The organism is Labrys sp. F242 (genome assembly GCF_057813875.1).
This window is the reverse complement of the sequence record NZ_JBVASG010000008.1, coordinates 171,445-229,115: the sequence shown is the minus strand read 5'-3', so window position 1 is coordinate 229,115 and position 57,671 is coordinate 171,445. Positions and strand designations below refer to the sequence as shown.

The following is a 57,671-nucleotide window of genomic DNA, read 5'->3' as shown; positions in this document are numbered from 1 at the left end:
GATCCCGCCATGCGATCGGCCTGGATGGGAAGATTGGGCGATAGCCCATGTCGGTACGACGATGATCCTCCGCCCGGGAGGAGCCAGCCCTGCGGCTCCATCGATACAATTGCCGCGTCAAATGAGCGTATCGGTCCTAACGTGTAGAGCCGGACATGGGATCGAGATGCAATTCGACCTTGGCCTTGTCGGTGGTCATGTAAGTGACCTCATAATAGCCGCTTTGGCTCCATTCCACCTCCGAGATATAGGCAAAGCCCTCGCGGGCTTCGACCTTCGCGATGATCTGCGACAGCTTGAGGCTGCCCTGTGGAGGTAGAGCGGTGCTGGTGGTCTGAGCGCTGGCCACCCCAGCAAGAAGCAGAAGGCCGGCAAGGGCCCCGACTAGTCTTCCCATTGCGCATCCCTCATGTTTCGAATGCACAACAAAAACCAAACAGAAGGCTTTAGGTTCCCAAGGACGTCGCCCCGGGACGTCGGCCAGGATCACGCGCCGACGCGGCTCAGATCCATCGTCAATTCGATGACCAGCCCTTCAGAATGCCATTGGCGCGAAAATCCGCCGAACTGGCTGGCGGCCAGTCGCACGAGACGGCTACCGAAACCTTCCGCGCCCGACGGCTGTACCTTCGGGCCGCCGAGCTCGCGCCACACGATGATGGCATCGCCGTCACGGCGCCCGCATTCGATCTCCACCCGGCCTGCCGATGTAGAAAAGCTGCCATATTTGGCAGCATTCGTAGCAAATTCATGCAGAAGAAGCGCAACCGGCGTAACCGCGCTTTCCGCAAGTTCGAAATCGACCCCCTCAACTGTGAACCGCTTGCGCTCACCTTGCGCTCCTTCCACATAGGGAGCCAGAATGGCCTCGATCAGCGCGTGCAGGGTCGCCGTTTTCCTGAAGCCGTTGTCGACGGTTCCGGAAGCCAGGGTCAGGGCATGCGCCCTCGACAGCGCGCCCAAGCGATCGGCGACGATCGAGGCGAGCATCGCCGGGGTTTCGGCGGAGGCCACGCTCAGATTGACGATGCTGGTTGCAAGGGCGAACAGGTTTTTGACCCGGTGATCCATCTCATGCAGGAGAAGTTGTTGCTGCTCCTGGGCCCGGCGTCGTTCGGTGATATCGCGCGCGATCTTGGATGCACCGATGATGATGCCATCGGCATCCTTGATCGGAGACACGCTCAGCGAGATATCGACCAGGCTGCCGTCCTTGCGCTGGCGGATGGTCTCATAATGGTCGATCCGCTCCCCTGCCCGGATGCGCGCCAGTATGGCGGGCTCCTCATTATGCCGGTCGGGAGGAATCAGCATCATCACCGATCGGCCGATCGCCTCGGAAACGCCATAGCCGAACAGATGCTCGGCCCCGGCATTCCAGCTGGTGATGATCCCCTCGAGATTCTTGGATATGATCGCGTCGTCCGAAGATTCCACGAGCGCGGCCAAGCGGCGGGCGGTCTGATCGCCGTGGTGACGCTCTATCGCAAAACCCAGTTGACGGGCAATGATCAGCGCCAGTTCGCGCTCTTCATCCGCGAAAAGATGGGGTGCCTCATAATAGAGGGTGAATTTGCCGGCCATGCCCTGGCTGACCATGACCGGAATGAAGGCCAACGCACCAATGCCCTCACGCCGGGTCAGCGCCGCAAGGTCGGGCGGTAGATCGGCCTGAGCGATGTCGTCTATATAGACGGGCGCCGGCTCCTCGTCGCCAGGCTCCCATGGCGAATGTCCCTCGACACCGGCCCTATATTCTTCCGAAAGCCACCGCCAGGCCGCAAAACGCAGGACGCCCCCGCCATCGAACCGCAAGATCGATGCACGCGTGCAGCCCAGCATGTCATCGATGGCATCCAGGGCCGCGCTATAGATCTGATCGAGATTGCGTGCGCGATAGAGCCGATCGGTGAAGTGGAAAAGCGAACTTTGCTGGCGCATCCGATGCACGAGCGGCACTTGTTCGTGCGAATCCGCCGCCCCAAAAGCGAGCGTCGGTTTTCCACTCAGCTCCTCCTTCTTGGTTTTCAACGCCGACCCAGCCCTACTTATCTCAAAGACCCGGCACTATTGCTCGATACCCGCTCCGAGATCGATCGGCATATGAGATGCACCACCCTGCCTCGAAGCACGGTAGAATACCACTATCACAATAGCGGCGCCCTTCGGATAAATACACTCCAAAACCCGGCCAGCCAAGTCTTCGACCGCCTGACAAAGGCAGGATCTGCTTCATGGTAAAAAGTGTCGCAGCCAGCAGCAACCTAGCCGGATTCATGCCTTTTCAGGAGGTGTTCTCACCGGCATTGCTGCGGTTCTTGCCTTTGGGCGCACCGGTCTGGTCTTTCGGTGTTTCGCCGTGCTTGAGCTTTTCCGCCTCTTCGTTCCGCCCCTTGTCGTTGGGGCGTCCCAGGGGCTCCATCGCCTTTTTCTCGGGCATCGTGCTCCACTCCGTTGATATATGGTTTTCCAACGGCCCGGAGACAATTCGGTTCCAACCTCATGAGGATGCTGTGTTCGCGGCGGCGTCAGCGGATGGAGGCTTTGCCCTCCTTCTTCTTGTTGGTGAAGCGCGCATTGCCCAGCCCCGTGCCGATCGTCAATATGCCCCAGCGCTTGACGTCGCCCATGCGAGGCACCTCCGACAGGCCCTGGACCACGGCGTCGTTGTGAAGAACGACGTGGCTTTGCTGCCCCCCGATCTTGGGCACGAATTTGAGCAAGGCTGCCGGCAGGTTGAAATTGTCGCTTTCCCAATTGGAGCCCGGCAGATTCTGGCCCCCGCGTGCGATGGATCCGTCGGATTTGATGGCGCCCGGACAACCGACACCGATCACCGGGGTAAGGCTGATCTTGTTCTTCTCCGCCCGCGAACGCAGATCCTGCAGCATCTCCCCAAGCCGACCAATTGCCGCCGTTCGCGCCGGCTCGTCATCGGCATGGCGCCAGATCAGGAGCTTTTCAACTTTTGCCCGGCCAAGATCGGCTTGCTTGTCGACCTGGCTCAACACGATGCCGGCCCGGATGTTGCGCCCGCCAATGTCCACCGCCAGCATGCCGTCGTGATTGGCCAGCACATAGGGCGGCAGCAGATGCAGGCTGCCGATCAACCCCGCTTCATCCGGATGATTGGTGATTGGCACCACCTCTACCGAGCCCTCGTCGGCGCTGAGCAGGGCCTGGGTTCTTGCAATCGCCAGTCTTCCCACACGGCTTTCCCGAAAGCCTCCGCCGATGACGATGCGTTCGGTGCGTCGCCAGGAGGCGGTTCGCAGGAAGCGCCGGATCACGCTCGACAGCGAGCGGGCAAATTCCTCCAACGCACCGTGCACGAGTGCGGCGCTGTTCAAATCGTCGCCGATCAGCATGTCGTCGATTTGCCTGCGCTTGATTTCCTCGGTGGCTTCCTCACCCAGGGGATCATTGCCCGTCTTGCGGTAGAGCAGGCGCAACTCCTCAAGCTTTCCGAGAAAGGCTCCCGTATTGGCCTTGTCGCCGACAAAGCCCTCCTTGTCGCGCAGGCCGATATTGTAGCCATCGACGCGGACGGAAGGCAGCATGTCGCCGCCGTGATTGAGAAATTGCCAGCCCGCTTGATCGTTCATTCCCGAACCCGTCGATCCCCTCGGCAACCGTTGTTGCTGGCGACAACCAATCGCGCACGGGAAGGTTCCCCCCAAAGTCTGCCCCGAGGCCGGCAAAAATGGCTCGCAGCCGGGGGAACCCTCTTCCGCGCGTGTCGTTCGGTAGGCAAGCAGGCATTGAAGCGGACCCTCGGGTTTGCCTGAAGTCGTCGAGGCTGAGCGGCCGACGCCCGCGGCTCACCCGTTTTGCAACCGATCCGACAAAGGAGACCGACGATGTCGCACGCATCCTATCGCATCATTGGCACCGCCGAAGGCTGGGTCATCGAGCACGATGGCCAGCGCGGCGGCGGATACGAACTTCCGGAAGCGGCTTTCGAAACCGCAGTCACTGCTGCCTCGCTGGATCTCAAAGACCGCCGAAACGTCAACATATCCGTGGAATTTCCGGAAGGTCCCGAAGATGGCGAGGCCCTGGCAACCGAATCCGAACCGGCCCGTCAGCGCAGCCAATTCGACAGCCCGAGCGGCAAAGCCGAGTGATGCTGAAAGCGGCAATCGCCATCGTCGGTTCGGGAGAGATTGGGAGAACGACCGACATGTCCCGCATCAAGGCTTTACGCGTCAGCATCGATCGGGGCGAAAGCGGGGGATGGGATTCCGTCTACAGATCGGATCATTATTCTGCCCGGTATGGATGGCGAACCGGGCGGTAATTCTCTAAGCCTGATCAGATACGTTTGGCCCAGGCGGCATCGACGTTCCCTGCCAGCGTCATTTTCCGAGGTGCCTCATTTATCGGTGCGCCGGAATCTGGCCGAATCCATGCTGGCCCTGCGGAAGGAGTACTCTATGATAAAGGACCAGCTGTCCTCCGGCGGCATCCTAGCAGGCAATACGATCCTGGTTGCCGACGATGAAATCATCATCGCGCTCGATATCGAGGATACGCTGGCATCCGCCGGCGCCCGGATCGCGGGTCCCTGCCTGACTTTGGCCTCCGCGCTGGAGATCACCGATCAGCAATCCATCACGGCCGCCGTTCTGGATATAAGCCTCGGAAGGGATACGAGCGAACCCATCGTCGACTTGCTCGCGGCCCGTGGCATTCCCATCGCATTCTGCACGGGCAAGATGCTTCCAGAAGCCTTCCGGCAGAAAGTTCCCGACGCGCCGGTTCTGGGCAAACCGGTTCAGCATCAGCTATTGCTGGAAACAATGGCCCGCCTGACCAGGCAGTAAAGGTCTGGGCAGTAAAGGTCTGGCGCGGCGCCATTCCTGGCGGATCCTTAGACTGTTCCAAACGCTCCATGGAACATGCACAAGTTTGGGTGGTTACAGGCAAGCACTGGTGGAAATCGTTAAGCGCCGGCCTCGAAAGAAAAGGCCACGGCGTTTTCACGCGAACTCCACCAGGGCAGAAGGTGCGGCAGCCGCATTCGGCCGGATTGACTCAAAACAAGTGACGACCCATGCAGCAACTCCACGGCCTACGTCTCCTCATCGTCGAAGACGAGATCTTTCTCGCGGGCGATCTGGCCGACTATTTCGAGCAGAAAGGGGCTGTGATCCTCGGGCCGGCATCAACGATCGAGGCGGCGCAATGCCATGTAAGTTCGGCGAATGCGGCCATCCTGGACGTCAACATCAATGGCAAGATGGTCTTCCCGATCGCGGACCGCCTGCTCGCACTGGGGATCCCGTTCGTCTTCTTCAGCAGCTATGACGAAGACGTCATCCCCTTGCATCTCAAACATGTCGACAATGTTCGCAAGTCGGGCGACCGTCACGCTTTGCTTGAAACCCTGTTTGCGGCGCGCCGCAGGACGCAGGATGAAATCAAGGGCCTCGCCGGGGATCCGACCAATGACGTGGCCGGTTTCCTTCCCGAACTCAGGCTCAGGGCACGCCAATATCTTCCCGGCAAGGCTGCCGCCGACCGGCTGGTCGAACAAACGCTGCTTGCCGCCATCGATCTGGCGGATGGCAAGCCCGGAGATCAGGATACGCTTCCCTGGCTTTGCGAGATCATGGATCGGGCTTTCATTGCCATCGGTCACCAACTGCTCGATTGAACGGCACAATCTTCGAGTTTCTTCCGCCGAAATTTCAGGCCAATCCGCCGGTCTTGGACACAGCGGAACCGTGAAGGGCAACGACGCGTTGATGTCCCGTAGTCGATCGCGTCGGGAGATTTCATGAGCCGCAACACCCTCATTTTGCTGATTGTCGTAATCGTGGCGGCTGCCGGTATTGGCGCCTACATCTACCATGAGCAAAACAAGAATACCGTTGAAATTACTATTGGCGGCCAGGGCGTCAAAGTTAAGGGGCCCTCCGATTGAGCGGCACGCGTCGCGTTTGAGCCTGAGAGGCCGCAGCCGTGATGAGACACCCGGCACCGTTGCATCAGTGCACATCCCTATGCCGAAGGTAATGCGAGGATTGCGTCCTGCGTCCGGAACATTGTTCGGTAAGGATGGTTAGCAAGGCCATATCGAGTCCGTCCCCGCGACTTGCGAGGACGACAAATACGACAGGACCTTTGCAAGTGACTTCCCCGCACAAACCTCTTAGTCTGTTGGCAGGCGACCGAGGAAACCGCTCCTTGACGTTCTTCGGCTCGAGCAAGTTGCCCCCGACCAACGGCGAGATGAGCAGTTCAGTGGACAACGATCAGAAGAGTGACAAGGCCAGATCCACAGACAAGGAAGTGGCACGCATTCTGGCCCGCGTCGAGCGGGAACCCATTCCGCAGCGTCTGCTGGAACTTGCCTTCAAGCTGCAAAGGGCTCTGAGGGACGCCAAGAAGGCTGGCTAGAGCGCGTGGGATTAGAGAGCCGACCAGCGTTCAGTTGCGAACGTGGCCTGGAACCAAGCCGCCTCGAGTGCGGTGGGGAATCCTCCATGCCGGGCCGCTCGCAACATATTCCGATCCACAAAATTGCCACCTGACGGGCAAACGATCGAACGCTTCTTGTGCGAGACTTGACGAAGATGATCCCTGACCATCTTCCGGAAAGGAGACATCATGTACAAGCTTCTGCCCGCAACGCTCGCACCGATCGTCCTGGCTGCCGGCATTGCCACCAGCCTGGCCCAACCCGCGACCAATCCGCCGGATTCGCCCGATGACGGCGTTATCGAGCGGGCTCCCGGCGAGATCAGAACGGTGACGGTCTCCACTCTTGACGAGCTGTCGATTCCTCAGCGGGTCATGGTCAATCAGCAGATTGCCCAAACAGGCCCGAACGAGCTGCAGCGCATGAGGAAGGTCATCGCCGATACACCCCGCCTGCAAGCCGCGCTAGAAGATCATGGCGCGGCGGCGTCCTCGGTGATCGCGATGACATTCGATGACACGAACGAGGTGACGCTGGTTATCGCCTCGTAAATGGCCTTGGTCCACGGCATGTTTGCCCTGGTTTTCGAGATCTCGGTTGTCCTGTCTGAACACTCGGGCACCGCAGACTGAACCGAGGTCTGATTGATCTTTGCGCCTTTGGCTCGGACAATGTGGCGCTGATTTGCCAGCTCCTTTGTCAGTTGTCTGCCTGGAAACAGAGCCGCGTTCCAGGTCTCGCCATTGCGAGGAATGCCAGCAGATCTTCTCGCCTCATCGAGGCGCAGCCCGCGGTCGGGCCGTATCCCTCGCTGGCAATATGAAGGAAGATCGCACTGCCTTCGCCGGGAACGATCGGCGCATCGTTCTGACCGAGAACCACGACGATGTCGTAAAGATCGTCGTGGCGCCACATCTCTTCGTGGCTGGCGTCGAACGGGAGCCGGACCGGGCGGTTATAGTCGGGATGATCGGGCGCGTCGCACCAGCCGTCCTGCGGATCGATGGCCGTCGTTTCGAAAACGGATACCGGGGCGGCCGGGAATTTATCGGCGCGATAAAGCACCCGGCGGATCGGCCAGCAGCCGACCGGGCTGACGCCGTCGCCCTCGGTCTTCTCTCGGCGGATGCCGCTGCGACCGACAGCCGCGCGCCAGACCTGGTCTGCATAGACAGCCTGCCAGCTTTCGCCACTGCGCTTCACGATCAAGTCCAAACGCGCCTCCTTCAAGATACAAGCGGGAAATGGCAGCTGACGACCCCACCACCCTCGACCAGGAAACACCACGCCGACACGATCGGCGACCTTATCCTGCCTGGGTGGTATTCTGCCATGGCCCGGCCTGCTCATGGGCCAAGACATCCGAAATGTCGACCCTGCGCCGGATGAGCCTGAACACTTCGCCGTCGATCAGAACCTCGGGTACCATATCGCGTGAATTATAGGTCGAAGACATCGAAGCGCCATAGGCTCCGGCATTGTCGAATACCACAAGGTCACCGCTCTGGATCTGCCCCAGCGTCCGGTATTTGCCGAAGACATCGGAGCTTTCGCAAATTGGACCGACAAGAAGGCTCGGCCGTGCATCCGCATCGGCCCGCGGATCGTGTACCGTCAGTGCAGGATGGCGAGCATCGTACAATGCCGGCCGCATGAGATCATTCATCGCGGCATCCAGAACGACGATGGAAACGCCCGCTCCATCCTTGACGTAGAGAACCTCGGTAACCAGCGCCCCAGCCCTGCCAACGAGCCAACGGCCCGGCTCGACATTGAGCGCGCAACCCAGGCCAGCCACCGTCTGCTTGATGATCGCGGCATATTCAGCAAGATCGGGGCCATCGCATACGTCGTCCCCGATGCCCAGCCCTCCGCCCAGATCCAAACGCTCGACCGACAGGCCTCTGGAACGCAGATCACGCACGAGTTCAGCCATGACAGTCCAGGCGTCGCGGAAGGGAGAGAGATCAAGGATCTGCGAGCCGATATGCACGGCCAGCCCCACCATATGCAGCTCGGCGCGGGAAGAGGCTGCGGCATAAAGGGCCGGGATGTCATCGATGGCAATGCCGAACTTGCTATCTTTTCTGGCTGTCGTGATCTTGGCGTGGGTCATGGCATCGACGTCGGGATTGACGCGCAACGCCACGGGCGCACGCAGGCCCATTTCACGCGCGACCGAGGCTACGGCTTCAAGCTCGGCAGGGCTTTCGACATTGATCTGATGCAAACCAGCGGCCAGCGCCTGGCGGATTTCCGCACGGGTCTTGCCCACCCCCGAGAAGATGATGCGGGAGGCAGGAACCCCGGCAGCCAATGCCCGCGTCAGCTCACCCCCGGAAACGATATCCATTCCGCACCCGAGCTGGGCGAATTCCTTCAGGACGCTCAGGTTTCCGTTGGCCTTGACTGCGAAACAGACACGCGCTCCCAAGGGCGCAATCGCCTCGGACAACTCGGCATAGGCCTGTCGCAGCGTCGAGGCGGAATAGCAGTAAAATGGCGTGCCTACCGTCCTGGCGATATCGCTCAGCGCGACACTTTCGCCATACAGCGCGCCGTCTCGCCGGGCGAGCCAACGCGGTGGCCTGTCGGTGGTGGCAGGAGGAGCGATCTCAATAATATCGGTCATGATGGCGCGCAGCACTCTGTTCGTGTCGCGAAGCCATTACAAATCGCCACCGGATTGTGAAATGCTTCATTCGCACCCCTTATTCATTCTCGATATATAGATATCGGTCGGGGACAATGGGGTGGAACATGAATTTGAGCCTGCGCCAGATCGATATCTTCAATGCGGTCATGGTCAATAAGAGCGTTACCGCTGCCGCGGCGCGGCTGGGTAGCTCACAACCGACCCTCAGCCGTGAAATCCGTGAAATGGAGCAACGTATCGGCTTCGACCTGTTTCAGCGTTTCGGCAAAAGGCTGACACCGACCGAACAGGCAATCCTGCTGCATGAAGTCGTCTTGCGTTCCTTTATCGGGCTTGACGAAATCAACCGTGCCGCTTCCGCGATCCGAACCCGCAACGCGGCGAATTTCCGCATCGCCAGCATTCCAGCCTATGCGGAATCCATCATTCCCCGCGCAATCCGGCTCCTTGTGAAAACCCGTCCCCCTGTCCATTTCTCGATCCATTCGCATGAGGAACATTCGCTGCGCCACGAGATGACAACACAGGTTTTCGATCTTGGCCTGGCCGAAAATCTATTTGGCCCCGAAGGGGCGACGACCGAGACCATCCCGGTAGGGGATATGGTCTGCGTTCTGCCGAACAATCATGCACTGGCAATGCATGAGGCGCTTTCGCCGACGGATTTCTCCGGGCAGCCCTTTATCTATTTCGGTCAGAACGATCCCTATCGCCACAAGCTTGACCATGTCTTCCTCGCTGGTGGCGTAGCCCGCAACTATGCCGCGGAGACGACCACGGCCGCCAGTGTTTGCGCAATGGTAGCGGCGGGAGTCGGAGTTTCTGTCATCAATCCCTTGACGGCTGCCAGCTACACGGGTCGTGACGTGATGTTCCGCCGCCTGACGGTTTCGGTACCCTACAGCCTGTCAGTCTGGCGTCCGATACGCAGCAAGCGCGCCGTCCAGGCTGAAAAATTCGTCGCCGCCCTGCGCCAGACCTCCACTGAAATGTCGGTAGAGCTGCAACGGATTTTGGGACCCTAGATGTGGTCTCGCGGTGCAAAAATGCGAATTGGCTTTGAGGATTGACGGCTTCCTCTTCAGGTCCCACATGCCCGGCAGCCTCGCCGATAGTCGGCAAGATCGGCCTTCGGAAAGCGGGGATAGTGCCGGGCCATTCTTATCGGGCCGACGGCGCGATGGCCGTATCCGTGATTGCCACGCCTGGGGCCGGTTCCTGCACCCTGCAGACCGCGCATGTTTTGTGGCCGTGCCATGACAAACGGAATCATGGCTGTGGCTTTTTCCCTCGAAAGGCCTTTTGATCGATCCGCGAGGTCTTATGCCAAGAGGCAATGAAAATGCCTCTTGGTTCCGTCCCACGATTTTCGCCAGATCTTTGATTGGGTGTCGAAAATCGTGAAGTTGTTCAAGTCTTGTATGTGTCGGAATGGTCGAGACTTGGTATTGGTGAGGTTCAAGGCAGTGTCACGTATCTGGAAGGGCAGTTCGAAGCAAAGGCATGGCAAAAGCCCGCACCGGATATGCATAGGCATGCTGACTTTCCTCGCGGCCTTGTCATGGATATTGCCGAGCCGCCCCGCCTTTGCCGGTCATCAGAGGCATGAAACACAGGCCCTGATACCTTGCGTGGCGCTAACCTTCGATGACGGGCCGGACGCGACGTTGACACCTCACCTTCTCGATATTCTGGCACGTGAGAAGGTGCACGCGACATTCTTCGTGGTCGGCAAACGACTGGCTTACTCGCCCGGCCTGGTACGACGCATGTTTCTTGAAGGCCATGAGATTGGCAACCACACGTTCGACCACCGGGCGCTCACCGAACTGACAGATGGCGAAGCCATCGCCGAAGTGGAAATGACGGACGAAGCCATCATGGCGGAAACGGGCCATAGGCCCGATGTTCTGCGCCCACCTTGGGGTAAGATCGATGCTCGTATCGAGACCGCATTGCGTGGCGCTGGCCTATGGCGCCAAATAGTCTTCTGGAACTTCGACTCCTTCGATTGGCTGGACGACGAAGCGCCCCTGACCAAGCTGATCGGCGCCGGTGCACCGGCAGGTGCTGTCATCTTGATGCATGATATCCATGCCAGCACCATCGAGGCCGTGCCAGACATCATCCACACCCTCAAAATGCGAGGCTTCCGGTTTGCCACGGTTGGTCAACTGCAGGCATGTCGGCACGGGACCGACCCCGCCACCGTATCGGCAGCGCCTTTTGTGCGGCCTGCACCGTCTCATGACTGGTCGCATGGCGCCTTCGCCCATGTCATGGATAGCATCGCCCCCTTGGAGGAATATCTCGCTCATCGGCTCGGCTCCTGATCGAGAGGCTCCAGATCCTCCCATCCGCCCGTCGCCTGGGAGCCTTGAGGGATATTGTCATGGTGCCGCTTCCAGAGCGGCGGGCCGTTGAAGGCGCCGTGCACACCGTCACCCTCGTTCCACTCACATGCATCAAACCGCGCGGCAAACCGGTGAGCTGCGGATTTGCTTTAGCTGCTTTTCGGTCAGTGCCAATGGCGTCGGCCCGTTGCTCGATGTTGCGAACATCAGGTTGCGCGTGCTGCCCGAATGCACGGGTGAGAAAGAACTCGTCAGCATGACGTGGCCGATCTCGTGCGCCGGATCCCAACGCGAGCAATCATGCGTGACGGCGCAGGCTGGCTTGCCGATGGCATGGCCGCCGCAGCCCAGCACGTTATTCTCCTGGAACCTGTTGACGAAGAACAGCTTCACGTCGCTGACGGGAACCGGGGTTCCAAGAGCGTGAAGCTCTGCGAACTCGCCCGAATCCATCTGCCAGGTGCAGTTCTGACCCACCACGTTGAAGCGGTTCTCTTCCTCCTGCGTCAGGCCGAGCGACTCGCCGGAGGCGAAGAAGATCTCGATGCCATATTGGGCGTAGACGGCCTGGGCACTCGACAGGATGCGCTCGAACGGCACGTCGCTCAGGGCCAGCGAACGGAAATGCACTTTCACACGGTGCTTGAATCCGCCAATCTGCTTGTCGATCTCGCGGATGGTCGCCTGCCCCAGCTTGCCATCGTCGACGAGAGGCGGGTTGCGCCGCTGGAACGCCTTCACCACCGATTCCGTCTCGATGCCGTAGACCCCGTCGGGGCTGTAATCCTGGCTCTGGGTCGAGACCGGCATGGCGAAGCCGAGATCGATCAAGGCCATCTGCAGGAGATGGACATGACGGCCGGACATGCCGCGCAACAGAACGTCGTTGCCGGCCTCGATGCGCTGCAGAGAGGGTTCATTCTTGAAACGAACTGATGTCAAAGCCATGATGGCTTTCCTTTTCGCTGTCTTCTTGACGATGTTTCCGAATAATTCCAAGCACTATCCAGGTCTTCGATATGGAAGATCATGACCATCCATGCGGCTCTTCATCATTTGGGCGCTTGAATATGTATCTGAAGGAATCAACCGGCTTGACGTTGCTTCTGGCTGCCCAACCGATGCCATAGGCCTTTTCCGGCCCCTGGATGATGGAATAGGCCTTCGCTTCCTTCGAATAGTGGACTTCCTCGCCGCCATACCAGCCCCATTCGACCAGTTGGATGTTCGCTGTCGAACCGCTGACGGTGCAGGAGTCGATCAGGGCGATATGCTCATAGGGTGAGGCCGCACAATGGGTGACGACCACATCGCCCTGCTGGATATCCCCGATCCTGGTCCGGCGCCGGGCGGTCGAGGCATAGGCATCGATGGAGGCAGAGGGGCTGCCGCCATAATAGTTGCCGACCAGCCCGTTGCAGTCGAGCGTGATGAAATCCGTCGCATAGGCCTGGGCCGTCGCCCGGGCGCAGGGCTGTCCCGCAACATCCTTGCCAGTGCCGATACGGCCGATCGCATAAGCGAGGCGGAGCGTATCGATGATCTCGTCGGGGCTGCCCTTGCCGACAAAGGCCTGGATGAAGGTGGTGGCGTAGAAGTCCTCGGTCGGCTGGATCAGGCCGAGCGGCTGCTGGTCGAAGAAGAACTTGGTCCCGCACGGCTTGTTGACATTGCCATGGTGAGCCATTCGGAGCGCCGCCGCGAAGGCCGCGTGCTCGCGCTGCATCACCTGGCCGGTGCCGGCTTTGCCGTTTCGGAAGTCCCAGCCCGAGCCATACATGCTGATGCCGGCCGAGATCAGCTCATTGTTGAGCGGGCTGTAGAACTTCAGATAGGTGTATCGGTCCAGATATTCTTTTGGTGTCACATTGTCTCCTCCGCCTTCGATGACCGAAGAAATACTTCCAACTCACCGACAGACGATCGAATAGATTTATCGATGTCTTATATTACGTGTCCAGCACCAGCCGAACATCCTACAAAGACAGGAGACGATGCAGATCCAAATCCGAGACTACCCCTGAGCATGACGCCACGATACATTGCAACCTTAACGCTTTACGGCGTTTCGGTGACTGCCTGCGGCTGATTGATCAGCGTGCGAAAGTCGGGAACGGCGCTCCCGCCTGCAAGGCCAAGTTTCATGTCCTTGCGAACGAATTTGTGAGGCACGGTTTGGGCAGGAGGAAAGTAGGCGACGTTAATCGTGAAGCCGATCACCTTCGTGTTGAAGAATGTCGCGATGGACTTGACGAAGCTCTTAAGCTGACCGGTATGGCAGGCATAAAGAACGATTATTGCGTTCTCGGCGAAACGAGTACGAATTTCTGCCACTGTTACTTTTTTCTTTTGGTTTCCGGAACCAATCTCGAAGAATACGCCGGGCTGATTGAGATTGTTCATGCTCGTCGGGTCCATGGCCGTCAGATTGTCCCCAGAGCTGTTGGTATTGATCATGACGTCTGCCCGCCCGACGGTACGTCGTTGGATCTGGCCGCTAAAACCAATAAGATCCTTATTGGCGTGCGTGAAAAGGTTAAGGCGGCTGATACTGCCGGGTGGCTGGATGAAAATGGCACCCAGCATGTTGCCGAATGTGGGCGTGACTGCGACTGTCCCGCCTGGGATGGCTGAGAAATCAAGCGTGCCGGGCTCCCAGCGATTGGCCGCCAACTCCTGCAGGAGATCGTCATCGCTCATCGCGGTGTCCCACTCGAATTGCCCGACCAGATTCAGTTCCTTGGCGCCGCCGGACGGGGGCACGCCGACCTTCACCTGAAGAAAGGCCTGACCACCCATGCTCGGAAAGCTAGCGATCAGATTTGCGCCCGAGGCCATGGCCATGACCGTCGCCGTGCCGGCTTCGACGGTACTGACAATTTGAAAAAGCTGTGGGGTTCGGCGCACTTCCATCCCCCCCACCGGCCCGGCCATGGTTCCATCAGAATCCCGAAGGGTGGCGATATCGCTGTCGATCATCACTCTGCCGCCAACGGCGTTCAGGACCTCGAAGCTCCCGACGCCGTAGGGCGGAATTTCCAACCTGGCAGCTGAACCAGAAAGGCTCTCGATGCGACCGGCAGAAGCACTGGAATTTTGAACGAATGCCACCTTCGACTGGGCAGACCTAATCGAAAACTGAGATATGGGCTTGATCTGAACCGGGGCGGGCGGGACAGATTCTCGTTTCAATATCTCCACATCGAGACTCGCCATCGTCATTTTGCCAACGATGTTGTCGGCCTGTGTCTGATAGCTCGGATTGATAATGTTCCGTTTCCGCTTGTAGGCGAGCACCGCCGCAGCGGTCTTCGGCCCATATTGTCCGTCCGGCGTGATGGTCGCGCCATCCAGCTCGATCAGGGCTTGCTGAATTTTCCTGACATGATCTCCCACAGCGCCGGGCATGATATGGGCGGGGTCGGAAATGGCTGCGGCTTCAAGTTTCTGATCGCCGCGAAAGAGCTGTGATTGAAGAGGCATGGGGTAATCCTCATTCTGGTGCCAGAAGTCCTTGGAACGTTCTCGTTTGAGCCAGGCGGGATTTCCTCAAAACGCACCTTTTCCTCTAACTCTTTGTTTTAGATTACCTTCTTGATCGGCATACCCGTCTATCACTCTGGAAAATGCCCTAGCTCACCGCATAGGCAAACGCGCCATCCTCCACCCCCACCCACGCTTCCTCGATCTGCTTTCCTGCGATCGCCTTGCCGAGAATCTGCTGCGACAGCGCCGGCAGCAGCGTGTTGGTGACAATGTTGTCGACCATGCGCCCGCCGGAGTCCGGGTCGTTGCATTGGGAAACGATCTTCTCCACCACGGCATCGTCGTAGCTGAAACGGGCGCCGTGATTGTCACGAATACGCTTGCCGATGCGGTCGAGCTGCAGCCGCACGATGGCGCCCAGCATGTCGCCCGACAGCGGGTAATAGGGGATGGTGACGATGCGCCCCAGCAGCGCCGGCGGGAAGACCTGCAACAGATGCGGCTTGAGATCCACCGCCAGCGCCTCGGGTTCCGGCTTTTCCGAACCATTTGCCGCGGCATCCATGATCATGTCGGTGCCGGCATTGGTGGTGAGGATGATCAGCGTGTTCCTGAAATCGATGCGCCGGCCCGAGCCATCCTCCATCACGCCCTTGTCGAAGACCTGGAAGAAGATCTCGTGCACGTCGGGATGGGCTTTCTCCACTTCGTCGAGCAGCACCACGCTATAGGGCCGGCGGCGCACGGCCTCGGTGAGTCGGCCGCCTTCGCCATAGCCGACATAACCGGGTGGCGCGCCCTTCAGGGTGGAGACTGTATGCGCCTCCTGGAATTCCGACATGTTGATGGTGATCATGTTCTGCTCGCCGCCATAGAGCGCCTCGGCGAGCGCAAGCGCCGTCTCGGTCTTGCCGACGCCGGAGGGGCCGGCGAGCATGAAGACACCGATAGGCTTGTCGGGATTGTCGAGCTTGGCGCGGTTGGTCTGGATGCGCCGGGCGATCATCTTCAGGCCGTGATCCTGGCCGACCACGCGTTTGGCCAGAATCTCGCCGAGGTTGAGGATGGTTTCGACTTCGTCCTTCACCATGCGGCCGACCGGAATGCCGGTCCAGTCCGAGACCACCGAGGCCACGGGCTGCTCGTCGACATAGGGGTAGACCATGCGCTTTTCGGGATCGATCGCGGCGAGGTCCGCCATGATCCTGGTAAGCTTCTCGCGGGCAACCTCCACCCCCTCGCCGCCTTCGACGATATCGCGGCGCGCGGCCATCAGGTCGGCGACGATGGCCTTCTCCTCGCCCCAGGCCTGCTCTAGCGCTACCAGCTTCTCCTTGGTGGCGACGATGAGCTGCGTCACCTCACCGATACGCTTCTCGTCGGCATTGCCGACATCACGCTCACGCTCCAAGGCCTTCAGCTCGCGCTCGCTCGCCTCGATGGCGACGCGCACATCCTCGACGGCGGCCGGCGTCGCGTTCTGCGAGACCGCCACGCGCGCGGCGGCGGTGTCGAGCAGGCTAACCGCCTTGTCCGGCAGTTGGCGCGAAGGAATGTAACGGCTTGACAGCTTGACGGCGGCGACGACAGCGGCTTCAGAAATGTGGACGTTGTGGTGCTTTTCCATCGGCGCCAGCAGGCCGCGCATCATGTTGCAGCACTGCTCGATGCCGGGCTCGCCGACATTGATCGGCTGGAAGCGGCGGGTCAGCGCCGGGTCCTTCTCGATATGCTGGCGGTATTCCGACCAGGTCGTCGCTGCGATCGTCCTGAGCGTGCCCCGGGCCAAAGCAGGCTTGAGCAGATTGGCGGCGTCCCCCGTGCCGGCTGCGCCGCCGGCGCCGATCAGCGTATGCGCCTCGTCGATGAACAGGATGATCGGCGTCACCGAGGCCTGGACCTGGTCGATCACGGAGCGCAGACGCTGCTCGAACTCGCCTTTCATCGAGGCACCGGCCTGCATCAGGCCGATATCGAGCGCGTAGAGCTTGTTGCCCTTGAGCGGTGGCGGCACGTCGCCGGCCGCGATGCGTTGCGCAAAGCCTTCGACCACCGCCGTCTTGCCGACGCCGGCCTCGCCTGTCAGGATGGGATTGTTCTGCCGCCGCCGCATCAGCACGTCGATGACCTGGCGGATCTCTTCGTCGCGACCGACGATGGGATCCATCGTGCCGCTGGCGGCACGCTCGGTCAGATCGACGGCATAGCGATCGAGCGCAGCGGTACCCTTGGAGGCAGGGCCCCCTTCGCCGCCCGCCCCCTTCGCGACGGGGCCCGAGCCATCCATCGGACGCATATTCTCCTCGGCCGATTGCTGCCAGATCTTGCGGTGCTCATTGGTGAGCCGCTCGACATCGATCAGGCGGAACTGCTTGGAGAGACCATTGAGCGTGCGCACCAGGCGCGGCTCCTTCAGGATGGCGGTGAGCACATGTCCGGTCCGCACCTGGGTTTCGCCAAACATCAGCGTGGCGTAGTTCCAGCCCTGGCTGAGTGCATCGAAAATATCGTCGGAAAAGCCCGGCAGTTCGGTCTTGTTCATGGCAAAGCCGGCGGTGACGGCGCTGAGATCGGCCAGCAGCCGGCCACCGTCGAGCTTGAAATGGGCCACCGTCAAGGCAAGATCACTGCGGTCGGCCTGCAGCACCGCTTGCAGCCAATGCGCCAGTTCCAGATTGCGGTTGCCCGCGCCCTGGGCCAGGCGGAAGGCCTGCATGAAGCTGTCATAGCCGAGCGGATTGAGTTTGCCGGTGAGGACTTCAAGGCTGACGTCGGCCATGGCAACTACCCCTTGCTCGGTTTGCGGCGGCGCTCGGCGCGGATCTCGGCCGGATGGAAATGGCAGTCCCAGCGCATGCGGTCGGATACGGCGTCGGGGCCCCCTTCCCTGCCCATCCAGCAGGTCCATCCCAGGCGGCCGAAACCGCCGAGCTGAGCGGGTTTGGTCTTGCTTTCCGCCAGGCCGAACTCGACGTCGTAGATGAAGGCTTCACCAAGATAGAAGCGGATGATATCCGCCAGCGGTTCAAAATGAAGGCCGTCGGGCAGGAAGGTCTCCAACTCGTCGAGATCGGCGACTTCCAGCCTGATGCGAAACTTGTCTCTGAGGCTGTAAGCTGAGCGGCCGATGATGCTGTCGACACCGAGCGCGCAACTGCCGGCCGCCAGCACCGCCTGCTCGCGCTCCTCGAGCGGCAGCCAGACTCCGACGAATTCCTGCACCTCGACTTTGGCGTCGAACAGCCAGCCGAGCATGCCCTCAATGCGCGAGGCGCTCTTGACCGCCGGGGCCATCAGGCCGGCCAGCGCCAGCTTGGAGAAATCATGGAGCCGGCCGCGCCCGCGCATGGCTGGCGTGCCGATGCCGATCATGGCGCCGAGATAGGTAAGGAACTGGTTTTCGTCCGGCCGGTCCGCCTGCACTGCCGGCCGGGCATTGGCCCAGGCCCGGAAGAACAATTGCTGGAAGCGGTTGTTGAAGATATCGAGGAAGCGCGCGAAGGCCACCTCGCGCATATTGGCCCAATGGGTCGCTTCATAACTGGTGTGCAGCGGCAGCGCGCCCTGCGGCCCCAGCATACCAAGGAAGCGGCTTTCCACTTCGGCAGGACCGCCTTCCGAAGCGCCGATGCGACTGACATTGGCGTCGGAAAAATCGATATGGGGCTGCTGGCCCAGCTTCGCCACGGCCTCGGCCGAGGAGGCGCTTTCGCCGATGCGCGGCTTGGTGCCCGCCAGATGTTCGAGGCGACGCATGAGGTCGAGGAAATCGTAGTTCCCCGGTTCATGCGGAAGGGAGGCAGGCCCACTCATAGCTGGGTCCGCCGCCCGAGCTGTGCCGGCCAGCGCATGATCTCACCGCGTTCGGTCGAGCGGATGACCGTCTCGACCACGTTGTTCAGGCCGACATATTCGGTAAGAAAGCGATCGAGGATGGCGCCGAGCACAAAGATGCCACTGCCCTCGAAATGTTTCTCGTCGAGTGTCACCGTGACTTCCAGCCCGCGTACGACGCCCGCGCCGGTACGTTGACGGATGCGCCGGGTGATCGGCTTGCTGTCGACGGCGAGGATGCCCTGGATGCGCCTCTCGATAGCGGCGCTGCCGCGAGTGGCGAAGAGCGAGAGGATTTCGCGTAGCGATGCCGCCGAATCCCGCGTGCCATAGCCGGAGAGCCCGAAATGATTGAGGCTCAGCATGCTGATCAGCCGCCAGGCCGAGGTGCCGCCCGCGCCATGCTGGCCGCGCGCCTCGGGATCGGTCGCGATGGAATCGCGCGGCAGGGTCGGCCCGACCACGCAATCGACCCTCAACGTGGTCCTGTCTTCAAGAATGAAGTCGGCGCCCCCCTGCCCGATAGGCAGATGCTCGGTGAGGTGGCGGTTCGAACACAGAGCCCGCAGGCTGAGCTCGGCGACATGGAGGCCATCCGCCCTGTCGCGATGGTTGGTGAGCGTAACGAACATGTCGCTGCCGACATATTGTGTCGGCTGGGCATTGCGCCGCTCCTCCTGCGAGCGACGGCGCGGCAGGCGCCGCACGGTATAGAACATCGTCTCGGTGGTGGAGACACCGAGCGGGGGCGCGGCATAGAGTGGAAACACCTCCATCTTGTCGCTACTGCCGGTGACGTGGGCATGCATCCTGATTAGGCGGTGGGCTTCGAAATCGAGATGGCGCGAACGATCGGTGACGATGTGATATTCGTGCTCATTGTCTCTTATCGGCACGCGCGCCAGCTGCATCTCGAAGAGATTGGAGGCGGAGGCCGCGTATAGGGCAAAGCTGTCGGCCCTCACCACCGATTGCAGCCGGCTGTCTCCCTGCGCGAAAGCGATGACGATGTCGCAGCGATTGGTCCTGATCGCCGACAGGATAGGCTTGAGATTGCTTAGCTTGAAGCCGAGGAACTTCGCCGGCAGCACGAAATATTCGCGCAGGAGATCAAAACCCCTGAACACCCGCCGATCGGAAGGAAACAGCGGCTCGTCGGGAGCAAAGCCGATCTGGGTCAGACAGCTCTTGGGCAGCGGCACGATGATGGGGTCGCCGGCCTCATCGAGATAGCGAAAATAGATGCCGGTGGCGGCGCCGAAGAGCTGCTCATAGAGCCTGACCGCATCGCCCTCATGGCCAATGAGATGGAAGGTCAGCTCATCGGTCCGGCAATTGGCAAACCAGCAGTCGGGCCGCTGTGCCACCTGCTTGTCGGCGGGCTCGGTAAGGCGATCGGCCGCGGAGCGCCGCAACAGGGAAAGCCGCAAGCCCGCTTGGCTGGTCGGGCTCGCTTCGATGCCGAGCGCCTGCAACGTCGCCGGCCCGCTCAGGAATTCGGCTTGGCCGAGTTCGAACGGCCATAACGTGATCTCGCTGGCGAGGCGGTATTTACAGGCAATGCGGCGTTCCCGCTCGACGAAGCGCGCATCGGCATAGCAGCCGGCGGCGATCTTCATGCCGTCCTTGAGATTGGGATCGCCATAGGGCGGTTCCACTCGCAGCAGCGCCGCCGACGGTACCGGTGCCAGATAATCGGGCAGAAGCTGGTCGAGTAAATTGTCGGTGAACTCGGCATATTCATGCTTGAGCTTGAGCTGTACGCGGGAGGCCAGATAAGCGGTACCTTCGAGCAGCCCCGCGATCATCGGATCCGTGTTGTTCTCTAAAAGCCCGCCCAGGCGCTCGGCTACGCCGGGAAATTCGACCGCGAACTGCTTGGCTTCCTCCTTGAGAATACCAAGCTCGCGATTGTAGAGTTCGAGGAATTCACGGTTCATGGCGTCACAATCCGAAGACTCTGATCTTGCCGCTCTCGACCTCGACATCCGCCACGAACTCTACCGGAATATCGGCGGGCGTCGACACCATTTCGGCGCTGATATGAAGCTTCAGCTGTCCGGAAGCGCTGTCGTCGAGCGGTTCACTGGTTATGACCACCGAGCCCGGCACCAGCCGGCAATCATAAAGTTCCAGCCTCTGTTTGAGGAGATAGGCAACCCGCTGCGCCGCTTCCGGGCTGGCAACGATCGCGGTCAGATCCGGCACGCCGAAATTGAGGATCGAGGCGGCCACGGCGTCGCAGCCGTTGAGGTCCTCGATCGCCGCCAGCTCGACAGTGTTGAGCAAGGAGGCAAGATCTTCGCCGAGTTCAGAGCGCAGCACGACCTCCCCAACCGCCGAACGCGGCGAGGTACGCCGACCGGCAATGACGCGCTCGCCCGCATCGTTGCGGGTGTCGATGGGCTTGGCGGCATCGCGCAGGCGGAAGGCCTCCCGAAAGGCATGCATGATGGGAGGAACGAAACGATCGCTCTTGGCGGCTCGGGAACGGGTCACATCGATTTCCACGCTCTGGAGCGTTTTGCGATTTGACGAAATCGGCAAGAATCGCAAAGGCGCTCTAGCCAATCCTTTGGATTGGCTTGGAAACAAAGAGTTAGAGTAAAGAAGCGTTCACACGTAACCGCGCTTTGCTCTAGAGGCTGTTATGGGCCGTGGTTGAGGAACAGTCCTTGCAGAGGCGAGCGGCCGTCACGCCTGTACGGCCGCCCGGTCCCTGATTGGATCAAGAATTAAGAATCCTTGCCCGTGGCGACGTTGAAGGTGAACTCGATCGGGCCGCCATCGGCAGCGCCGCTCTTGTCCTGGGGCTGGTACTCGTCGTGAATTTGTTCATAGGTGACGGAGAAGCTCTCCATCCCGCCGCCATCCGATCCGCCGCTCTTCTGATAGCTGGTAATGAAGCAATTGGTGAGCGTGACGGTGATATAAGTGAGCTTGTCCTCACCAGCCGCCTTGCGCGCGACGAGCTTCACCTCGTCGATATGATTGCCGAAGGCGCAATATTGGAAGATCGTCGCCGAAGCCTTATCCACGGCCTTGGTGCAATGCAGGTCCTGCAGGACCGACTTGCCCTTGCCGCCGCCAGTGCCGCTGCCGAAGGTCGAGGAGTTGGAGCCGCCGATGCTCCAGCTCAGCAGCTCCATATAGCCATCGAGGCCATCCTGCTGGGTTTCGCCCGTGATACCTTTGATATTCAGTAGTGCGTCAGATTGTGCCATTTTGCTCTCCTGTGCGTTGGATGATCGGCCTTTGTTGCGATGCGCATGGCCGTTCCACACGGACATGAGTCATCGTTCGCTCGTCGGAGCGTTGGCGCAGGCCGGCTTCTTTCCTTTGGTTACCTCTGGCTACCGGGCAGTCTCGAGACGAGGCTGATACCGATATCCATTCCTTCGAGCTGGTAGTGCGGCCGCAGATAGAACCTTGCGCCGTAATAGCCGGGGTTCTCTTCGTCGGGGAACACATCGACCTTGGCCGCGGCCAGCGGTCTCTTGGCCTTGATCGCCTCGGTCGAATTCTTGGGATCGCCATCGACATAGCGATTGATCCAGGTCTGCAGCCATTTCTGCAGTTGGTCCTGCTCCATCGTGGCGCCGATCTTGTCCCGCACCATGCATTTTAGATAATGCGCAAAGCGCGAGACCGCGAACATGTAAGGCAGGCGGGCCGAAAGGTTTTCGGAGGCCGTCGCCTCATCCGTATCCATCTTCCTGGGCTTGTAGAGCGACTGCGCGCCGATGAAGGCTGCCTTGTCGGTGTTCTTGCGATGGATCAGCGGCAGCACGCCCGATTTAGACAGCTCCGCCTCGCGCCGATCGCTGATGGCGATCTCGGTGGGGCATTTAAGGTCGACGCCGCCATCGTCGGTGGGAAAGGTGTGCGTGGGCAGGTTGACGACTTCGCCGCCCGACTGCACGCCGCGAATACGCACCGTCCAGCCATATTCCTTGAAAGCGCGGTTGACATTCACAGCCATGGCATAGGCGGCGTTCATCCAGGCATATTTGGTGCCGTGATGGCCGTCCGTATTTTCTTCGAAGGCGAATTCCTCCACCGGCTCCGACTTCGCACCATAGGGTTGGCGCGAGAGCACACGCGGCATGCACAGGCCGACATAGCGTGAATCGGGCTGGTCACGCAGCGAGCGGAAGGCGGCATAGTCGGGCGTATCGAAGATCTTGCCGATGTCGCGCGGATTGGAGAGTTCGTTCCAGCTATCCATGCCGAACAAGGCCGGATTGGCCGCCGCGAAGAAGGGCGCATGCGCCGAGGCCGCGATCTTGCTGATGTCGCGCAGCAGTTGCACGTCGGGCGGTGAATGGTCGAAATAATAGTCGCCGATCAGGGCGCCATAGGGGTCGCCGCCCAGCTGTCCGTACTCGGCCTCGTAGAGCTTCTTGAAAATCGGGCTCTGGTCCCAGCGGGCGCCAGGATAGACCTTGAATTCGCGGAAAAGCTCCTCCTTCGACACGTTCATGAAGCGGATCTTCAGCGTGGTGTCGGTTTCGGAATTAAAGACGAGATAATTGAGGCCGCGCCAAGCACTCTCCAATTTCTGGAACTCGGGCGCGTGGATGACTTCGTTGAGCTGGATCGAGAGCTGCTCGTCCAGCTTGGCGATCATTGACTCGATGGTATCAAGGACATCTTCCTTGACCAGCGAGGTATCTTCGAGCGCCTGGCGGACCAGGGTATTGACGGCGTTTTCGACCTCGCTGGCTGCGCTGTCGTTGCGCGGTTTGAAGCTCTTGCGCAGCAGGCTGGAGAAGGTCTCCAGATCACGGGTTTCGGTCGCGGGAAGGGTCTGTGGGGTAGCAGTTGTTTCGGCCATATGGCTGAACTCCTGACTTGATCTTCTGGCTTGGTCTACTGGCGGGAGCCGTGGTCAGTTCTCTTCAGGCTTGGCCTGCTCGCTATTGTCCTTGAGCAGCCGCATGAGTTCGGGATCCTTCAACAGGGCCTTGATCTGATCCTCGGCCGCAACCTTGCCGTCCATGTAGCGCTGCAGATTGGCGAGTTGCTCGCGCGCCTTCAGCAGTTTCGCCAGCGCCGGCACCTTGCGGACGACCTCGGCCGGGTTGAAGTCGGTCATTTTCTCGAAATCGAGCTTGATCGACATCTTCTCGTCGCCCTTGGCGTTGCCGAGCCGATTGGTCACCTTGAAGGCAACGCCGGGCTTGATGGCCTTCATTCGGTCATCGAAATTGTCCATGTCGATGTCGAGATATTTGCGCTCGGCGATCGGCGCCTTCTCGACCTCGGATGCATTGCCGGACAGATCCGACATAACCGCCGTTACAAAAGGAATCTCGACGAGTTTTTCCGCATTATAGGGATCTTCATACTGAATCTGAACCCGCGGCGGGCGGTTGCGCTTGATGAACTTCTGTCCGCTGTCAACCATGACTTTGCCTCTTTCCTCGACACTGCGGTGGGAGTTCCCGCCCACCGAAGGAAGCCGGCGGAAAAGTTCCAACCATCGCACTTGAATTCATTGAGGTTGGTGAGCGCCGGCCCAGCGGGCGGTGTCATCCCCCTTGCGAAACCAATCTTGCGCCAAACCCCCTCCCCCGTAATCCCCTATTTGGGGGGCCGGCGCCGAGCCCCCTCTGTCGAATACTGTGATCGATGGCACATACCGGCTCTCTCAAAGCAAAACCGGCCGTGCTGCGGGAATTTCGGGAAACGAGACTGGCCCAATAGCCAGTTTAGACAAGCCAAGTGATTCCGGCGTGACATCAGGCAGGAGCTGCACCCGCAGGAGGCCTCGATCCGTCCGGCACCGGCGCAATGAAATCACGAGCCGGCAATCTTTTGTGGCGAAGACTTCCCCCTGCTCGCCTCCTTGTGAATGTTACGACGATCGGAGAAGCGTGCGGCGATGACTGAGCCTGTTAGGGGAATATATTCTCCTAACTCAGTATAGAACGCAAGATTGATTCCAAGCTTAAGATGAGGCTTGCAGAGGCGGGCGCAATCGGGCCGATCTACGGAAGGAAAGTCCAACGAGCGCCGGCGGGCCCAGGCAAAGGGCCGATCTGTCCAGGCGCTCGCCCCGTGCGAAAAGGAGGCTCCGATAGGCTTGAGCTTCGGACCGTGCCGTCAGATTTCGGTGCGCCTCAGCGTGGCATGTTGATGACGCCCATGCTCGAGGCCTCGAAGACGGCCTCGGCACGAGAATTCACTTCGAGTTTCTGATAGATGTTCTTGACATAGGTCGCCACGGTGCTGCGGCCGATCTTGAGAATGTCGCCGATCTCGACGAAGGTAAAACCGCGTGCCAGGAGCTTGAGCACCTCGAGCTCACGCTTCGACAGCAATTCGAGGCCTTTCTTGTCCGCCTCCTGCTCGTGCGGCTGGAATTCCTTGAGCAATTGACGGGCGATCACCGGACTGATCGGCGAACCGCCCCGCCGCACCTCGCGGATACTCTCAGCAAAACTATCAAAACGTTCGTCCTTCAGGAGATAGCCGCGGGCACCGGCCTTGATGCTTTCCAATACCTTGTCCTGGTCAGCGAAAATCGTGATGACCATAATGTCGACATCGGCATATTTCTGGGCCGCATAGCGGATGAGGCCGATGCCAGAGCCATCAGGCAGCCCGAGATCGCACAACAATACGTCGAACCCACCCTTGTCGATCATGGTTTTTCCATTGGCGGTGTTCGGCGCACTGGCGATGACCGAAATGTCCGGCACAGACTCCAGTGCCGCGGTGATGCGTTCCAGGGCCGCAGGATCGTCTTCGACAACGGCAACGCGAATGAGAGGCTGGGGCGCTTGCGTGGCAGGAGCTTCTGTCATCGGAAGATATCGTCCGGTTCGGCGTTGTTTTCACGGCAAAACGGCGATCGACCGTGCAAGGATCGGCCCTGCATATTTGCCCGATATCGCCAGTACCCATTCATGTGCGCTCTTTCCTCCAACTTGCCAAGACCTCTGTTTGGCGTCAATCTTGTGGCAATCGCCGCTTGCTCGGCAAATCTTGGGACACGAGCCGGTCTTGCCGGTCCATGCGGGACAGGATCCCGCGATCATCGCCTCCCTGCCCTCCGCAATCATCGCCAGGGCACTAGGAGACCGAGCATGGACGCGTTTCAGCAAAGAACCTTTGATACGATCGTGGCCCGCTGCAGGGACCTGATCCCCCCCGATCGATATCGTCAGACACATCAAGGCAGGCACCTGGCAGGTGGCGAACAACACGCTTGACGGCATCACGTTCGAGGCGGTGGATCCGGACGATCTCATCGCTGAACTGGGTGGCCGTATGAAGTTGCCTGGCGCCGGCAACGCGCCCGCACCGAGACCTTTCTCCATCGACACCACGCGCAGTCCACGTCCGGCCAATGCCTCGATGATCAGCATGAAGGAAGACCCCCAGCATTGGGCCCTCAAGGCCTCGTTCGGCGCTACCGTCGGCGAGGGCTTTCGGCGAGACGGGCAAGCGCCTGACCTTCACGGCCCTTCATGCCGCCGTCTCCAAGAACAAGTGCAACATCCATGTCGACGAGCGCGGCTTCGTGGTGGCCACACCGGATGGCGCCGTGGTTACGCCCACCTTCTGGGGGCACATCGCCAATGAGTTGCTGCTCAAGACCATGTTCCGGGACTGGCTCGACGGACTGGTCGGCGACAATGTCGTCGGAGCACTCGTAGTCGAAGCGGTCAATCGCCTGTCCTTGCGCTTTTCCGATGCCGAGAACGGCTTTGCCGGCCTGACCGAGCGGGTGAACCGCATTTCAGGCATCGGCGATGTCAAGGACATCGGCAAGACGCTGCTGCCCATCGGCGTGTCGGCGGATCTGGTTCGTCTCAAGAACTCGGCGATCCAGGCCAATTACTACTGGTAAGTCTTCACTCAACGATTTCAATGGCTTATCTTTTTTAGAACACCATCTGACGGCATTTTTTGTATGTGTTTTTCGTATGTGTCGTCAAGGCTCCTGAAGCTGGACGCATCAAATCGGAGTAAGAAACACATGAAATTGGAACATTTTTTGTCCCAACCAGCGCACCACTCAGCCTTTGAACTCTGTGAAATGAACATCGCCGCTGAACACCTTCCCAGTGTAACCCGGTATGGAAAGACGCACTTCTTTAAACCAGCCGTTGACCACAGTCTTGCCGTCTGGTTTTGCGGCCTTGTAGCCGTTCCAGACGGCTTCCGTCATAAGAATGGGTGAGGTCCTAGGACGGTTTATGTAGGTAGCTTCCCTCTGATTCATATGGATGAATGTCGGATCCTGATGGTGGATCCCTCGTCCCGTGGAATCGGAAACCAGTTGCCGTACAAAGTCGTTAGGATAGAAGGTTCGCCAATTCCAATCGCCTACAAAAGTGCCGGAGAAGGCAGCCTCCACTAGCGGATATTGAAAGCTATCTTCAGGCTTGTTGGCTAGGTCGGTAAGCTTGCTCGCAATGTTGGCGGGGCGGCCGAGCCACACAAGACTGCGATAATTATTTTGCTCAATGCCACGTCGGCGAATGCCCGTCTTAGTCGCTAGCATATTTCCCGCGTCGATACCGATACCGCAAGTAACCTCGTTGGCGGTGAAATACTTGTTTAAGATGAATTGGCTGACCGAATTCATCGAAAATGCGCATTCAACGGCGTTCACGAAGGCATTTTGGCGATCAAAGATCACCATTACCCGGTCACCAATGATCCCTCGAACGTGTCCTTTGTGGTATCGCGCGCAGCGTGTCATCGCCCTTACGAAGGCCGAATAGAGTTTAGCGACGGTCTTGGTTCTGTGCTTCAAGCTGAGTTCAGTGGACCGCCGTATATCTATGTAAAGGACGCAGGTATCTATGAGCTTCGCCGACTGCTTATTGTTGTCGAGATTCGGAAAGGTGATACCTGCCTCTCCCGAATGAGGGACAACCTCCGTGTTGCTAACCTCAATCTGAAACTCAGTTGCCAGAATTGCCTTCACCTCTTCGGCGATTTCGTTCTTTAGATCCTCTATGCCCATTACGGGGCTCCAATAATCGACGCAGTAAGCTTCCAGACCGAGACCAAAGCCGGCACCGACAACACAAACAATGCCACGAGGACAATAAGGGCCCCAAAGTTGAAGAGCTTCAGTTTGCGGGTAACAATTTGGCTGTTCACCGCTATCTGGATAGAAAGGTCGTCCAGATAGCTCTCTGTCGCGGATTCGTCGTTGGACGGGAGATATCGCGACCGAACGCGAGCCTTATAGGCGGCAGGCGAGAATGTCGCGATGTCGGCGAAATAGAGAAGCGACTTGTCCTGACTGGGGTCTTTGTGAAGTTTGGAAAGACCCATCCGGGGCAAAAATGAGAAAACTGCGACTAGCGCCCCGCCTGCAAAAAGCGGAAGGGCAAATTGCAACGACAGGCGCGTTTCATGAGACAGCGACACATTGCCTAGCAGATTGATCGACCCCAATATCCATGCGGAAGCAAAAGTGAGCAGCGCGGCGTTCTTTGCCTCCGCATACTTGAGAAAGTCCACGACGCGAGCCAGAGTCGAAGACAACGACTTCTCGAATGCTTCTTGTTGGTCGTTCTTCGCCATTTCTTCCTCCCCTTGAACTGATACCAGAGGCGCGATACTCCTAACAGGGGGGACGCGAAGTTTTTCTCCTCTTACACAGGTAGCAATAGTGGGTTCAATATAATGAGTTCACACCCCTCCGGCGAGGCATTTGCAAATGGCAGCCAAAACGATCGATATTTTCCCAGCCTGAGAACGACGATTGATGTTACAAGCCCTGACGTTTGAAATAAAATCAGCCAAATACACGTTCGAAATATCCCAAACGAACGAAATTTGCTTCCGGATCGTATGCGGTAGTTCGTTCAATCCGCATTTCTGGCACGATGACAGAGAAGTTGAGAGCATTGCTGACCTGAATTTACCTGCAACGGCATGGAGCGCACTGCTCATTGTGAGGCAATTGATTTTTCAATGGATCGAGCGCACACGACCACCGCATTTTGTATTCTCAGCTACGAACAAACGTCGGCGTTGCATTTATAGATACCTAATCGCCAAGCACGTACATCGCCTAGCAGGCACCTATCAGGTTTTCGAAGATGGGTTGCATTTCACGTTTATTCGCATGGGCGACCGAAATAGCGAATTTGTGAACGGGAATTATCGGTGACTGAACACCGCGAAACAGTATGTTTCTTATCATTTAGCGATGTTTATCGTGACATCATCTAGGAAGACTTTTATATAATAAAATCAATAAGTTAATATCAAAAATCTGTACATTTTCTTATTTCACGGCCTCCTCCGAAATCAAGGCAGAAATTGCCTCGACGACCATCCTCGCACGTGCTGGCGCGGTAGCACTGGCATCCATTCCCATATGGTCCGTCTCGATATAAATGAGATATCGAATTACCATGTCCTGCGATGCGCCTTGTTCGAGCATTTCAGCGGCACGAACCAAATAGCTGGCATACTCGTTCTCTCCGCCTTGCTCTCTCCATCCCAGACAGTGAAGGTTGAGGGGGTCCCAAATAGTCCATCCTATTTCGCGCAAGGCTTCAATGTGTGGGAAACGCTCGTGAGAGTCGCTCAATTTGAGTTCTCCAACACCCGGTAGACCGACGAGCGGCTGATCCCTAAGATCTCTGCGATTTTCGAAGGTCCGTTCCCTTCGCTACGAAGCTTTAGGATGGCATCTCCTTGGTTACGGGCAGTTGGCTTGCGTCCCTTGTATTTTCCCGCTCTCTGGGCAGCTGCGATGCCTTCACGCTGGCGAGCAAGCATGATGGATCGTTCGAACTCCGCGATTGATCCCAGAAGGTTCAGCACAAGGCGACCCGTAGGGGTACCTGTATCAACCGACATATCGAGCGTCCTGAAGGCGACCTTCTTATCGGCAAGCTGCTTCAGAATTGTTTGCAGGTCGAGAACCGACCGGCAGAGACGATCCAGCTTCGTGACAATGAGAGTGTCCCCTTCCCGCAAAAAGCCGAGCACGTTCTCAAGCTCGGGACGGCGAGAGTCGACCGACGAAACCTGTTCCTGAAAAATCTTCTCGCAACCGTAAGCGTTCAAGTCGCGAAGCTGAGCTTCTAACCCGGCTGTTTGTTCTACCGTGGAAGTGCGAGCATATCCGACAAGCAAGGAGCGACCCTTTGTGTCAATAGAGTTAAAGACTATGTGACACGAGTCGTGTCAAAAGTCAAAATCAGCCCTATTGACACATGCTTTGACGTTCCTCGACTTGTTCCAATGAGGCAGGATCATGCGACACTAACTACAAAGCCTGTACAAAGCTTCACACACGGATCGCGATCTTAACGTTGGTTATTGCGCGACGCGGAAAAGTGAGTTTAGGTTTCGTAAAATGTTGCAGGTACTAAATCCATGAATGACTTGGAAATTGCAAAAGCCCTAACCGATGCTGCCACTCAATTGGTCAAAGATAGCTTCCTTTCAGTTGCGGATGGCATAAATTCGAAACTAAAAACACTGTGGGGCAAGGCCTTTGAGGATTATAAAGAGTATGGAGAACAGGTATATCTTAGAAATTCACACGTAAGATTGCTCTGTTCGAAAGAGAAGGACGTTCCTTTATATGATGTTTACGTCAACAGCACCTTTAAACAAGGTGACACCGCGCTGAATGATGAACATCTTATTCATCTTGCGAGGGAAAGAAAGAAATTAATTATCGCAGGCAATGGTGGCGCAGGAAAGACCTTTTTTATGCGTCACCTTTGGATGACCCTTACCAAGGAACCCGGGGATTTACTCCCAGTCTTCATTGAACTTAGAGCCCTAAATGATCTCTCGGCAAAAGATATAACATCATTTATTCGAGCTACTATTGCTGGAAAGAACGAAGATTTATTCAATCATTTTTGCAAAATTGGAAGATTTTGCTTTATCTTAGACGGATTTGACGAGGTTCAAGATGAGAACAAGGATAAACTTCAAAAAGATATACTTAAATTCTCTCTGAACTATCCAAGATGCGGTTTCGTGGTCTCAAGTCGCCCTGATCAGCGCTTCTCTGGATGGCAAGGCTTCACTGTCTTTGCGCCATGCCCAATGGACCTTGCTCAGGCGAGGCTTCTCGCATCTAAGATTCCGATAGAAAAAGAATCAAAAAAGATATTCTTGGATAAACTTAACTCAGATTTCTTTCGTCGCCATCAGAGTTTTTTATCTAATCCTTTGCTATGTATTATGATGATGATGACATTTAAGGAGAATATGGACATACCGAGTAGCATGAATATATTTTATGATCGCGCCTTCAACGCACTCTTTGTCTGGCATGACGCCACAAAAGCATATAGGCGCGAAAAAATACTGGATATTCAGCAGTTTCAACGTTCGTTCTCGGTGTTTTGTCTCCTAACGTATTTGGATGAAAAATATACGTTTTCAAAATCTGATATTATTTCTTACATAGATCAAAGTAATAAAATTCTAAAACTGCCAATTTCAAGCGACGACATTCTAAAAGAATACGTTGAACGTGTAAATCTTATGCAGATTGAGGGATTATTATATACTTTTATCCACAGATCATTTCAGGAATATTTTGCATCGTATGCAATTGTTCATGAATTTTCTGACCTAAGCGAAGGTATTTTCGAAAAAATTGCTCGGAGAGCTGGAGAAAATGTCATTTCCCTCGCGTATGACTTTAATCCGGAGATTGTCATACAAAAATATGTTAGCCCCCGGCACGAGCAGATAATAAAGCCTATCCTAGGCGCATCGGCCTCCCGCAAGACCGATTATGAGATCGTCGAGGCTGGCGAAATTGTTTGCCATTTTAGAATGACACCCCATAAGTCGGGGAAACTATCATTTATGTTTTACACATACAATGCCGCAATATATTTTATTGAATCCGTTAGTAAATTAGGAAAAAGGAATTTTTCCATTCAATTATTTCCGGCATCGGTTATAGAGATAATTGAAAAAATTGGGAAATCTCTTGCATTCTCACCGGAGGATCTAAAAGATAGTTCGTTTAATTTGTCATTTACAGCGTCCGGCGTTACTTGTTCGGTCGACAATCCGGAATTGCCAGAAACCAAGCTCGAAGATATGAGCGTTCGTTTCACCAAATCAATAGAAGCGCACACAAGCGTATTCGATCAATTCGCAAGTGATATTGCGGCCGCGATTAAATCAGCGGACCATTGGTGCCAAGCCCGCTTCCGGGAAAGCAAACAACGAAGCAAGTCCGCAGCTCAACTGCTTGGCCTTGTGTAGCGCCATCAGTCAGTTCACGAGCCGAGATCCCAACGTTCAAGGCAGGAGTTGATTCGCCTAAAGGTTCTATTTTTCGTCGTTTTCGCCCTCATCCCCTTCAATTTCACCGACAATATCGATCATCGGTTGGATTTTCCTCTCAACTGCCTCGACCATCTTCCTTGAATATGTGCATGTCAGCCGACTGCCCAGCTTCTTCTTGATTTTTGGCATATGGGTTTCGGAAACGGCCAAATCGTCGGCACGCACCCACACGAATTTTGAATCTATTTTATTCGCATCTGCGTAATAGAAGCCTTGAAGCGATTGGCTCTTCTTTATGTCTTTCGATAGCTTTTTACAGTTTGTAGCCATGTACTCCTCAGCAATTCGCAATTGCGCAACATCATAGTCGCGATCGTTGAGCACCTCGTCGCCCGTCGCGCCTGCTAACGCAATTGCCGGAGCCCCCATAGCGCAGCAAATGACCAGCGACACTGACATCAATTTCTTCCACATAACTCTCTCAATCTGAACAAATACAGGATATGGGCTGCACTCGATGTGCCATGAAATGGCTCATCAGACACGGCAACATCGATCAAGCTGCTCTGAGCCTCCGGCCTCGACGCGCGCCTCGCCACCAGCCGATCAGCACAGCGAAGAGACTGACCAGCACTGGAGGGATCACGCCAACAGCAACCAAGCCGAGGAATTTGAAAATTCCCAAGACGGTGGCGAGGCTGTGAGACGTGTCCGCGCCAAGTGCGTAAACGCCGACTGCGATGGCAGCAATCCAGCCGGCCAGAAGCCCGGTTAAGACGCTCACTATAAATCGCGTGAACGACCGACTGTAATGACGCTTAGAAGCGATGTATGAAGCCGCTAAGGCCACCAGAAACGTGCATACGAATAGGATCTTCCATTCTGCGTATATTTCTTCGAACATTACCCCCTCCAAAAGTACTAAATTCAGAATTTAGGATCTGTCTGCCGGGCGGCATCCATTTTTGACGCTGATGCCTTCTTTATCTCTATAGAAAATCCTCCGACTTGCTCCGGCGGTACAGAGAATAATATTTCTTCTCCTCCCCTCAAAACGGTTCGTCCCACATCTTCGTATATGTAAAATCCACCCGTTTGCCTTGTCAGCTTCAATGGAGTCAGTGCTTCATATTTTGTCTCAAATTTCTCTATAAAATCACGAACTTCAACTGAAGATGCCTCGAAGTATTTTTCATTTAGATTCATTTCTGATATAGAATAGGACGAAATATCTTTCACACTCATCGAATTATTCATAAGAGCGCCGCGTTGGTCGAATTTTGAGTCCCATTCTGATTTCCATTTTGTATCTACGGTATAGTAACCACAAGACTGACTATTTTTATTATTTACAGATAGAACTAAGTGAGGACCAACACTAAACTTAAATAGTTCTATATTTAACCCAATTGTCGAAACTTGTTTTTCGGCATCGGCCGCTGTCATGCCAATGGTCGCGCCTCGAAAGCTCGTCTGAGAACAAGCCGCTCCCGACCAACTGACAAGCGCGATGGTCGCGACGATGCTCACTGCCTTAAGAATCTTCAACATGTCCTCCAAAGAGCTCCAGAAATTTCAGACAAAGCTCAGTTCGCGCCTTGCTGATTATATTCTTAGTACAAACCGTCGCTATTTATCCAGTGGTTTTAACAAGCGACGGCTGATGCATATCCTCAATGGACGCGTTAAAGCTCGTGGCATGGAACCTGAGGCGACTCCGGGTCGCTCGTGGAATTTCTCAGGACAATCTCGCACATGAGGCGGATGTTGACCGCGCCTATGTGGGCAATGTCGAACGCTCGAAGGGCAACCCAACCGTGGTCACTCTGGAGAAACTGGCTGAAGTCCTGAACGTGAAAATGGTCGAATTCTTTATCGAACCTGATCCGACAGAGGACGCTCCTGCGCCGTTACGAGGCGGTCGGAAATCATCCCGATGAAGTGCCTCACTTATCTCGTTGTTTAGCGACCATTGCGCGCCGCTCCTCCAGCTTGATCTTGTCGATTGGTCTGGAGTCTTTCGCTGCATTCTGCGCCGCCATCCCTTCAAAATTCCCTGAGCGCATGCGGGAATGAGGATTTGCTGCCTCTCAATGTAGCCTTGCCATGGATCAGGCTACCCGTACGGCTTGGGGAACATGATGCGGCAGGAGCGCGCTGGCCTTCTTGGCAGGGTTCTTGCGGGATGCACGCTTGGCGTACAGCTTCTTTCCATCAATCCTATCGAAGTACGCATTCTCCTGATTAATGCGATACATAACCATTTCTTTGATGTTGTCAGAGACGAAATCACCGTCGCCACCGACATTCTCGTTATAGCCATCACGGAATGAATTGTACTGGAGGATGAGGCGCATTTGGCGAGTGTACATTTCATCATAGCAATCGGCGGACTCATCAAGGATTTCGAACCAGAAATTTTCCCAGCCGAACTTTTGAATGTCCCGACGAAGCTCTTCGTTTGGGGAGTTGTTCTTGTGGATTGCAATGCCGGTTAGATCAGTAGCCGCTTCAATCAATCGTCTGCCATTCTTCTTATTGCGAATGCTGTAGATGTAGAAATGCATTGAAAAATCCTTTTTGGTGCATATAATATTTATTAAAATGCGTTTTCGAGACTTTGCCGGGCAATCGTGATATTGAATATTCGAATATAGCAAAAAATAGAAAAGCTTAGATTTATACGAAAAATCCATTCCTAACTCAAACTATTTAAATGCCAATATAGGAAATAGGGTGAGACATATTGGCGCAGATATTGAGCGGAATATTTGACTGCGACAGGTGCGCAATTAAGTGCGACAGCGCGTCGCAGCAAAATCGGGAAAACGCGCATCTAAAAATAATTATTAGAAGAATTTATTCGAAGAGAATTTGATTCAAAAATTTGAATCGAAACTGAATTCGACAGCTTGTCGCGCATGCGACTACATGTCGCATTCAAATGACAGAAATGCGTATCTAAAGATAGAATATTAGAAGAATATTTTATTAAAAAATTGAATTAGATCAAACACTTAAGTCATGAGCGTAAGCGATCTAAGCCAATCGAGGCACGAGGTGACGAGATTGAATTGCCGAAGGCAATTGCGTACTAAGTCAATCGACTAAAAACAAATAAGAAAATCGCCCTTAGTAATCTCTATTCACTAAGTGAATAATGAAACTAATGAGATTAAATGAGTAGAAGATACTTCTTTTCACTAAATCAATCGAACTAATTCAATCACTTATATAAAGAAATAATTCGTCACTTCGTTCCTCATTATTTCCAATAAGAAGAATCTTCGTACCTCAGTTTCTTCTTATTGACTTAGACAGGAGATATGAATCATAATGTGTATTCTACATTTGAATCTATCTTCATTATTAAAAGCTGATTCAATCATCATTACACAATCAGACTACGTTCCTCCGTCTGATTTGCCTTCGGCACTATTAGAAATGTGAACTGGCATTTTAATGATAGTAAGGATTGAATCGAACTCCATTCAGCATTTTGATTCCTATTCTCTGGCTCGATTCAAATTTCATTTCATAACCCTGACTCTTGTCCCGGCGATATTATTAACCTTTTGTAATGAAGTCGATTGACTCTAATTCGCTTCGCTCATCCTCATCCCCAATCTTACGTTTCCCCCTTCTCCATAAAAAAAGGAGGCTTTCGCCTCCCATTGTCGTCAGTCTGGATTGATCAATCCTTTGGCGCGAAATCCGGACGCTTCCCGCGCTTGCCGCGCCACCACGTTTTTGTTCCGTCTGCGCTCTTCCAAACTTCCGCACCAGCAGGCGGCACTTGCGCGACACGTTCAGGAGCGCCAGCGCGCGATGCCCGAACGTCGTTACCCTTGATTTCAATTCGAGTAGACAGGCCGAACAGTTCGGCAACCGTGGTTCCCAACGCCTTTGCCTTCGCCTCCAGTTCCTCGCGAAGCTTGGCCGTCTCAACTTCCTTGATTGCATCAATCCGAGCATTCACCTTATCGCGAAGCTGGATCAATTCCGAAAGTGTCAAAGTTTCCAGCCATTCAGAGCCGGTATCAAGCGTAACTTTTTTGTCGGCTTCAATCGCCGCGTTCATTTCCTCAACCACCGATTTCGCCTTAGCCATCATCGATTAATCCTCTATTTCAAAATCAATAAAAGACCTATCCGCTCATGTTCTCATTCTGTCAATTATCTACAAACAATTCATGCTGCGTAATCCCGCTTAAATCGGGGTCTACATATTTGGGAGCCGCAGTCGGTTTCACTCGGAATCCGCATCACTCCCCAAGCATTCTGTAGACGCTTGCTCGTCCAATCCTCAAGCTCTTGGCAATCTCAGTTGCACCGATTCCCGCAGAATGCATTTCCCGGACCTTCTCGGCATCGATAGAAGGCTTTCGACCTTTGTAGACTCCAGCGGCCTTGGCCTTGGCAATTCCCTCTAGCTGGCGCTCCTTACGCAGGTTCGTCTCGAACTCGGCAAACACCCCAAGCATATCGAGGAAGGCTTTGCCCGCAGCTGTGGAGGTATCAATCGGCTGTTCTGTCGCTCTCAATGCGACACTCTTGGCCTTCAGTTCTCTAACGATATCCTGCAAATCACCGATCGACCTCGCCAGCCTGTCAACGCGAGTGACCGTCAGAACGTCACCAGACCGCATGAACTGCATCAGCGTGTCGAGTTCCTCCCTGCCGTTCCGGCTGGTACCAGAAACCTTCTCTTCTCGGATGACTTCGCAACCGGCCTTAGCCAGCGCTTCGCGTTGAATGGTCAAATCCTGATCGGAAGTGCTGACTCTTGCATATCCATATTGTGTCATGGCCGTTCTGTCTCATTAGGTTCTAGATGTCCATCAGATACTGTCTCGTATATCCAATGTCAACTCTATTAAGACATCAAAACTGTCTCACGCCAACGCCTCTCTAGCGTATACCCAAATTATACAAAGGGTTCCTATTAGCCTACCAAAACATGGGATTGTCGGTGTCCCGTGATAGACCAGCCCCTTTTACTGGTATTTGCAGAATCCTATGAGGATTTTGGTCAGCCGCTATGCGTATAGGACTTCACAGTTTTTCTAAAAAATCGACTTTTCAACTTGGAGACCCGACGTTCCACGATCTAATATAGAAGTTGTTGGCTATCTAGGGGCTGTTTACAATGTGGAGTAACACTTACAATCGAGTTGCGGCCGTTTGGCTCGTCCTCATCATCGGTCAATTATTTTATCTACAAGAGAAATTAAATGCGCCGATATTAGAACTCATTCAACTAGCGGCCATAATTATTGCAACCCCACTAACTCTTTCTTATCTAGCCGGCTTTTTATTATACAAAAAGGCGATAATCATGCCAATTTATAGGGTGTTGTCTTGGATTATTGCCGTCCTCCTAATTATGTCTGTAATTGGAACCTCTACAGGTTCGGGTACTATATATTTCTGGAAGTGGGACGCTGTGGAATTTGGGATTTTGGTTACTGCACAAATTGTGATTGTGGTTCCAATTCTCATTTATGGAGCACTCCACCAGAAAATGCGGAAATCTCAGAATGCTAAGAATAACTCTGTTTCGCAAATATTTTGAGCTAAGCGCAGTGGCGAATTGAGAGGGCTACATGGGAATTTTCGCCTCGAAACTGCCGTCTGAGATTGAGGAATACGCTAGGCATTCTGATCTTCATGAGGCTGATTGGCAGCAATTGGCGGTAAGAGATGACCAATTGTCGCTTGCCAGCCGCAAAGACGGCGATTGACGTAGCCGTCATGATCAAGGCCGGTTTCACAGATGTGGATTTGGAGGCCATCAGGCCATTTACCCTTGCCATTCATACGCTGGATGACAAGATTCCAGCGCTAGAAATCCCGATGATGGTTCTATCGCTCTATTCGAGCTACGCCGAACGGTACGGGGAGATGCCTCCACCATCGACCTTGGATGATGCATGGAAGATCGCAGAACCTGCTTTCAAGGCACAGAAGCAATTTGGCCTGCTGACGGACTGGCTTGCTACAACCTTCGAAGATACTCACGGCATTGAATTGAGAGCCGCCGATGAATGAAACGGATTGCCCTTGTCGCCCTCTGACGATCCGGTCTTTTCTGCGTTTTGCAGCGTTTCGCGTCCGATTACTATGTGGCGAGCCCACGAGATATCAACGTTGCAAATTGTTGTGAGATAAAGGGAGAATTCGACTTGCCGGGCCACACTTTCCCCAAACCTATAATAAAGCCATCGGACCTTTCTGGGTTCGATAAAGATTCCATTGTTCTGGATTCTATATATTTCTCAGGTCCAGAAGTAAAAAATCATTTAATTGTAAATTATGAAGAATATATGTTAATCATCGATAGAATTATTGGCAATAAATACTTGATGAATTCTATTATCGATACGTGGAGAAGCTATGCCATTCTCCTTAGAGATCGCGGTATTGATGTGGATCCTCCAATCGGTGACTATCAAGGGTCGTTTATGCGGGCCTGCGATCCAGATAATGCCGATCGAGCAGCAATAATAGCGTCGAATTTTCATGAAAAAATAGAGAGCGATGTTTTGCTCAGATATATTAGGGCCAATAATCCATCTTGGTCTTCAGAGCTTTCTGTTATTTGATGAAGGATTAGAAATTGAATCAATAACAATCGTTACATCTACGGTTCATACCGAAGCTACAGCAAATTCGACGCTAAAAAGCACTGAGCAACGACGGTTTATCAATACTCAGACCTTATACGAAGAAGCCATCCTATCTGCAGTTTGAGCAGATAAAACACGGCTTTATTCCTATTTGAACAAGATTTCTTGTCCAATACCCCTCTAGGTGCGTCCGCCGTATGCCGAGATGTCTTCATCCACCCCTAAGACTGATCGATACAGATGTCGTAGCTCCTCCGGCGCGGCTTCCATGATCTCATCCGGCCGATTTATGGCAGCCTCACCCCAGATAGTTGTTAGGACATTTCGCCAAGCACGATCCGGGTCTCTGGCCCACGAGGTGCTTTTTTCAGACTCATCAGCAGGCGTTTCGCTCGTCTTGTCTTTTCGAGCTTGTGCAAGGAGGGCCATACTATTCTCATTCGCGATCAGCGATGGATAGGTCTTGCGAGCTGTCATGTTCTGAATGTTTTCGGCGGAGGCAATCAGCAGTCGGATCGCATCGCCTGTGAAGCCATGTTTCGCAATATAGGCATGGACCAAGTTGGCATGAGCCGACTGATGCTCTCCATCACAAATGCGTAAATAGTCTAGAGCGAGGCGGCCATAGGACTTATCGGCCAAAGCCAAAGCAAACACGGCAAATGTGCCCGGCATCACCGGGTTCTCTTCCGGAGTGTTTGAGTACCATTCGAACTCTCGCATTGCCAGACGAGCGTATCGCTCGATCAACGGCCATAGGGAGGGATAGATTGCAGCGTTGGCAAACAGCTGGTTAATACCCTTCTTCGGCAATCCACTGATCGGTAGGAACGCTTTATTCGGGCTACGGAACTCAATAGCGTAGCTCCGGGGGAATTCCTCTTCCAACACATGAGCGAGATGGTCGAGGACTTTTCGATAATTCTCCTCGCTCTCATTTTTAATGGCGACCCGGATCGTGGCGAAGGCATCGTTTGCCTTAAACGTTACATCATCATCTTTGTAGTCGGTAATCGCTTTCGGCAATTCACCACTTCCGTGCCTTTTCAGCTGAGATGGCAAATCGGATCCCAACGCAGTCAGTTTTCTGAATATTTCATTTGCTGTGAGATAATCCCAGCTCGCTCCGTATTTTATATTACAAATAGCGATGTAACACGCAAACAGCGCGACATCTCGGTCAATTTTTCCTACGATCAAATCTTTGTAAGCACGTTGAAACCACTCATCCAGCTTAAATTTTAACTCAAACCACCTTCCGATTTTTCGCAATTTTTCGCAAAAGGTTTTAGATTTTTCGTAACTAAATCCTCCTTTATCCTGAAGATTAAGGAACATTTCTAATAGATGATTATTGCCAATCCCCCAGCGCTCGATCGACGAGTCGCCTTGATAGCCAAATGTCAAACACCATGGGTAATCGATTTTGTAATTGTCTCCACTCTCAAAAACGATACGAACAAATTCGTCATATATTGGCTTTAATGTGAGTGGATCCTTTTCATATTTCTGATAATCAAGGTAGTTCGTGATTATGTTATTCGCATCAGCCCAAGCCTCGTTAAGTGAACGCAGCCCAACTTTGCGCTCACTGAGAAGGCTCGCGATCATTGTCAGTTCATGTTTTCCGATGGGCTTCGCCAATCGATCAAGCTGGGTGACAACGAGAGTATCCCCTTCGCGAAGTTGATCTAGCGCACGCTTCCGCTCCGGTTGAGGATTGCCCATTGTGAGCCGATCCTCATAAATCGAGATACAGCCGGCTGCCGTCAATGCAGAACGCTGGCGGCTCAAATCTTGATTGCCGGCTGAGGCTTTGCCATATGTATAGGCATAACCAATTAGCATGTGCAAGTCCTCTGGATAGATTTAATCATGTTGTTATCTTGATTATCGACGAAATCATCTCTCCTTATCGGCTCGGAGGCGCTAAGTTCCGATAGAAAATTGAACGAATGCCGAACGAAATTCATGTCTGTGTGCCTCCTCTGAGAAAATGGGAGAAAAAAGAATTGCAAGAGTTTATTTTAGAAAAATGATCTCAATCTCCATCTAGCTGAACATATAAGAAATAGCTTTGTCTAAGGCTTCTTTCTTGTTTTTTAGATTGAAGCCATCGCCGTATATGTTATCCATTCCTTGTTTAGTATGCCCAAGTAGCTCCAGTCTAAGCTCCGGATCGCACTTCGTATTGCGAAGAGCGTCTTTCATCGTATGCCGCCATGAATGCCAAGAAACTTTCGGATCGGCTATCCCGATTTCACGAAGGTTTCGATTCAGTTCTTTCCCGGCATTTCCGGCGCCGTATTTCTGCCCTGCATACCCCGGAAATACAGGTCCGATTTTTGGCGATAAGGATTTAAGCAATTCCATCAATGGCTCGGATATCGGAAGAACACGTTTAGAAGTTGTAGTTTTCAAGTTTCTTTGAGCGTTTGGCTGAATAAAGATATGCGGGATTTTATCTTTCACTTTGACATCCGCCCAATCCAATCCAACAATCTCCATCTCACGACAACCGGTGAATGCAGTTAGCAAGCCAATTAAACGAATTTCGCTAGTCGGCATATCCCACAAATGCCCGATAATTTTCTTGATTTCTCCGGATGTGAAAGGATTCTTCCGATCACCAACCGCAATGTCATCCTGCATTTTCAATCCGTCAAATGGATTTTTATTATTCGATTCAATTTCTCTTAACCCGAATGTAAATACGGCCTTCAGAGTTCTCAATTGAGTATTCAGCGAATTAATTTTGATACTCTTTGCTCTCATACTCATATATGCACGCGCATCCGAACGGCTTACATCGGTAATAAACACGTCTTTTCCATCGAAGTAAGCTTTTAAGGTGTTGATTACCGATATAATCGACCTTTCAAAACGTCTTTTGCTAACTTCATCTCTAGTTTTCGAATCTCTATCAGCCAAATATTCATTCTGAGCCTGTGTAAGTGTCATAGAGCGAGCATGGCCTTTGCTCGTCGCTGCGATCTTAGATCGCGTGGTCTGGAGAAGCTTGTGCATGGCTTCCCGACCGGAGGCGATTGCCTCTTTTCTCGCAATATCCAATCGCACGATTTGGTCGGGACTAGGCTCCAAAATCATCTGACGCAATGCAGCCCGATTGTGATCTACATTCAGCTTCCTACGGGCATTCTCAAGTTGCTCATTCACCGCTTTGGTTATGGGCAGTGCCTTGACGAAGGCTTCTTTCTCATCCTTCGTTTCGAGGCTGTAGAGAAATTCTGTCCGCCCAAGGATCGCCCGAAGCGGAGCCGGGACAGTTTTACGAAACTGGTAGATGCCGTATTTTGTCTGGACGACGTTCTTCATCTTGATCGAAATTCCGCGAGGCATCAGGGACTCCATCGTATGTGTTGTTCGTATGTGTTCTCAAGATGCCATGACTGAAATCGTTGATTTATTTCGACTTTCGCCGCTGACTGACCATCTAAATTATTACTACTGGCATGACGGCCAGCAGACGTTGACGCTGACCTGGGGCGGCACCTTCGACAGGTTCGGTTCCAAATAAGCGGCACGGCAGAGTTCTGCCCGAATTCCCCCCGTTTGAAGGATGTGCCTCGGGCGGCCTCGGCCTATGATTGGTTTGTACGATCGGGGCGGCGTGACAAAAACGCTGCAGTCGGACAGAGTATGGTGCAACGTCGCGCGTTCGGTCCTGAAGGACGCGGAACAGGAAGTGGCTGATGGGACAACCTGCTTCACGTCTGGGCGACATGCATGTCTGCCCGCTGGTGAATGTGCTGGTGCCGCATGTCGGCGGTCCGATCGTGATGGGGTCGGTGAATGTCTTCACCGGCGGCCAGTTGCAGGCCCGGGTCGGGGATATCTGCATCTGCGTCGGGCCGCCTGACATGATCGCACTGGGATCGACCACGGTGTATGTCAACGGCCAGATGGCGGCACGTATCGGCGATCTCACCGCCCATGGTGGCACCATCGTGGGCATGTGGCCGACCGTGCTGATCGGGGGGTAGTTGTTCGAAAGCTGGCCGTAGTGCGAACGCGCAACGGCATCGACATCGGACCGAGGCTCGTCTCGGACTGACACTCGAATTCTTCCTGGACGGCTACAAAAAGCGCAGCAGATGGATATTTTTAGCGCGTACCCACCGGATCATGTTGAAATTCACATAGGTCCCGAGGCTGAAATAGTTTCCCGTAGGTGAAATTAGTCCGAATACCTTCTCCGTCCATTCATCCACAGGAAAGACCATCGCTGCTTTCGCGTGGAACGGGCTCCATGGATCGAGATCGACTACCTTGATGGTGTTCTCGTTCGCGGTCTTATCGTCCAGGAGTGGAACGTTGACGGATTGCCGCCCATTCATATTGTACCAGTAGACCTGAATTGGCGGTTCAAGGACGGCAAAATCGACATTGGAGTCGGCTGGCAGTTCAACGCTCGTTTCAACCACATCGTCAAAGCCACCAAGAATGTTGAACTCCACCTGTTGGAATTTCGCCTTGTTGGAGTCGCCAAGAAAGAACCGTCCTATCGCAATGGGTTTGAATGGACATTTGGCGGTGGTGACAGCAGATCTCTGAAGCGGTGCTATCCAGACTTCCTGCGAAAAGGCGCGTTCGTTTGGCCCGGTGCCCCGCGATAGTGTCGGCACGCTCAATGCCTCGCGAAGCGCTTCGTCGCGGGTGGTCCCTTTTCCCCAGGTCAAATGATCGAACACGGCGCCCGGCTTGATGAGACTCTCATCGGAAGCCTGATACTGGGTATAGTAAAATAACAGCAGAATGCCCATCCGCGGATTCGACGCGCGTTCGCTGGCAATGCCCGGCCTGACCTGATCTAGAGCTTGCGTGACCTTTCCCTTCTGGATGTAGTCATTGACGAGATTGAGGACGAAATTGACCCCTTCGAAAGCCAGCTGAATCCCCGCTATCGTTGCCGTGCCCTTCGGGGATGGCCCGACGTATTCCGGCACAGTATTGTCGGCCACACCGATTGAATAGCTGCCGCCAGATCCGCCTCCCGATCCTCCTGACGGCGGCACCGGTTTGCCATTGGCGCCAAGGGTGCGTGGATTAAGTCCGAGTAGCTTGCGTGCTATCGCTACGTCCTCGACACCGCTGCGGTCGCCAATACTGCACTCCGGCGCCAGTCTCACGCCGAGTGCGGGCGCCGCATTCTGTACTTTCCTATCGAACGTCCACAGACGCGCGTTGATAGCCTTGGCCTGGGCTACGACGAACACGTCGCCTGGCTTGGTGGTATCGTCCTTGCGCGAGAAATCCTTCAACTGCGGGCGATTGGGAGCGGGAGTATATTGGATGTTGTCGGCATAGACGTCGCCGCGATCCTTGATGCTGCCTGACGGTGCAATCGTGATCCGCGCATCCTTGAGCAGCCAATCATATTCGCCGCCCTGTTTTTGAGTTTGCGCCCGCGTCACCAACTCGTCATAAGCAGCGCGCGAAATATAGACCGGCGTTCCGGACTTCAAGTATTTTTTCAAACTCTCAGCCGCCGGCTGATTATTCCTTGCAATCGACGTGAGTACGTTCTTGTCCAGGATAATGGGGTCAGCCATAGGGCCTCCATATGATTATTACTGGAAGTAAGTTTATTTTCTAAAACTCCAATAATTCTATTTTAAAAAATATAATTAAATTATACAAATAAATAATGCACTTGTAAATATATAGGGTAAATATATTAAATATTACACTAAATTTGCATGAGTATTATTCTAGTATTTAATTATTATTCTAAATAACAATGTTATAAATATTACTATGCAGTCAATTTCAGATTTTATAATCGGACATGAGAAAATTCTCCGCACAGGAATAAGAAAGTCTTTCGAGTAGGCTTCACCGATAATCCATCTTAAAATATTCATCGATTCAAGAAATTCGGTAAGTGCTCAAAAGCACTTTCTAAAAAAATTGATATACTATTTAGTTAAGTAAACTGCATCGAGCTTTTACACGCGAAATTGGAATAGCCCTCTCCGGAGGTGCTGTAGAACTTCTCAGGTCCTGAAGCCAGAGGGGGCGGAAAGTCACGCCCCATTCCACCAAGTCGCCGCCCGCAATCTGCTCCGCGCCGCGCCGTCACTGGTCGCGGAGCTTGAGATAGCCCGCCACCGTGGTGACATCCCGCGCATTCGCGATCTCCTTCAGGAAAGGCGTGATGAAATCATCCGCCTCGAAGGCATCCTGCGCGTTGATGCTGATGAGCGGCCGTGACGAAGCGACGGCGAATACCAGCATCGGATAAAAGGAGGGCCGAGCCTCGCCATCGGTCCTGGCCGGCGCCGACAGGCTGAGTCCGGCCTCGATTTCCCCTGCCTTCATGGTGATGCAGGAGGCACAGAGCCGATTGATGTTCTGGATCCCGCCCTTGTGGTCCATCACGAACAGATAGATGTTGCGCTCTCCTGCCCCGGTTACCGAGACGGTGAGTGGGTCGCCCGCCGTGCCCTTATCCGCGTCGCCGCCGCGGATTTCGGCTTTGCTCAAGACGATCTTCAAAGGTGGCGCTCCGGCAACCGACATGCGGCGCAACGCGCCGACGAAGCCGCATTGCTGGTCGGAAACCGCATCGAGCTTCACCGTCGGCGTAAAGCCAGCCTTCTGCCTGAAGGCATCGGCGAAGCTCTGGTCCACCGTTGCCGTGCCGAGAGCCGTGACGGTTGCGGAATTGGCCGTTACATCATCTGCCGTTGCGGCAAAGCAGCTATCCGCGCCAAAGCCTGCCACGAAATCCCGGAGCACGGCCGGCGTGGGTGATGTAACAGCCGCCAATTTGGTGCCTTCTATCGTGGCCTTTGCCTTTGCAGCCAGATCATCGGGGCAATCGGCACCACATTGATCGAGGAATCTCCTGAGTGCAGTGGCATTCTTGCCAGCAGCCTTGAGCTGCACCGCGAGGCTGTCATGCCGCGCAGCCAATTTCTTGGCCGCATCGATGCGGTTCCGGGCTTGCTGGGTGAGATCCCCGGGGCAGTCCGCGCCGCACTGGTCGAGGAAGCTCTGCAGGGCAGAGCTGTCCTGTCCGGCGCTCGCCAGTTGCTTCTCCAGCCGCTCACGGCGCGCGGCCTGCTCCTTCAGGGCACTGATACTGCCTCTGGCCTGCCGCGCGAGATCATCAGGGCAGTCCGCGCCGCATTGGTCGAGGAAGCTCTGCAGGGCGGAGCTGTCCTGCCCGGCACTCGCAAGCTGCTTTGCCAGGCGCTCACGGTGGGAGGCCTGCTCCTTGAGGGCACTGATACTGCCCCTGGCTTGCCGGGCCAGATCATCGGGGCAATCCGCACCGCATTGAGCCAGAAAATTCTGCAGCGCGGCCTCGTCCTGGCCAGCGCTCGCAAGCTGCTTCGCCAGCTGCTCACGGCGTGCAGCTTGCTCCTTCAGGGCAGCGATACTGTTCTTGGCTTGCCGGGCCAGGTCATCGGGGCAATCCGTGCCGCACTGGTCGAGAAAACTCTGCAGGGCGGAGCTGTCCTGCCCAGCGCTCGATAGCTGAGCCGCCAGGCGCTCACGGCGCGCAGCCTGCTCCTTCAGGGCAGCGATACTGCTCCTGGCTTGCTGGACCAGATCATCGGGGCAGTCCGCGCCGCACTGGTCGAGGAAACTTTGCAGGGCGGCCTCGCCCTGGCCAGCACTGGCAAGCTGCTTTGCCAGACGATCGTGTCGCTCGGCCTTCTGCTTGGCGAGGGTCTCCTGGCTGTTGCCATCCGGCTGCTTGTTATCGGGCTGCCCGGTTATGGGTGGGGTATTGCCCGAAAACAGGTTCCCATCGGTATAGATCCAGCCCCCCAGCGCACCGAGACCGATGACCGCGAGAGCGGTAGTGGCAAAAATCGTGTTACGAAGGACGTGCGAAGGCTTTGTCTGGGAGACCTCGGCCGATTTGGCGCTGGTGGCTTTCTTCTCGGCTTTCGGCTTGGGGCTTGCCGGACTATCCGGCCAATCGCGGATAGCGGCCATATCCTCCGGACGATTCGCGGGGTCGGAGGCCAGCATCGCGGATAGTACGGCGTGAAATTGTTTGGGCACACCATCAAGATCGGGCAGGCTGCGGCGCTTCTCGATGATGTCGAGTTGCGAGCCTGTCATGTCGAGCGGCCGGCCTCGCATGGCGGCTACCATCACCAAGGCCAGGCTGTAGATGTCTGATTTGGGCGTGACCTCGCCGCCATAAAGGCCGAGCTGTTCGGGCGAGACGAAATTGTATTTTCCGGCGAAACTGCCGCCCAGCAGGGTTTCGCCGCCGACATTGGCGGAACGCGCAATGCCGAAATCGATGATCTTGGCATTCTGCACGAGGCCACCGGGCAGGATGACGTTGTCGGGCGACATGTCACGGTGAATGACGCCAGCCAGATGCGCGCGGTGCAGACCATCGGCCAGCCGGCGCAGCAAGTGCATGAATTCGGAGGGGGCAAGCGGCGCGTTCTTCACATGGGCGGCGAGCGAAGGACCATCCACATATTCCATCGCTAGGTAAGGCCGCGACAGCACCGGATCGAACGAGAACACGTGATAGCGGACGATGGCCTCGTGATAGAGGTGGTTGAGGATGCGGGCTTCCTTGCGGAACAGACCGACAATGGTCTCATCCCCGGCAAATTCCGGCAGCACGATCTTGATCGCCACCGGATCGCCGGTCTGGATGTTGTGGCCTTTATACACCTCTCCCATGCCGCCGACGCCGAGAAGGGCGTCGATGCGGTAGGTCTGGTTGAGTTCGGCGCCGATGCTCACGGCCGAGCCGCGGATCGCGATCCGGGTTCGGTCATCGTTCACGGACGGTTCCATCGGCGGCCATTATCGCATCACAACCGTTGTCGCGCCTGTGTCGACGACATTGACGACGACAACGGAAATGTTGTCCTTGCCACCGCGCGCCAAGGCGAGTTCGAGAAGTTCGTGGCTCGCCTGGTTCGCGCTCAGCCCGTTGCTCATGGCCAGGATTTCCTCATCCTTGACATGTCCGGTCAGGCCGTCGCTGCACAGCACGAAACAATCGCCCGACTTTACCACACCGGTGGCATGTTCAAGCTGGAAATCATCGATGGCACCGACGGCGCGGGTAATCACGTTCCGGCGTGGCCAACTGGCCGCCTCGGCCTGGCTGATGATGCCGCGATCCACCAGTTCCTGCACTTCGGTATGGTCATGCGAGAGCTGCTCGATGCGCCCGCCGCGCACCAGATAGCAGCGGGAATCGCCAGCCCACAGACAGCAGTAATTGCCATCATGGGTCAGCAGCGCCGCAACCGTCGAGCCGACGATATGCTCCGGCCGACCTTGGGAACGGGCCAGAAGTTCGGCATTGACGATGCCGATCTCTCGCCGGAACGCCTCCGCGAATTCCATCAAGGAAGCGCTCTTGCCGACACCTCGCGCGGCATCGGCGATCATCGCGCTGGCGAGATTGCCGTCGCGGTGGCCACCCATCCCGTCGGCCACCACCCAGATGCCGCGCTCGCCATCGGTAAAGATGCTGTCTTCGTTGAAGCGGCGCACAAGGCCAGGGTGGGTCAGTGCTGCGGTCTCGAATTTCAGATGGTCGCCGGATGCCCAAGGGTCCATCAGATCGTCTCCCCCGTCATCAGGAACGACAAGAACTGGGCATCGGGCTTGCCCTCGGCCACCACGAGCCTGGCCTGATGGCCGCCCAGAGGGGCGCCTTGGCCGCCATGCGTCCACCAATAGCTACGGCCGCCGTTGCGGGCATCGCCGTCCGCCATCTCCAGCGAGCGGAAAGCGTCGGTGACCGGCATTTCGCTGCCGGGCCACAGCAGCAAGCCACCGTCGCGCTGTGGTGGCGGCAGGCGCGATACGAGGGGTGGAAACGGAATTTGCGCCAGCAGATGGGAGGGCTCGCGCTCGAAATTATCGTCGAGCATATGGAGCAGGAATTGCTCGCAGCCCTCGTGCCACTGATCGAGCCCGCGTGAGGGCGGCGGTTCCAGATAGGCGTCCGGCGGCTCGCAGGCGCATACCGTCAGCGGAAAATAGCGCCCGACGCCGTCGACCGAGGCCATCAGCGCGCCGGTCACCGCCGAGCCGAAGACCCGCCTGCCGCACCAGAAGCGCCAGATCGGAAAGCCGAGATAGATCTCCTGCCAGCGCTCGGCGAGCGCGTGCCGGCTGGCGGCGACGGCACCCTGGAGCCACTCCTCCCATTGGTCGAGAAAGGGCCGCGGCATGTTGTAGGACACGAAGTCGCGCTTGGAGGGCAGCTTTCCGAACATGCCGCACATTGTCATCATGACGACGGGTCCTACAGGTCCGACGGACAGGCGAATTTGAGTTGTGACAGGATGGTGAAGGGATTGTCGAGCGTGTCGAAGGTCAATTGATAGGTGACCTCCCTGCCGCCGACGACGAAACGAGCTGTCGCCTTGTTTCCGGCTTGGCGCATGTCGCCCTTCTGCAGCAAACGATAGAGGGACCAGGCGCCGGTGAAACGCAGCGAGGGTGAGGTGCCATCGCTTTCAGGCATGGTGATCGAGGCGGTGCCGTCGGGAGAACGGCCCGGCCATTCGAAATCGCCGCGCGAGACCACGCCGAACGGGCTGTCGAGCTTGGTGCCGTTGACCTCGAAGCTCACCGAGGCCGTCTTCTGGCTCATCGACTGCGCCACCAGCGCGAATTTCACATTGGGCGAGGTGCCGCGCCCGCTGAAAAACGCCTCCTTGATGCGCGCGGCGTTCTGGAACTGATGCAGCGTCTCGGGCGAAAGCGCCTGGCTGAACTTCGAGTTCTGCTTCCAGCCCCAGGCCGCGCCGGAGGTATCGACCAGTCCCGCCAGCTTTTCGCGAAAGAAGGTGTCGAACACCCCATTCGGCCCGAACAGGCGGCCGAATTCGCCGATCGGTACCTCCTGCTTGCTGCCCGGCGAGAAGGGATATTTGTTGCCGACGATGTTGAGGCATTCGCGGGTTACCGAGCCCTTCAGCTCGCCCTTGAGGTCGGCCACCTTGTCGCCGATGATTTTCTGCTCGAATTCCGCCATCGCATCGCGGAACATGGTGTCGAACGGGGTTTCGAGCCGCGACGAGCTGGTGGCGATGGAGCCGAGGAAAGTCTGCATGTTCTGCCGCGCCTGCGCCGCGCGCTCGAAGTCCTGCTCGTCGATCAGGCTCTGGTAGAGGCCCTTCAGCTGCTCGACCAGGAGGTCGATCTGGCTCTTGTCGCCATTCTTGCGGGCAAGGTCGTGATAGCGGCGGAAATGTTCCTGGATGATGGCGCCCGGCACGAAGGGTGCCTCGACATTGCCGCCACGGCCGGAGGCTTTCTTGGCGGCGTCGAGGCCGATCGCTGCCATATCATCGAGCCTGCTGCCGGCAGCTCTGGTGACGGCCTTGGTAGCGGCTTTCACCGCAGCATCCTTGAGCTTGCCGCCGACGTCACTATCGGCTCCCTGCCGTGCCTCGGTCAGCCTGGTTTGCGCCGAGATGGACTCGAACAGAAGCTTGATCGGCGAAGCGGCACCGGTGGCGGCCCGCAGCGTGGCATAGCCCGGCTTGTCGGCGGCGAAGCTGTTGAGCTTCAACTTGCCGAGCGCCGCAGTCCACGCCTTGATGAATTCCTGGTCGTAAATGCGGTAGAGATCGGGGCCCAGATTGGCGTATTGCTCGTCGATGGCCTGCGTGCTGCCTGCGTCGCCCAGGACCCAGCGCTCGTTCTGCAGAAGCGTGATCACCGACTTCATCTTGTCGAGGAACAAGGCGTAGAAGCCATCATAGGTAAACAGCGACTGGACGCCGACACTCTCGGTGGGCGAACCGTCATTGGTGCCGAAGACGACGGCAGCATCCGGCCCGGCATTGCCTGCCACGGTCCAATCCCTGACGCTCTGGTCATGCGCGGTCGACTTGATGATGGCAAAGGCGCGTTCGGCCAGCGACAGCCGCGTCAATGCAACCTGGCTCGCCTTGACGAGATCACCATTGAGGGCGATCGGACGCGGCGTGCCCTCGATATTGAGCATGGCGTCGAGATGCTGGCTCAGGCTGTCGCGCGTCGCCTTGTTGGGCTCGCCCGGATAAAGGCTTTCCCAATCACCCCGCATCCAGCCCTCGATCAGAGCCGTATCCACCGGAATGGCGGGATCGCCGCCCAGCATCATATAGACCTTGAGGGGTTCATAGAGCTGATCGGGCTGATCCTGCAGATCGGCGAGCCGTTTTTCGAGATGGAAAAGAATGCGCGGACGTAACAGCCGATCCAGCCCATCGCGATAGGCTGCCACGCTTGCCGCGCCGATGCGCTTGTGCTGGCCGAGCCCCAGTGTTTCGTTGATCTGCGGTTCGCTGTCCAGCCGGTCATAGCCCCAGGGAAAATCGCGCAGCTTGCCAAGCGGCCCGACGACCTTGAGGAAATCGGCATCGTCGACTGGATCCTCCTTGAGCAGTGCCGCCGTATCGTTCGCATAGGCGGCAGTGGCGACATCCGTGCGGTCGATCAGGGCTTTGTTGCCGTAATAGCTGGTCAGCCAGCCGGCGAGCGCGGCCAGGGTCACACCAGCGACGAGCACATAGCCCGAGGTCTGCAGCAGGATCTTGCGGCGCACCGCCGCGGCGTTGGTGGAAACCCAACCCGCCTCGCCGAACACCACCTTGGTGAGGAGATGCTCGAGGAAGAAGCTCTTGGCCCGTCCCGAATAGGCAAGGCTGGCACCGGCCTGCAGGCCGAGGTCGCGCGACAGCGAGCCCAGCAACTTGTCGATCGGCGTGCCTTCCTGCGTACCGGAAGTGAGGTAGAAGCCCCGCAGCGCGGCACTGGTCTGATAGCGCGTCGGCTCGAAGATCTGGTTGAGGAAGCGGGTGATGACCGGCTTCAACGCCGCAAGCTGGGACGGCAGGCCTGTGAGCCTCACGCGCGAAATCGGGTCCGGCTCTTCCTGCAGGCGATCGGGCAATTCGGCGCTCAGCCTTGACACCAAGAGGTCGATCTCCGGCCCGACGTCACCGACCCGGTTCTCCTTCTTGTTCTTGGTCTGGAAGGTGGCACCCCAGACGGCCTTGCGCTCCTCGGGGTCGAGATTGCCGAAATACTCCATGAAGCCCGCGACCAGATCGGCCTTGGTGAAAATGACATAGACTGGAAAATCCACCTGCAGGCGATTGTTGAGCTCGGCCAGGCGCTTGCGGATGGCGACGGCATGGGCGCCGAGCTCGGCCTCCTTCATCGACAGGAGATCGCCGATGCTGATGGCCACCAGCACGCCGTTGATGGGCTGGCGCTCGCGGTGGCGCTTGAGGAGATCGAGAAAGGCGAGCCAGCTCTTGCGGTCGGATTCGGTGTCGGAATCCTGTGTGGTGTAGCGGCCGGCAGTGTCGATGAAGACAGCGTCCTCGGTAAACCACCAATCACAATAGCGCGTGCCGCCACTGCCCGCGATCGGTCCGGTATGGGCGGCCAACGGGAATTTCAGGCCGCAATTCATCAGGGCCGTAGTCTTGCCGGCGCCCGGCGGCCCGACGATGAGATACCAGGGCAGCTCATAGAGGAAGTCGCCCTTGGTGCGGCGCGAGCCCTTGAGCGTGAGCAGGGCGTCACGCATCTTGTCGGCCAGGACGACGGCATCGGAGCCGTCATCCTCCGGCTCCTGCACTGCGATGTTCTCGGCCAGCGCCCGGGCCGATTGCCCGTGTTTGTAGATGCGATAGGCCAGCCAGCAGAAATAAACGGCCAGCAGGAGGCCGATCAGCGCCAGCCGCAGCCAGGGATTGTCGAAGGGCTCGATGCCGGCCACGGCGACAAGCGGCAGCACCAGCCAGATCACCGCGCACAGCGCGACCACGGCCAGGAAGCTGACGATGACAATGATCCAGCGCTTCATCACATATCCTCGCGCGGGATGAACACTTCGACGCGCCGGTTCTTGGCCCGGCCCTCGGCCGTGTTGCTGAGATCGATCGGTGCAGTATCGGCCAGCCCCGAAGTGGTCAGACGCTGCGGATCGGCGATGCCGGCGACGAGGATCTTCTCGACCGCCTTGGCTCGCTGCTCGGAAAGCTGCTGGTTGTCCTTGTAGCGCACGGTGGCGCGGACCGGCGTGTTGTCGGTATGCCCGATGATACGGATCTGCCCTGGTTCCTTGTCGAGCGCAGCGGCGATATGGCCGATGGCAGCAACGGCATCGGGGCGCACCGTGGTGCTGCCCTTGTCGAACAGGGAATCATTGAGGAGCCGCACCACGATGTCCTTGCCGGAATAGTCGGCCGAGGCCTTCTTGGCGGCGATGTCGTCCTTCAGGCGCTCGCGGATGCGCTCGAGCTGGCCGGTGACCTTGATCGGCGGTGTTGGCGGCGGCGGTGCCGGCACGGTCCGATAGATATGGATGTCGCCGGTCGGATGCAGGGCGAGCAGGCCGGCGCTCGCCGTGTCGGACATGCCGCCGAGCAGCCAGCGGAACGCCAGGAAGCTGAGGAGGAGCAGGCCGACGGCGACGGAGGTGATAGCCCATACCGGCACGGTCCGCCGTACATAGGCGGCGGCGATGTCCTGGCCCCGCCAATGCGGCGAGATATGATCCGTCACCCGTGCCTCGCGGGCGCGGAGGGTTTCATAGAGGTCGCGGCGGATCTGCTGATGCGGGACATCGCCGCCGGCAACCCGATATTTGCCTTCGAAGCCCAGCGACATGCAGGCATGCATCAGGCCGAGCAGATTATGATTGATCTGCGGGTGTTGCCGCAGCTTGGCCAGTTCGTCGAAAAACCCGACGCCGCTGTCGCGCACCTGGAAATAGCGGCTCAGCATGCTGTACTGCGTCCACAGATTGCGGTCCGAACTCGGCAGGTTCTGCACGATGTCGTCGGCGGTGGCACAGACCGCATATTTGGCGGTTCGCACCTGCGGTTCGGGAATGCCCCGCGCATTGAGCTCGGCTTCGAAGGTCTCGATGTCCTGCGCCACCGTGCTCATCATCGGCGCAACCTGGGGAACCTGCCTGGCGATACGGATATTGGCGAGCACGAGCAGCAAGGGCATGGCCGCTTCGAGGATGGGATTGGGCCCGCCGGTCCTGTCGCTGACGCCGAGCGCTTCGAGATCGACCGTGGCGGGCGCGAGCGGCAAGGCCGACTGGGCCCGCGGTGTCTCTGCCAGGGGCTGGTAGGGCTGCGGCGTTGCAGCGCCTGCCGCCACGCGCGGCCCACCCCAGATATCCTGGGCCGGCGCGGGGGGGCCGCCCGGATTGGGCGCACCTTGGCCGTCACGCCGGCCGCCCGGATTGGGCTTGATCACCGTCTTTTCGGAATCCGGATTAGACCCGAACGGGCCCTTGCCGTTCGTCATGTGCCCACATCCTACTTCACGTCTTCCTTGACGACCCACAGATTGAGCTCAAGCCCGGGCCAGTCGCCGGAAAAATGCATGCCGATGCCGCTGGCGGTGCTGAACTCAGGCCAGAGGGGTGACATGCGATCGAGGGCGAAATAGACGTGGCTGGTGATCGCCCGGATCTGCGCCGGCGGCGTCGGCAAATGAATAAGCCCGATGCCGGGAAGATGGGCGTGCACGATCTCGTTCATGCGCGTATTGGGGCCGACCTTGAACAGAGCCGGGAACTGTGTCTGCAACTCGGTGAGCGAGCGCTGGGCCGCCACTTCGAGCACGAATGTCGAAGCCCGGAACAAATTGCGGTCGGTCACCGTCGCCAGGAAGGCGTTGGTGGCCTTCTCCACGATTTCGAGCCGGATGGCGCGGCTGATGTCGACGCTGAGGAAGCGCTGAATGTCGGCCAGCACCGGGGCGAAGGTGGCGCCGGGATTGTCATGGTCGTAGGCCGGATAGTCGTTGGCGCGTCGTTCGCGCGTGGAATAGGTCGCCAATTCTCCGGCCAGACGCAGCAATTCCACATAGAGCCGCTCGGGATGGGTATATTTCGAGCGGCGCATATGCCGAAGCGCCGGAATTTCACGATTGAGCATCTGCAGCACGAAATAGTCGACGCTCTGCATGCCGCCGCTGGAGCGCGGGTCCGAGGCAAAGCGCGCCAACTCGTCGAGCTTGGTCTCCACCCAGCCGATTACGCGGTCGAGCCAGCCGGTGACGGCGGCATGGGCGGCGACCACCAGCACGGGCGGCGCAAAGCGTTCGTCGAAGACGATGGTCTTGTCGTTGACCTCGATGATCCGGGCGCAGAGCATGGAAACGAAGCCCGGTTTCGGCGTCCGGCGGATTTCGTAGCTGAAACGCGGCACCGCGATGTCGATCTCTTCCTCGATCTGCAAGGCGGAGGAAGCGTCGATCAGCGTCTCCGCTTGCACCACATAGCGGCTGCCACTTTCGCTCTCCGGCTCATCGACCTCGCGGCTGTTGGGCTGGGCCATGGGCATGCACAGCCAGACGAACAGCCCGGCTGCATTTTCGGGCACCATGGCGGGTGGTGGCGGCGGGCAATCACCGGGAAAACGGAACGGTGTGCCGTCCGACAGGACGCCGGCGGCGCGGCGCAGGCCGAATTTGCTTTGCTGCGCCAGGTCGCGGTCGATCTCGATTTCGCTGAAGCCCCAGGGATAGGGCGTGATCTGGCTGGTGCGGCCCTCGAGCAGGTGTTCGAGATAACGATCGCCCTGCTGCAAGTGATGCGGCCGGAGGAACAGACCTTCCGACCAAGCGACTTTGCTATACCAGGACATTGATCAGCCGCCCGAAGGATTTGGTTGTGTGATTGTCAGGCTTGGCAATGCTGTCGCAAGGCCTCGCCAAAAAAACGTTCGGCCGCTGCGCGAGCGAATTCTCTCGGCTTCTCATGAACTGTGCCATATGACCTGAGGAAGTCAAGCGATCCACCGGCTTACATCCACCATACCACTGTAGTTTAAAGCAGGCGTTCGACCGTCGCCTCCCCCATTGTGAGGTAGACAGAAAGAGGTGCGGCGGATACGAAATTCTGTCATCGCGTGATACAGTCGATCAGTGCTCTCGAAGCTGTTTCTTCAATGTCTGTGGTTGCGAAGGCCAAAGTGCTTTGCGATTTATTGGAATTGCCTAGAATCGCAAAGACCCGTCGAAACAAGGAGTTAGAGCAAAAGCGCGTTTTCTCTAAAACGCACTTTGCTTTAGGCCTCGCCATGACGTCGTTTGGCTTGATTCTGGGCCATGGCGACCCGGCCGAAGCGGCTTTCCGAGTGTGCAATCAGTCGGTCACTTTGTACAATGTCGCGATCGGCGCGGAAATCGACAGGAAATTCGCCACCGAAGGCTGGTGGACATTGCCAGGCAATACTTGCGTCACGCCGATCAAGGAAGATTTGGCCGGCCTCAAGCTTAGATATGTTTATATCTATGCGACGACCGCCACAGGTGACAGCGCATTCGAGGGAAGCTGGGACATGTGCGTCGACACCAAGCGCTTCAAAATCGAAAAGGTGCAGGACCAGCCCTGGGATTGCTGGGTGCGCGGTTTCGTGCAGGCCAAGTTCAAGGAGGTCGACACCGGCGATACCGGCTCGTGGACGGTGTTCATCCGCCCCGACGACAAACCCTGACCTCGGCACGCCTCCGCCATGGACGACAAGACAGTCATAGCCGGGCAAGCATCCTCCGATCCCGCGGATCCCTCCCGGCCGGGCGTGGCCAAGCCGCAGACCGAAGCGGCCGCCGAAGACACCAACGCCACCATCATCGTGCCGGCCAAGCCCGTCGCACGGGTCGCGAAGAAAACCGCCAAGCCCGCGCCAGACGGCGCCGGCCCGGCCAGGAATGTTCCCAAGGATACCGGCAAACCAGCTCCGCCGGCCGCCCGCCCCGCAGGCGCGCTGGTCTATTTCGCCATGGCTGCCGCTCTGGTGTTTCTCGGCCTCGGCTCGGCCGTGACCACGATTTATTTGCTTGCTCCCGATCGAACCCGGCAGCAGGTCACCGTGACCGACAGCGACCTGCAGGCCAGCCTGGTTCCTGTGCAGGGCGAGGACAATGAAGCGGAAGACGAGGCCCTGATACGGGCGGCAATCAAGCCGCGCATCATCGATCTCAGCGGTGACCCGGTGATCGTGCCACAGCTTGCGGGCGCTCCGCGCCAATTGATCAAGCTGGCTGGTGACACGCAGCGCAAGGCAGCAGTCAACCTCGGCATCAAGAACGAGGTGTTTCGGCTGAAGGACGTCCTCGACCTGCCCACTCCGCAATCGCAGGTCGCGGTGCTGGGGTCCCAGGAGGACATCGCCATCGCCCAGGAGGCGCCGGCTTCCGCCGGCGCGGTCGACAACGCCCCCGGCGCCGACACGGCCACCGGTTCCTCTTCGATCGCCGCTTCGAGCAGCAGCGCAGGCGACAGGGTCGCGGATTTTGCCGAAAAGGCCAAGGTTCGGATCCCCCTTACGGACGCGCTCGGCAATCTCGGCCTTGATACCCAGCGGGCGAGTGCGGCCGGGGACGCCTTCAATGCCTTCTACAGCCGTCCGATGCTCGAGGCCGATGACCGCTACGTGGTGCGCGCGATCGCCGTTGATGGCGATCCCAACCACATGCAGCCGGTGCAGGTGTCTGTTTATGCCAAGACCGAGCTGATCGGCTCCATCGCCCTCAACGATGTCGGCGCCTATGTGCGTTCCGAAGATCCCTGGTATCGGCGCGATCCCTTCGCGGCGCCGCTGGCACCGGCGCAGGTCGATCCGGAGAACCAGCCACGCCTGCTCGATGCGATCTATGTCACGGCGCTGCGCAACAGGCTGCCCGCACCGGTGATCGGCGAAGCGATCATGCTGCTGTCGCGTGCCCAGGACCTGGAGCAGAAGGTGCAGCCAGGCGACACGATTTCGCTGATCTACTCGCCCGCTCCGCGGGATTCCAAGCAGGGCCTCGGGCGTATCGTCTTTGTCAGCATCGGGCGTACCACCGGTAATCTCGATTGCTATGTGATGCAGCCGCAGGCGGGTGCGCCCTTCGAATGCGTGTCGTCGGCGGGCCAAGGCAGCGTGCCGGATGGCGGCATGGTCACGCCCGTCAACGGCGTGATCGTCGCCAGATTCGGCCCGCAGGGCTCGGACAGTTCGGCCGCATCCATGAATTAT

General features: G+C 56.7%; 53 protein-coding genes (1 of these 53 running past the window's edge). 16 read left to right on the top strand and 37 right to left on the bottom strand.

What is annotated here, in order from left to right:
- Positions 1-136: 136 nt before the first annotated feature.
- The 4 genes from ACZYTC_RS32290 to ACZYTC_RS32275 form a co-directional block, all read right to left on the bottom strand.
- The gene (locus ACZYTC_RS32290; RefSeq protein ID WP_434960613.1) at positions 137-397 is read right to left on the bottom strand and encodes a PepSY domain-containing protein; all 261 of its coding nucleotides are present in this window, start codon (positions 395-397) and stop codon (positions 137-139) included.
- 89 nt (positions 398-486) lie between these two features.
- A complete protein-coding gene (locus ACZYTC_RS32285) occupies positions 487-1,941 on the bottom strand; it encodes a PAS domain S-box protein (RefSeq protein WP_434960612.1) in 1,455 nt (484 codons plus the stop codon).
- Between the two features lie 343 nt (positions 1,942-2,284).
- Positions 2,285-2,440 carry a hypothetical protein gene (locus tag ACZYTC_RS32280; RefSeq protein ID WP_434960611.1) on the bottom strand — a complete coding sequence of 52 codons (156 nt, stop codon included), beginning with the start codon at positions 2,438-2,440 and terminating at the stop codon, positions 2,285-2,287.
- A gap of 88 nt (positions 2,441-2,528) precedes the next feature.
- Complete coding sequence (locus ACZYTC_RS32275; RefSeq protein ID WP_441770617.1) at positions 2,529-3,605, bottom strand: ROK family protein; 1,077 nt, start codon at positions 3,603-3,605, stop codon at positions 2,529-2,531.
- 255 nt (positions 3,606-3,860) lie between these two features.
- On the opposite strand from ACZYTC_RS32275, the gene ACZYTC_RS32270 reads away from it, so the two are divergent.
- The 6 genes from ACZYTC_RS32270 (at position 3,861) to ACZYTC_RS32245 (ending at position 6,978) form a co-directional block, all read left to right on the top strand.
- Entirely contained in the window at positions 3,861-4,127 is a 267-nt protein-coding gene (locus tag ACZYTC_RS32270) for a hypothetical protein (RefSeq protein WP_434960609.1), read from the top strand.
- A 282-nt stretch (positions 4,128-4,409) separates the two neighbouring features.
- Positions 4,410-4,826: a response regulator gene (locus tag ACZYTC_RS32265; RefSeq protein ID WP_441770616.1), complete on the top strand. Its 417-nt coding sequence runs from the start codon at positions 4,410-4,412 to the stop codon at positions 4,824-4,826.
- Between the two features lie 230 nt (positions 4,827-5,056).
- Positions 5,057-5,659 (top strand): response regulator, encoded by a 603-nt coding sequence (locus ACZYTC_RS32260; protein ID WP_434960607.1) that lies wholly within the window; start codon positions 5,057-5,059, stop codon positions 5,657-5,659.
- Positions 5,660-5,782: 123 nt separating this feature from the next.
- Positions 5,783-5,929 carry a hypothetical protein gene (locus tag ACZYTC_RS32255; protein ID WP_434960606.1) on the top strand — a complete coding sequence of 49 codons (147 nt, stop codon included), beginning with the start codon at positions 5,783-5,785 and terminating at the stop codon, positions 5,927-5,929.
- A 263-nt stretch (positions 5,930-6,192) separates the two neighbouring features.
- The gene (locus ACZYTC_RS32250) at positions 6,193-6,405 is read left to right on the top strand and encodes a hypothetical protein (protein WP_434960605.1); all 213 of its coding nucleotides are present in this window, start codon (positions 6,193-6,195) and stop codon (positions 6,403-6,405) included.
- A 210-nt stretch (positions 6,406-6,615) separates the two neighbouring features.
- Positions 6,616-6,978 carry a hypothetical protein gene (locus tag ACZYTC_RS32245; protein WP_441770615.1) on the top strand — a complete coding sequence of 121 codons (363 nt, stop codon included), beginning with the start codon at positions 6,616-6,618 and terminating at the stop codon, positions 6,976-6,978.
- Positions 6,979-7,126: 148 nt separating this feature from the next.
- Here the strand turns inward: ACZYTC_RS32245 and ACZYTC_RS32240 are convergent, their stop codons facing one another.
- Entirely contained in the window at positions 7,127-7,642 is a 516-nt protein-coding gene (locus ACZYTC_RS32240; protein ID WP_441770614.1) for a L,D-transpeptidase family protein, read from the bottom strand.
- Between the two features lie 91 nt (positions 7,643-7,733).
- Positions 7,734-9,059, bottom strand: a complete 1,326-nt coding sequence (gene lysA, locus ACZYTC_RS32235) for a diaminopimelate decarboxylase (protein ID WP_441770613.1) — start codon at positions 9,057-9,059, stop codon at positions 7,734-7,736.
- A 128-nt stretch (positions 9,060-9,187) separates the two neighbouring features.
- Between lysA and ACZYTC_RS32230 the strand changes: the two genes are divergently transcribed.
- Complete coding sequence (locus ACZYTC_RS32230; RefSeq protein ID WP_441770612.1) at positions 9,188-10,108, top strand: LysR family transcriptional regulator; 921 nt, start codon at positions 9,188-9,190, stop codon at positions 10,106-10,108.
- Positions 10,109-10,432: 324 nt separating this feature from the next.
- Positions 10,433-11,416 carry a polysaccharide deacetylase family protein gene (locus ACZYTC_RS32225; protein ID WP_441770611.1) on the top strand — a complete coding sequence of 328 codons (984 nt, stop codon included), beginning with the start codon at positions 10,433-10,435 and terminating at the stop codon, positions 11,414-11,416.
- A gap of 132 nt (positions 11,417-11,548) precedes the next feature.
- Here the strand turns inward: ACZYTC_RS32225 and ACZYTC_RS32220 are convergent, their stop codons facing one another.
- From ACZYTC_RS32220 to ACZYTC_RS32165, 12 genes are all read right to left on the bottom strand, one after another.
- The gene (locus ACZYTC_RS32220) at positions 11,549-12,385 is read right to left on the bottom strand and encodes a peptidoglycan-binding domain-containing protein (protein ID WP_434960599.1); all 837 of its coding nucleotides are present in this window, start codon (positions 12,383-12,385) and stop codon (positions 11,549-11,551) included.
- Between the two features lie 79 nt (positions 12,386-12,464).
- Positions 12,465-13,304, bottom strand: coding sequence for a hypothetical protein (locus ACZYTC_RS32215; protein ID WP_441770610.1), 840 nt, complete (start codon positions 13,302-13,304; stop codon positions 12,465-12,467).
- 191 nt (positions 13,305-13,495) lie between these two features.
- Positions 13,496-14,920: a peptidoglycan-binding domain-containing protein gene (locus tag ACZYTC_RS32210; protein WP_434960597.1), complete on the bottom strand. Its 1,425-nt coding sequence runs from the start codon at positions 14,918-14,920 to the stop codon at positions 13,496-13,498.
- Between the two features lie 148 nt (positions 14,921-15,068).
- A complete protein-coding gene (tssH, locus tag ACZYTC_RS32205) occupies positions 15,069-17,702 on the bottom strand; it encodes a type VI secretion system ATPase TssH (RefSeq protein ID WP_441770609.1) in 2,634 nt (877 codons plus the stop codon).
- A 5-nt stretch (positions 17,703-17,707) separates the two neighbouring features.
- Entirely contained in the window at positions 17,708-18,736 is a 1,029-nt protein-coding gene (tssG, locus tag ACZYTC_RS32200) for a type VI secretion system baseplate subunit TssG (RefSeq protein WP_441770608.1), read from the bottom strand.
- Positions 18,733-20,697, bottom strand: a complete 1,965-nt coding sequence (gene tssF / locus ACZYTC_RS32195; RefSeq protein WP_434960594.1) for a type VI secretion system baseplate subunit TssF — start codon at positions 20,695-20,697, stop codon at positions 18,733-18,735. Before tssF ends, tssG begins: the two co-directional genes overlap by 4 nt.
- A gap of 4 nt (positions 20,698-20,701) precedes the next feature.
- Positions 20,702-21,256 carry a type VI secretion system baseplate subunit TssE gene (locus tag ACZYTC_RS32190; RefSeq protein ID WP_434960593.1) on the bottom strand — a complete coding sequence of 185 codons (555 nt, stop codon included), beginning with the start codon at positions 21,254-21,256 and terminating at the stop codon, positions 20,702-20,704.
- Between the two features lie 236 nt (positions 21,257-21,492).
- Positions 21,493-21,981 (bottom strand): Hcp family type VI secretion system effector, encoded by a 489-nt coding sequence (locus ACZYTC_RS32185; protein WP_434960592.1) that lies wholly within the window; start codon positions 21,979-21,981, stop codon positions 21,493-21,495.
- 119 nt (positions 21,982-22,100) lie between these two features.
- Positions 22,101-23,594 carry a type VI secretion system contractile sheath large subunit gene (gene tssC / locus ACZYTC_RS32180; RefSeq protein ID WP_434960591.1) on the bottom strand — a complete coding sequence of 498 codons (1,494 nt, stop codon included), beginning with the start codon at positions 23,592-23,594 and terminating at the stop codon, positions 22,101-22,103.
- Between the two features lie 54 nt (positions 23,595-23,648).
- Complete coding sequence (gene tssB, locus ACZYTC_RS32175) at positions 23,649-24,167, bottom strand: type VI secretion system contractile sheath small subunit (protein WP_434960590.1); 519 nt, start codon at positions 24,165-24,167, stop codon at positions 23,649-23,651.
- Positions 24,168-24,882: 715 nt separating this feature from the next.
- Positions 24,883-25,569: a response regulator gene (locus ACZYTC_RS32170; RefSeq protein WP_434960589.1), complete on the bottom strand. Its 687-nt coding sequence runs from the start codon at positions 25,567-25,569 to the stop codon at positions 24,883-24,885.
- Positions 25,570-25,599: 30 nt separating this feature from the next.
- Positions 25,600-26,133: a hypothetical protein gene (locus tag ACZYTC_RS32165; protein ID WP_441770607.1), complete on the bottom strand. Its 534-nt coding sequence runs from the start codon at positions 26,131-26,133 to the stop codon at positions 25,600-25,602.
- A gap of 155 nt (positions 26,134-26,288) precedes the next feature.
- Between ACZYTC_RS32165 and ACZYTC_RS32160 the strand changes: the two genes are divergently transcribed.
- Entirely contained in the window at positions 26,289-26,618 is a 330-nt protein-coding gene (locus tag ACZYTC_RS32160) for a hypothetical protein (protein ID WP_488991507.1), read from the top strand.
- Between the two features lie 168 nt (positions 26,619-26,786).
- Here the strand turns inward: ACZYTC_RS32160 and ACZYTC_RS32155 are convergent, their stop codons facing one another.
- From ACZYTC_RS32155 to ACZYTC_RS32140, 4 genes are all read right to left on the bottom strand, one after another.
- Entirely contained in the window at positions 26,787-27,743 is a 957-nt protein-coding gene (locus ACZYTC_RS32155) for an adenylate/guanylate cyclase domain-containing protein (RefSeq protein WP_488991506.1), read from the bottom strand.
- A complete protein-coding gene (locus ACZYTC_RS32150; protein ID WP_488991505.1) occupies positions 27,743-28,312 on the bottom strand; it encodes a Pycsar system effector family protein in 570 nt (189 codons plus the stop codon). The genes ACZYTC_RS32155 and ACZYTC_RS32150 overlap by 1 nt, the downstream gene beginning before the upstream one ends.
- Before the next feature lie 709 nt (positions 28,313-29,021).
- Positions 29,022-29,330, bottom strand: a complete 309-nt coding sequence (locus ACZYTC_RS32145) for a hypothetical protein (protein WP_488991504.1) — start codon at positions 29,328-29,330, stop codon at positions 29,022-29,024.
- Positions 29,327-29,881, bottom strand: a complete 555-nt coding sequence (locus ACZYTC_RS32140; protein WP_488991503.1) for a recombinase family protein — start codon at positions 29,879-29,881, stop codon at positions 29,327-29,329. The genes ACZYTC_RS32145 and ACZYTC_RS32140 overlap by 4 nt, the downstream gene beginning before the upstream one ends.
- 243 nt (positions 29,882-30,124) lie before the next feature.
- Here ACZYTC_RS32140 and ACZYTC_RS32135 point away from each other — a divergent pair, with 243 nt between their 5' ends.
- Positions 30,125-31,993: an NACHT domain-containing protein gene (locus ACZYTC_RS32135; protein WP_488991502.1), complete on the top strand. Its 1,869-nt coding sequence runs from the start codon at positions 30,125-30,127 to the stop codon at positions 31,991-31,993.
- Between the two features lie 66 nt (positions 31,994-32,059).
- Here ACZYTC_RS32135 and ACZYTC_RS32130 read toward each other — a convergent pair whose 3' ends face one another.
- From ACZYTC_RS32130 to ACZYTC_RS32120, 3 genes are all read right to left on the bottom strand, one after another.
- Positions 32,060-32,476, bottom strand: a complete 417-nt coding sequence (locus ACZYTC_RS32130) for a hypothetical protein (RefSeq protein ID WP_488991501.1) — start codon at positions 32,474-32,476, stop codon at positions 32,060-32,062.
- Positions 32,477-32,573: 97 nt separating this feature from the next.
- Positions 32,574-32,921, bottom strand: coding sequence for a hypothetical protein (locus ACZYTC_RS32125; protein WP_488991500.1), 348 nt, complete (start codon positions 32,919-32,921; stop codon positions 32,574-32,576).
- 23 nt (positions 32,922-32,944) lie between these two features.
- A complete protein-coding gene (locus tag ACZYTC_RS32120; protein ID WP_488991499.1) occupies positions 32,945-33,568 on the bottom strand; it encodes a hypothetical protein in 624 nt (207 codons plus the stop codon).
- A gap of 125 nt (positions 33,569-33,693) precedes the next feature.
- Between ACZYTC_RS32120 and ACZYTC_RS32115 the strand changes: the two genes are divergently transcribed.
- Entirely contained in the window at positions 33,694-33,957 is a 264-nt protein-coding gene (locus ACZYTC_RS32115) for a helix-turn-helix domain-containing protein (protein WP_488991498.1), read from the top strand.
- A 171-nt stretch (positions 33,958-34,128) separates the two neighbouring features.
- On the opposite strand, the gene ACZYTC_RS32110 is transcribed toward ACZYTC_RS32115, so the two are convergent.
- The 3 genes from ACZYTC_RS32110 to ACZYTC_RS32100 form a co-directional block, all read right to left on the bottom strand.
- A complete protein-coding gene (locus ACZYTC_RS32110) occupies positions 34,129-34,584 on the bottom strand; it encodes a GIY-YIG nuclease family protein (RefSeq protein ID WP_488991497.1) in 456 nt (151 codons plus the stop codon).
- A 1,127-nt stretch (positions 34,585-35,711) separates the two neighbouring features.
- Positions 35,712-36,131 (bottom strand): hypothetical protein, encoded by a 420-nt coding sequence (locus ACZYTC_RS32105; protein ID WP_488991496.1) that lies wholly within the window; start codon positions 36,129-36,131, stop codon positions 35,712-35,714.
- Between the two features lie 151 nt (positions 36,132-36,282).
- On the bottom strand, positions 36,283-36,825 hold the full coding sequence (locus ACZYTC_RS32100) for a recombinase family protein (RefSeq protein ID WP_488991495.1): 543 nt from the start codon (positions 36,823-36,825) through the stop codon (positions 36,283-36,285).
- 946 nt (positions 36,826-37,771) lie between these two features.
- On the opposite strand from ACZYTC_RS32100, the gene ACZYTC_RS32095 reads away from it, so the two are divergent.
- Both ACZYTC_RS32095 and ACZYTC_RS32090 read left to right on the top strand, forming a co-directional pair.
- Positions 37,772-38,068, top strand: coding sequence for a hypothetical protein (locus tag ACZYTC_RS32095; RefSeq protein WP_488991494.1), 297 nt, complete (start codon positions 37,772-37,774; stop codon positions 38,066-38,068).
- A gap of 134 nt (positions 38,069-38,202) precedes the next feature.
- Positions 38,203-38,622: a hypothetical protein gene (locus ACZYTC_RS32090; protein ID WP_488991493.1), complete on the top strand. Its 420-nt coding sequence runs from the start codon at positions 38,203-38,205 to the stop codon at positions 38,620-38,622.
- A 204-nt stretch (positions 38,623-38,826) separates the two neighbouring features.
- Here ACZYTC_RS32090 and ACZYTC_RS32085 read toward each other — a convergent pair whose 3' ends face one another.
- Together ACZYTC_RS32085 and ACZYTC_RS32080 are read right to left on the bottom strand one after the other, a co-directional pair.
- Complete coding sequence (locus ACZYTC_RS32085) at positions 38,827-40,494, bottom strand: recombinase family protein (RefSeq protein ID WP_488991492.1); 1,668 nt, start codon at positions 40,492-40,494, stop codon at positions 38,827-38,829.
- A 204-nt stretch (positions 40,495-40,698) separates the two neighbouring features.
- Positions 40,699-41,982, bottom strand: coding sequence for a tyrosine-type recombinase/integrase (locus ACZYTC_RS32080; RefSeq protein WP_488991491.1), 1,284 nt, complete (start codon positions 41,980-41,982; stop codon positions 40,699-40,701).
- Between the two features lie 377 nt (positions 41,983-42,359).
- On the opposite strand from ACZYTC_RS32080, the gene ACZYTC_RS32075 reads away from it, so the two are divergent.
- Positions 42,360-42,650, top strand: coding sequence for a PAAR domain-containing protein (locus tag ACZYTC_RS32075; RefSeq protein ID WP_434960587.1), 291 nt, complete (start codon positions 42,360-42,362; stop codon positions 42,648-42,650).
- 93 nt (positions 42,651-42,743) lie between these two features.
- Here the strand turns inward: ACZYTC_RS32075 and ACZYTC_RS32070 are convergent, their stop codons facing one another.
- The 7 genes from ACZYTC_RS32070 to tssK form a co-directional block, all read right to left on the bottom strand.
- On the bottom strand, positions 42,744-44,219 hold the full coding sequence (locus ACZYTC_RS32070; RefSeq protein WP_441770605.1) for a PIN domain-containing protein: 1,476 nt from the start codon (positions 44,217-44,219) through the stop codon (positions 42,744-42,746).
- Between the two features lie 526 nt (positions 44,220-44,745).
- The gene (locus tag ACZYTC_RS32065; RefSeq protein ID WP_488991490.1) at positions 44,746-47,439 is read right to left on the bottom strand and encodes a serine/threonine-protein kinase; all 2,694 of its coding nucleotides are present in this window, start codon (positions 47,437-47,439) and stop codon (positions 44,746-44,748) included.
- Between the two features lie 21 nt (positions 47,440-47,460).
- Positions 47,461-48,228 carry a PP2C family protein-serine/threonine phosphatase gene (locus tag ACZYTC_RS32060; RefSeq protein WP_488991489.1) on the bottom strand — a complete coding sequence of 256 codons (768 nt, stop codon included), beginning with the start codon at positions 48,226-48,228 and terminating at the stop codon, positions 47,461-47,463.
- Positions 48,228-48,911: a type VI secretion system-associated protein TagF gene (gene tagF / locus ACZYTC_RS32055; RefSeq protein ID WP_481271438.1), complete on the bottom strand. Its 684-nt coding sequence runs from the start codon at positions 48,909-48,911 to the stop codon at positions 48,228-48,230. Before tagF ends, ACZYTC_RS32060 begins: the two co-directional genes overlap by 1 nt.
- A gap of 11 nt (positions 48,912-48,922) precedes the next feature.
- Positions 48,923-52,489, bottom strand: coding sequence for a type VI secretion system membrane subunit TssM (tssM, locus tag ACZYTC_RS32050; protein ID WP_488991488.1), 3,567 nt, complete (start codon positions 52,487-52,489; stop codon positions 48,923-48,925).
- The gene (icmH, locus tag ACZYTC_RS32045) at positions 52,489-53,949 is read right to left on the bottom strand and encodes a type IVB secretion system protein IcmH/DotU (RefSeq protein ID WP_488991487.1); all 1,461 of its coding nucleotides are present in this window, start codon (positions 53,947-53,949) and stop codon (positions 52,489-52,491) included. The genes tssM and icmH overlap by 1 nt, the downstream gene beginning before the upstream one ends.
- Positions 53,950-53,960: 11 nt before the next feature.
- Positions 53,961-55,295 (bottom strand): type VI secretion system baseplate subunit TssK, encoded by a 1,335-nt coding sequence (gene tssK / locus ACZYTC_RS32040; RefSeq protein WP_434960580.1) that lies wholly within the window; start codon positions 55,293-55,295, stop codon positions 53,961-53,963.
- A gap of 264 nt (positions 55,296-55,559) precedes the next feature.
- On the opposite strand from tssK, the gene ACZYTC_RS32035 reads away from it, so the two are divergent.
- Together ACZYTC_RS32035 and ACZYTC_RS32030 are read left to right on the top strand one after the other, a co-directional pair.
- On the top strand, positions 55,560-56,147 hold the full coding sequence (locus ACZYTC_RS32035; RefSeq protein ID WP_441770599.1) for a DUF1036 domain-containing protein: 588 nt from the start codon (positions 55,560-55,562) through the stop codon (positions 56,145-56,147).
- 18 nt (positions 56,148-56,165) lie between these two features.
- Positions 56,166-57,671, top strand: partial view of a M23 family metallopeptidase gene (locus ACZYTC_RS32030; protein WP_488991486.1) — the 5' portion only. 942 nt of this gene lie beyond the right edge of the window; only the first 1,506 of its 2,448 coding nucleotides appear in the window; the start codon lies at positions 56,166-56,168; its stop codon lies off the right edge, out of view.

Coding starts and splice junctions, on each gene's coding strand:
- ACZYTC_RS32290 (WP_434960613.1), bottom strand. CDS start 397: ATGGGAAGACTAGTCGGGGCCCTTGCCGGCCTTCTGCTTCTTGCTGGG.
- ACZYTC_RS32285 (WP_434960612.1), bottom strand. CDS start 1,941: ATGCGCCAGCAAAGTTCGCTTTTCCACTTCACCGATCGGCTCTATCGC.
- ACZYTC_RS32280 (WP_434960611.1), bottom strand. CDS start 2,440: ATGCCCGAGAAAAAGGCGATGGAGCCCCTGGGACGCCCCAACGACAAG.
- ACZYTC_RS32275 (WP_441770617.1), bottom strand. CDS start 3,605: ATGAACGATCAAGCGGGCTGGCAATTTCTCAATCACGGCGGCGACATG.
- ACZYTC_RS32270 (WP_434960609.1), top strand. CDS start 3,861: ATGTCGCACGCATCCTATCGCATCATTGGCACCGCCGAAGGCTGGGTC.
- ACZYTC_RS32265 (WP_441770616.1), top strand. CDS start 4,410: ATGCTGGCCCTGCGGAAGGAGTACTCTATGATAAAGGACCAGCTGTCC.
- ACZYTC_RS32260 (WP_434960607.1), top strand. CDS start 5,057: ATGCAGCAACTCCACGGCCTACGTCTCCTCATCGTCGAAGACGAGATC.
- ACZYTC_RS32255 (WP_434960606.1), top strand. CDS start 5,783: ATGAGCCGCAACACCCTCATTTTGCTGATTGTCGTAATCGTGGCGGCT.
- ACZYTC_RS32245 (WP_441770615.1), top strand. CDS start 6,616: ATGTACAAGCTTCTGCCCGCAACGCTCGCACCGATCGTCCTGGCTGCC.
- lysA (WP_441770613.1), bottom strand. CDS start 9,059: ATGACCGATATTATTGAGATCGCTCCTCCTGCCACCACCGACAGGCCA.
- ACZYTC_RS32230 (WP_441770612.1), top strand. CDS start 9,188: ATGAATTTGAGCCTGCGCCAGATCGATATCTTCAATGCGGTCATGGTC.
- ACZYTC_RS32220 (WP_434960599.1), bottom strand. CDS start 12,385: ATGGCTTTGACATCAGTTCGTTTCAAGAATGAACCCTCTCTGCAGCGC.
- ACZYTC_RS32210 (WP_434960597.1), bottom strand. CDS start 14,920: ATGCCTCTTCAATCACAGCTCTTTCGCGGCGATCAGAAACTTGAAGCC.
- tssH (WP_441770609.1), bottom strand. CDS start 17,702: ATGGCCGACGTCAGCCTTGAAGTCCTCACCGGCAAACTCAATCCGCTC.
- tssG (WP_441770608.1), bottom strand. CDS start 18,736: ATGAGTGGGCCTGCCTCCCTTCCGCATGAACCGGGGAACTACGATTTC.
- tssF (WP_434960594.1), bottom strand. CDS start 20,697: ATGAACCGTGAATTCCTCGAACTCTACAATCGCGAGCTTGGTATTCTC.
- ACZYTC_RS32185 (WP_434960592.1), bottom strand. CDS start 21,981: ATGGCACAATCTGACGCACTACTGAATATCAAAGGTATCACGGGCGAA.
- tssC (WP_434960591.1), bottom strand. CDS start 23,594: ATGGCCGAAACAACTGCTACCCCACAGACCCTTCCCGCGACCGAAACC.
- tssB (WP_434960590.1), bottom strand. CDS start 24,167: ATGGTTGACAGCGGACAGAAGTTCATCAAGCGCAACCGCCCGCCGCGG.
- ACZYTC_RS32170 (WP_434960589.1), bottom strand. CDS start 25,569: ATGACAGAAGCTCCTGCCACGCAAGCGCCCCAGCCTCTCATTCGCGTT.
- ACZYTC_RS32165 (WP_441770607.1), bottom strand. CDS start 26,133: ATGCTGATCATCGAGGCATTGGCCGGACGTGGACTGCGCGTGGTGTCG.
- ACZYTC_RS32155 (WP_488991506.1), bottom strand. CDS start 27,743: ATGGGCATAGAGGATCTAAAGAACGAAATCGCCGAAGAGGTGAAGGCA.
- ACZYTC_RS32150 (WP_488991505.1), bottom strand. CDS start 28,312: ATGGCGAAGAACGACCAACAAGAAGCATTCGAGAAGTCGTTGTCTTCG.
- ACZYTC_RS32135 (WP_488991502.1), top strand. CDS start 30,125: ATGAATGACTTGGAAATTGCAAAAGCCCTAACCGATGCTGCCACTCAA.
- ACZYTC_RS32130 (WP_488991501.1), bottom strand. CDS start 32,476: ATGTCAGTGTCGCTGGTCATTTGCTGCGCTATGGGGGCTCCGGCAATT.
- ACZYTC_RS32125 (WP_488991500.1), bottom strand. CDS start 32,921: ATGTTCGAAGAAATATACGCAGAATGGAAGATCCTATTCGTATGCACG.
- ACZYTC_RS32120 (WP_488991499.1), bottom strand. CDS start 33,568: ATGTTGAAGATTCTTAAGGCAGTGAGCATCGTCGCGACCATCGCGCTT.
- ACZYTC_RS32115 (WP_488991498.1), top strand. CDS start 33,694: ATGGACGCGTTAAAGCTCGTGGCATGGAACCTGAGGCGACTCCGGGTC.
- ACZYTC_RS32110 (WP_488991497.1), bottom strand. CDS start 34,584: ATGCATTTCTACATCTACAGCATTCGCAATAAGAAGAATGGCAGACGA.
- ACZYTC_RS32105 (WP_488991496.1), bottom strand. CDS start 36,131: ATGATGGCTAAGGCGAAATCGGTGGTTGAGGAAATGAACGCGGCGATT.
- ACZYTC_RS32100 (WP_488991495.1), bottom strand. CDS start 36,825: ATGACACAATATGGATATGCAAGAGTCAGCACTTCCGATCAGGATTTG.
- ACZYTC_RS32095 (WP_488991494.1), top strand. CDS start 37,772: ATGATCAAGGCCGGTTTCACAGATGTGGATTTGGAGGCCATCAGGCCA.
- ACZYTC_RS32085 (WP_488991492.1), bottom strand. CDS start 40,494: ATGCTAATTGGTTATGCCTATACATATGGCAAAGCCTCAGCCGGCAAT.
- ACZYTC_RS32080 (WP_488991491.1), bottom strand. CDS start 41,982: ATGAAGAACGTCGTCCAGACAAAATACGGCATCTACCAGTTTCGTAAA.
- ACZYTC_RS32075 (WP_434960587.1), top strand. CDS start 42,360: ATGGGACAACCTGCTTCACGTCTGGGCGACATGCATGTCTGCCCGCTG.
- ACZYTC_RS32070 (WP_441770605.1), bottom strand. CDS start 44,219: ATGGCTGACCCCATTATCCTGGACAAGAACGTACTCACGTCGATTGCA.
- ACZYTC_RS32060 (WP_488991489.1), bottom strand. CDS start 48,228: ATGGACCCTTGGGCATCCGGCGACCATCTGAAATTCGAGACCGCAGCA.
- tagF (WP_481271438.1), bottom strand. CDS start 48,911: ATGATGACAATGTGCGGCATGTTCGGAAAGCTGCCCTCCAAGCGCGAC.
- tssM (WP_488991488.1), bottom strand. CDS start 52,489: ATGAAGCGCTGGATCATTGTCATCGTCAGCTTCCTGGCCGTGGTCGCG.
- icmH (WP_488991487.1), bottom strand. CDS start 53,949: ATGACGAACGGCAAGGGCCCGTTCGGGTCTAATCCGGATTCCGAAAAG.
- tssK (WP_434960580.1), bottom strand. CDS start 55,295: ATGTCCTGGTATAGCAAAGTCGCTTGGTCGGAAGGTCTGTTCCTCCGG.